The organism is Amycolatopsis sp. lyj-90 (genome assembly GCF_046549035.1).
Taxonomy (GTDB): Bacteria; Actinomycetota; Actinomycetes; order Mycobacteriales; family Pseudonocardiaceae; genus Amycolatopsis.
Map to the genome: position 1 here is coordinate 286,624 of NZ_JAJPWP010000002.1, position 56,183 is coordinate 342,806.

55 protein-coding genes and 2 pseudogenes (2 of these 57 only partly in view) are annotated in these 56,183 nt (G+C 69.7%); 33 read left to right on the forward strand and 24 right to left on the reverse strand.

Translation table 11 applies throughout. The annotated features are described in order from the left end of the window. A protein-coding gene (locus tag ACLJPX_RS06955) for a TetR/AcrR family transcriptional regulator (protein ID WP_410599285.1) crosses the window boundary here: on the reverse strand, positions 1-442 show its 5' portion. Its footprint begins 131 nt before the window's first position; 442 of the gene's 573 nt are visible here — the first part of the coding sequence; the start codon lies at positions 440-442; the stop codon falls past the left edge of the window. A 78-nt stretch (positions 443-520) separates the two neighbouring features. On the opposite strand from ACLJPX_RS06955, the gene ACLJPX_RS06960 reads away from it, so the two are divergent. After that, a complete protein-coding gene (locus ACLJPX_RS06960) occupies positions 521-910 on the forward strand; it encodes a cupin (RefSeq protein WP_410599286.1) in 390 nt (129 codons plus the stop codon). Positions 911-1,116: 206 nt separating this feature from the next. Next, entirely contained in the window at positions 1,117-1,998 is an 882-nt protein-coding gene (locus ACLJPX_RS06965) for a cyclase family protein (protein ID WP_410599287.1), read from the forward strand. A gap of 72 nt (positions 1,999-2,070) precedes the next feature. Here ACLJPX_RS06965 and ACLJPX_RS06970 read toward each other — a convergent pair whose 3' ends face one another. Both ACLJPX_RS06970 and ACLJPX_RS06975 read right to left on the reverse strand, forming a co-directional pair. Then, positions 2,071-3,087: an alpha/beta hydrolase gene (locus tag ACLJPX_RS06970; protein ID WP_410599288.1), complete on the reverse strand. Its 1,017-nt coding sequence runs from the start codon at positions 3,085-3,087 to the stop codon at positions 2,071-2,073. A 58-nt stretch (positions 3,088-3,145) separates the two neighbouring features. Then, on the reverse strand, positions 3,146-4,471 hold the full coding sequence (locus ACLJPX_RS06975; protein WP_410599289.1) for a cytochrome P450: 1,326 nt from the start codon (positions 4,469-4,471) through the stop codon (positions 3,146-3,148). 156 nt (positions 4,472-4,627) lie between these two features. Between ACLJPX_RS06975 and ACLJPX_RS06980 the strand changes: the two genes are divergently transcribed. Then, entirely contained in the window at positions 4,628-5,449 is an 822-nt protein-coding gene (locus ACLJPX_RS06980) for an SAM-dependent methyltransferase (RefSeq protein ID WP_410599290.1), read from the forward strand. Positions 5,450-5,497: 48 nt separating this feature from the next. Here the strand turns inward: ACLJPX_RS06980 and ACLJPX_RS06985 are convergent, their stop codons facing one another. Both ACLJPX_RS06985 and ACLJPX_RS06990 read right to left on the reverse strand, forming a co-directional pair. Continuing rightward, on the reverse strand, positions 5,498-7,648 hold the full coding sequence (locus ACLJPX_RS06985; protein WP_410599291.1) for a putative bifunctional diguanylate cyclase/phosphodiesterase: 2,151 nt from the start codon (positions 7,646-7,648) through the stop codon (positions 5,498-5,500). A gap of 649 nt (positions 7,649-8,297) precedes the next feature. Beyond that, the gene (locus ACLJPX_RS06990; RefSeq protein WP_410599292.1) at positions 8,298-8,957 is read right to left on the reverse strand and encodes a TetR/AcrR family transcriptional regulator; all 660 of its coding nucleotides are present in this window, start codon (positions 8,955-8,957) and stop codon (positions 8,298-8,300) included. Positions 8,958-9,057: 100 nt separating this feature from the next. Here ACLJPX_RS06990 and ACLJPX_RS06995 point away from each other — a divergent pair, with 100 nt between their 5' ends. Further along, positions 9,058-9,900, forward strand: coding sequence for a hypothetical protein (locus ACLJPX_RS06995; protein WP_410599293.1), 843 nt, complete (start codon positions 9,058-9,060; stop codon positions 9,898-9,900). A 56-nt stretch (positions 9,901-9,956) separates the two neighbouring features. Continuing rightward, a complete protein-coding gene (locus ACLJPX_RS07000; protein WP_410599294.1) occupies positions 9,957-10,193 on the forward strand; it encodes a hypothetical protein in 237 nt (78 codons plus the stop codon). Between the two features lie 9 nt (positions 10,194-10,202). Here the strand turns inward: ACLJPX_RS07000 and ACLJPX_RS07005 are convergent, their stop codons facing one another. From ACLJPX_RS07005 to ACLJPX_RS07020, 4 genes are all read right to left on the reverse strand, one after another. Then, a complete protein-coding gene (locus ACLJPX_RS07005) occupies positions 10,203-11,072 on the reverse strand; it encodes an aminoglycoside phosphotransferase family protein (RefSeq protein WP_410599295.1) in 870 nt (289 codons plus the stop codon). A 39-nt stretch (positions 11,073-11,111) separates the two neighbouring features. Continuing rightward, on the reverse strand, positions 11,112-11,420 hold the full coding sequence (locus ACLJPX_RS07010) for a pentapeptide repeat-containing protein (RefSeq protein WP_410599296.1): 309 nt from the start codon (positions 11,418-11,420) through the stop codon (positions 11,112-11,114). Between the two features lie 244 nt (positions 11,421-11,664). Continuing rightward, on the reverse strand, positions 11,665-12,216 hold the full coding sequence (locus ACLJPX_RS07015; protein ID WP_410599297.1) for a GNAT family N-acetyltransferase: 552 nt from the start codon (positions 12,214-12,216) through the stop codon (positions 11,665-11,667). A gap of 16 nt (positions 12,217-12,232) precedes the next feature. After that, positions 12,233-12,697, reverse strand: coding sequence for a hypothetical protein (locus tag ACLJPX_RS07020; protein ID WP_410599298.1), 465 nt, complete (start codon positions 12,695-12,697; stop codon positions 12,233-12,235). A gap of 175 nt (positions 12,698-12,872) precedes the next feature. Here ACLJPX_RS07020 and ACLJPX_RS07025 point away from each other — a divergent pair, with 175 nt between their 5' ends. Together ACLJPX_RS07025 and ACLJPX_RS07030 are read left to right on the forward strand one after the other, a co-directional pair. Next, positions 12,873-13,295: a DUF6292 family protein gene (locus tag ACLJPX_RS07025; protein ID WP_410599299.1), complete on the forward strand. Its 423-nt coding sequence runs from the start codon at positions 12,873-12,875 to the stop codon at positions 13,293-13,295. 78 nt (positions 13,296-13,373) lie between these two features. Then, the gene (locus tag ACLJPX_RS07030) at positions 13,374-14,090 is read left to right on the forward strand and encodes an ANTAR domain-containing protein (protein ID WP_410599300.1); all 717 of its coding nucleotides are present in this window, start codon (positions 13,374-13,376) and stop codon (positions 14,088-14,090) included. A gap of 9 nt (positions 14,091-14,099) precedes the next feature. Here the strand turns inward: ACLJPX_RS07030 and fahA are convergent, their stop codons facing one another. From fahA to ACLJPX_RS07045, 3 genes are all read right to left on the reverse strand, one after another. After that, positions 14,100-15,275 carry a fumarylacetoacetase gene (fahA, locus tag ACLJPX_RS07035; RefSeq protein ID WP_410599301.1) on the reverse strand — a complete coding sequence of 392 codons (1,176 nt, stop codon included), beginning with the start codon at positions 15,273-15,275 and terminating at the stop codon, positions 14,100-14,102. Continuing rightward, on the reverse strand, positions 15,272-16,117 hold the full coding sequence (locus tag ACLJPX_RS07040; RefSeq protein ID WP_410599302.1) for a hypothetical protein: 846 nt from the start codon (positions 16,115-16,117) through the stop codon (positions 15,272-15,274). The genes fahA and ACLJPX_RS07040 overlap by 4 nt, the downstream gene beginning before the upstream one ends. Before the next feature lie 91 nt (positions 16,118-16,208). Beyond that, positions 16,209-16,742, reverse strand: coding sequence for a MarR family winged helix-turn-helix transcriptional regulator (locus ACLJPX_RS07045; protein ID WP_101608934.1), 534 nt, complete (start codon positions 16,740-16,742; stop codon positions 16,209-16,211). Between the two features lie 140 nt (positions 16,743-16,882). Between ACLJPX_RS07045 and ACLJPX_RS07050 the strand changes: the two genes are divergently transcribed. The 3 genes from ACLJPX_RS07050 to ACLJPX_RS07060 are packed head-to-tail and all read left to right on the forward strand — an operon-like array spanning position 16,883 to position 19,478. Next, a complete protein-coding gene (locus ACLJPX_RS07050) occupies positions 16,883-17,488 on the forward strand; it encodes a DUF1989 domain-containing protein (RefSeq protein WP_410599303.1) in 606 nt (201 codons plus the stop codon). Then, positions 17,485-18,612, forward strand: coding sequence for a tRNA-dihydrouridine synthase (locus ACLJPX_RS07055; protein ID WP_410599304.1), 1,128 nt, complete (start codon positions 17,485-17,487; stop codon positions 18,610-18,612). Before ACLJPX_RS07050 ends, ACLJPX_RS07055 begins: the two co-directional genes overlap by 4 nt. Then, positions 18,609-19,478: a polysaccharide deacetylase family protein gene (locus tag ACLJPX_RS07060; protein ID WP_410599305.1), complete on the forward strand. Its 870-nt coding sequence runs from the start codon at positions 18,609-18,611 to the stop codon at positions 19,476-19,478. Before ACLJPX_RS07055 ends, ACLJPX_RS07060 begins: the two co-directional genes overlap by 4 nt. On the opposite strand, the gene ACLJPX_RS07065 is transcribed toward ACLJPX_RS07060, so the two are convergent. After that, the gene (locus ACLJPX_RS07065; RefSeq protein WP_410599306.1) at positions 19,466-21,028 is read right to left on the reverse strand and encodes a PucR family transcriptional regulator; all 1,563 of its coding nucleotides are present in this window, start codon (positions 21,026-21,028) and stop codon (positions 19,466-19,468) included. The two genes, ACLJPX_RS07060 and ACLJPX_RS07065, sit on opposite strands and share 13 nt — an antisense overlap. Positions 21,029-21,146: 118 nt before the next feature. Between ACLJPX_RS07065 and ACLJPX_RS07070 the strand changes: the two genes are divergently transcribed. From ACLJPX_RS07070 to ACLJPX_RS07080, 3 genes are read left to right on the forward strand one after another with little or no spacing between them, the layout of a single operon-like run. Further along, complete coding sequence (locus ACLJPX_RS07070; RefSeq protein ID WP_410599307.1) at positions 21,147-22,382, forward strand: serine/threonine-protein kinase; 1,236 nt, start codon at positions 21,147-21,149, stop codon at positions 22,380-22,382. A 56-nt stretch (positions 22,383-22,438) separates the two neighbouring features. Further along, entirely contained in the window at positions 22,439-23,065 is a 627-nt protein-coding gene (locus tag ACLJPX_RS07075; RefSeq protein ID WP_410599308.1) for a ClpP family protease, read from the forward strand. Then, the gene (locus ACLJPX_RS07080; RefSeq protein WP_101608941.1) at positions 23,062-23,652 is read left to right on the forward strand and encodes a ClpP family protease; all 591 of its coding nucleotides are present in this window, start codon (positions 23,062-23,064) and stop codon (positions 23,650-23,652) included. The genes ACLJPX_RS07075 and ACLJPX_RS07080 overlap by 4 nt, the downstream gene beginning before the upstream one ends. Before the next feature lie 8 nt (positions 23,653-23,660). Here the strand turns inward: ACLJPX_RS07080 and ACLJPX_RS07085 are convergent, their stop codons facing one another. Continuing rightward, a complete protein-coding gene (locus ACLJPX_RS07085; protein ID WP_410599309.1) occupies positions 23,661-24,008 on the reverse strand; it encodes a helix-turn-helix domain-containing protein in 348 nt (115 codons plus the stop codon). A gap of 46 nt (positions 24,009-24,054) precedes the next feature. After that, positions 24,055-24,999, reverse strand: coding sequence for a GlxA family transcriptional regulator (locus ACLJPX_RS07090; protein WP_410599310.1), 945 nt, complete (start codon positions 24,997-24,999; stop codon positions 24,055-24,057). Between the two features lie 71 nt (positions 25,000-25,070). Here ACLJPX_RS07090 and ACLJPX_RS07095 point away from each other — a divergent pair, with 71 nt between their 5' ends. The 5 genes from ACLJPX_RS07095 (at position 25,071) to ACLJPX_RS07115 (ending at position 28,977) form a co-directional block, all read left to right on the forward strand. Then, a complete protein-coding gene (locus ACLJPX_RS07095; protein ID WP_410599311.1) occupies positions 25,071-25,406 on the forward strand; it encodes a cupin domain-containing protein in 336 nt (111 codons plus the stop codon). A 167-nt stretch (positions 25,407-25,573) separates the two neighbouring features. Then, positions 25,574-25,960: an STAS domain-containing protein gene (locus ACLJPX_RS07100; protein ID WP_410599312.1), complete on the forward strand. Its 387-nt coding sequence runs from the start codon at positions 25,574-25,576 to the stop codon at positions 25,958-25,960. Then, positions 25,957-26,367 (forward strand): ATP-binding protein, encoded by a 411-nt coding sequence (locus ACLJPX_RS07105; RefSeq protein ID WP_410599313.1) that lies wholly within the window; start codon positions 25,957-25,959, stop codon positions 26,365-26,367. The genes ACLJPX_RS07100 and ACLJPX_RS07105 overlap by 4 nt, the downstream gene beginning before the upstream one ends. Further along, the gene (locus ACLJPX_RS07110) at positions 26,360-27,952 is read left to right on the forward strand and encodes a PP2C family protein-serine/threonine phosphatase (RefSeq protein ID WP_410599314.1); all 1,593 of its coding nucleotides are present in this window, start codon (positions 26,360-26,362) and stop codon (positions 27,950-27,952) included. The genes ACLJPX_RS07105 and ACLJPX_RS07110 overlap by 8 nt, the downstream gene beginning before the upstream one ends. Then, positions 27,949-28,977: a B12-binding domain-containing protein gene (locus tag ACLJPX_RS07115; RefSeq protein ID WP_410599315.1), complete on the forward strand. Its 1,029-nt coding sequence runs from the start codon at positions 27,949-27,951 to the stop codon at positions 28,975-28,977. Before ACLJPX_RS07110 ends, ACLJPX_RS07115 begins: the two co-directional genes overlap by 4 nt. A 57-nt stretch (positions 28,978-29,034) precedes the next feature. Here the strand turns inward: ACLJPX_RS07115 and ACLJPX_RS07120 are convergent, their stop codons facing one another. The 7 genes and pseudogenes from ACLJPX_RS07120 to ACLJPX_RS07150 all read right to left on the reverse strand — a co-directional run bounded on the left by ACLJPX_RS07120 (position 29,035) and on the right by ACLJPX_RS07150 (position 32,574). Further along, positions 29,035-29,211 carry a CsbD family protein gene (locus tag ACLJPX_RS07120; protein WP_410600016.1) on the reverse strand — a complete coding sequence of 59 codons (177 nt, stop codon included), beginning with the start codon at positions 29,209-29,211 and terminating at the stop codon, positions 29,035-29,037. A 111-nt stretch (positions 29,212-29,322) separates the two neighbouring features. After that, positions 29,323-29,652: pseudogene (locus tag ACLJPX_RS07125) on the reverse strand (STAS domain-containing protein); the annotation flags it as partial. 114 nt (positions 29,653-29,766) lie between these two features. Continuing rightward, on the reverse strand, positions 29,767-30,186 hold the full coding sequence (locus tag ACLJPX_RS07130; RefSeq protein ID WP_410599316.1) for an ATP-binding protein: 420 nt from the start codon (positions 30,184-30,186) through the stop codon (positions 29,767-29,769). An 84-nt stretch (positions 30,187-30,270) separates the two neighbouring features. Then, the gene (locus ACLJPX_RS07135; protein WP_101608948.1) at positions 30,271-30,477 is read right to left on the reverse strand and encodes a hypothetical protein; all 207 of its coding nucleotides are present in this window, start codon (positions 30,475-30,477) and stop codon (positions 30,271-30,273) included. Continuing rightward, positions 30,474-30,893 (reverse strand): ATP-binding protein, encoded by a 420-nt coding sequence (locus ACLJPX_RS07140; protein WP_410599317.1) that lies wholly within the window; start codon positions 30,891-30,893, stop codon positions 30,474-30,476. The genes ACLJPX_RS07135 and ACLJPX_RS07140 overlap by 4 nt, the downstream gene beginning before the upstream one ends. Next, complete coding sequence (locus tag ACLJPX_RS07145) at positions 30,890-32,221, reverse strand: PP2C family protein-serine/threonine phosphatase (protein WP_410599318.1); 1,332 nt, start codon at positions 32,219-32,221, stop codon at positions 30,890-30,892. The genes ACLJPX_RS07140 and ACLJPX_RS07145 overlap by 4 nt, the downstream gene beginning before the upstream one ends. Next, positions 32,221-32,574: an STAS domain-containing protein gene (locus ACLJPX_RS07150; RefSeq protein WP_410599319.1), complete on the reverse strand. Its 354-nt coding sequence runs from the start codon at positions 32,572-32,574 to the stop codon at positions 32,221-32,223. The genes ACLJPX_RS07145 and ACLJPX_RS07150 overlap by 1 nt, the downstream gene beginning before the upstream one ends. A 424-nt stretch (positions 32,575-32,998) precedes the next feature. Between ACLJPX_RS07150 and ACLJPX_RS07155 the strand changes: the two are divergent. The 12 genes and pseudogenes from ACLJPX_RS07155 to ACLJPX_RS07210 all read left to right on the forward strand — a co-directional run bounded on the left by ACLJPX_RS07155 (position 32,999) and on the right by ACLJPX_RS07210 (position 48,838). Further along, positions 32,999-36,687, forward strand: a pseudogene (locus ACLJPX_RS07155) (nitrate reductase subunit alpha). Beyond that, positions 36,687-38,252: a nitrate reductase subunit beta gene (gene narH / locus ACLJPX_RS07160; RefSeq protein WP_410599320.1), complete on the forward strand. Its 1,566-nt coding sequence runs from the start codon at positions 36,687-36,689 to the stop codon at positions 38,250-38,252. Before ACLJPX_RS07155 ends, narH begins: the two are co-directional and overlap by 1 nt. Further along, positions 38,249-38,860, forward strand: coding sequence for a nitrate reductase molybdenum cofactor assembly chaperone (gene narJ, locus ACLJPX_RS07165; RefSeq protein WP_410599321.1), 612 nt, complete (start codon positions 38,249-38,251; stop codon positions 38,858-38,860). Before narH ends, narJ begins: the two co-directional genes overlap by 4 nt. Continuing rightward, a complete protein-coding gene (narI, locus tag ACLJPX_RS07170; protein ID WP_101608955.1) occupies positions 38,857-39,582 on the forward strand; it encodes a respiratory nitrate reductase subunit gamma in 726 nt (241 codons plus the stop codon). The genes narJ and narI overlap by 4 nt, the downstream gene beginning before the upstream one ends. Beyond that, positions 39,579-40,133, forward strand: coding sequence for an HPP family protein (locus tag ACLJPX_RS07175; RefSeq protein ID WP_410599322.1), 555 nt, complete (start codon positions 39,579-39,581; stop codon positions 40,131-40,133). The genes narI and ACLJPX_RS07175 overlap by 4 nt, the downstream gene beginning before the upstream one ends. Positions 40,134-40,611: 478 nt before the next feature. Further along, positions 40,612-40,929 carry a hypothetical protein gene (locus tag ACLJPX_RS07180; RefSeq protein WP_410599323.1) on the forward strand — a complete coding sequence of 106 codons (318 nt, stop codon included), beginning with the start codon at positions 40,612-40,614 and terminating at the stop codon, positions 40,927-40,929. Continuing rightward, entirely contained in the window at positions 40,929-42,665 is a 1,737-nt protein-coding gene (locus ACLJPX_RS07185) for an alpha/beta hydrolase (protein ID WP_410599324.1), read from the forward strand. Before ACLJPX_RS07180 ends, ACLJPX_RS07185 begins: the two co-directional genes overlap by 1 nt. A 15-nt stretch (positions 42,666-42,680) precedes the next feature. Beyond that, entirely contained in the window at positions 42,681-43,292 is a 612-nt protein-coding gene (locus tag ACLJPX_RS07190; RefSeq protein WP_410599325.1) for an LppA family lipoprotein, read from the forward strand. A 339-nt stretch (positions 43,293-43,631) separates the two neighbouring features. Continuing rightward, positions 43,632-44,669, forward strand: a complete 1,038-nt coding sequence (locus tag ACLJPX_RS07195) for a hypothetical protein (RefSeq protein ID WP_410599326.1) — start codon at positions 43,632-43,634, stop codon at positions 44,667-44,669. Between the two features lie 82 nt (positions 44,670-44,751). After that, entirely contained in the window at positions 44,752-45,279 is a 528-nt protein-coding gene (locus ACLJPX_RS07200; RefSeq protein ID WP_410599327.1) for an EF-hand domain-containing protein, read from the forward strand. Between the two features lie 377 nt (positions 45,280-45,656). After that, positions 45,657-48,242: an AAA family ATPase gene (locus ACLJPX_RS07205; RefSeq protein ID WP_410599328.1), complete on the forward strand. Its 2,586-nt coding sequence runs from the start codon at positions 45,657-45,659 to the stop codon at positions 48,240-48,242. Next, positions 48,239-48,838, forward strand: a complete 600-nt coding sequence (locus tag ACLJPX_RS07210; RefSeq protein WP_410599329.1) for a helix-turn-helix transcriptional regulator — start codon at positions 48,239-48,241, stop codon at positions 48,836-48,838. The genes ACLJPX_RS07205 and ACLJPX_RS07210 overlap by 4 nt, the downstream gene beginning before the upstream one ends. Positions 48,839-48,930: 92 nt before the next feature. On the opposite strand, the gene ACLJPX_RS07215 is transcribed toward ACLJPX_RS07210, so the two are convergent. Then, positions 48,931-49,566 (reverse strand): helix-turn-helix transcriptional regulator, encoded by a 636-nt coding sequence (locus ACLJPX_RS07215; RefSeq protein ID WP_101608961.1) that lies wholly within the window; start codon positions 49,564-49,566, stop codon positions 48,931-48,933. A gap of 83 nt (positions 49,567-49,649) precedes the next feature. Further along, a complete protein-coding gene (locus ACLJPX_RS07220; protein ID WP_410599330.1) occupies positions 49,650-49,901 on the reverse strand; it encodes a hypothetical protein in 252 nt (83 codons plus the stop codon). Positions 49,902-50,220: 319 nt separating this feature from the next. Here ACLJPX_RS07220 and ACLJPX_RS07225 point away from each other — a divergent pair, with 319 nt between their 5' ends. From ACLJPX_RS07225 to ACLJPX_RS07235, 3 genes are all read left to right on the forward strand, one after another. Continuing rightward, a complete protein-coding gene (locus ACLJPX_RS07225; protein ID WP_410599331.1) occupies positions 50,221-52,305 on the forward strand; it encodes a BTAD domain-containing putative transcriptional regulator in 2,085 nt (694 codons plus the stop codon). Between the two features lie 104 nt (positions 52,306-52,409). Then, entirely contained in the window at positions 52,410-56,066 is a 3,657-nt protein-coding gene (locus ACLJPX_RS07230) for a BTAD domain-containing putative transcriptional regulator (RefSeq protein WP_410599332.1), read from the forward strand. A gap of 113 nt (positions 56,067-56,179) precedes the next feature. Beyond that, positions 56,180-56,183, forward strand: the 5' portion of a protein-coding gene (locus ACLJPX_RS07235; protein WP_410599333.1) for an ABC transporter substrate-binding protein. The gene runs 1,256 nt beyond the window's last position; 4 of the gene's 1,260 nt are visible here — the first part of the coding sequence; its start codon is at positions 56,180-56,182; its stop codon lies off the right edge, out of view.

Below are 56,183 nucleotides of genomic sequence, written 5' to 3' on the forward strand. Positions count from 1 at the left end.
GCTCAAGCTCGCGGATCAACGCGACCAGGTGACTCTGGTGCAGCCGGTAAGCGCCGGTGACGAACCTCGCCATCGGGGTTTCGGTCTCGGCGACCATCAGCAGCCGTCCGTGCGTTTCGAGCCTGTCGACGTACGCGCTCAGGAACGCTTTGAGCCTTTGGCGCGCCGGCGCACCGGGACCGAGCGGCGGCGGCCCGCTGATGAACGCCTCCTGGAACTCGCGCTCGTTCTCGTCCAGGAGCGCCTGCGCCAACGCGCCCTTGTCCGGGAAGCGCCGGTACACGGTGCCGATCCCGACACCCGCTTCCACCGCGATCTCGTCCAGCGCGAGTCCTTCGATCCCCTTGGCCGCGACGAGTTTGGCCGCGGCCCGGACGATCTTCTGCCGGTTGCGAGCCGCGTCCGCCCGCTCTACCGGCCCGGATCCTGCGATGGGAAGCACCCGCCGAGCTTAACCGGTGGACAAGTGGAACTTTCTCCAGTTAACTAAGTGGAGGAACTTCCACTTAAGGAGACGCGAATGTCCGTCGAACACTTCACCAGCTCCGGCGCTTCGACCTGGTTCCAGCGGCTTGACCAGCAGATATTCCTCTCCGATGTCGTCGACCAGGACAGCGGCGCGGCGATGTCCGTCGGATTCGGGCGCTACCGGAGAGGCGAGAAGAACCCGTGGAAGGTGACCTACGACGAGGCACTGGTCATCACTTCCGGCGCTTTCACCGTCGAGGGTCCGTCCGGCTCGGTGACGGCCCGGGCGGGCGAGGTGATCTACCTGCGGGCCGACACCGAGGTCGTCTACGTGGCCGATGAGGACACCGAACTGGTCTACGTCACGTATCCGCACTGGCTCGCCACCACGGAAGCCTCGGCGGAAGCGCACCGGCTGAACGACTTCCACGAAGCCGAGTGAAAGGGGCCGCCTCGATGGCGGCCCCTTTTCATCGGGTCATCTTCCAGAAATTGCTGGGTCGCGGGACCTTCGTGGTCCCGCGGGTCAGCAAATCCTGTCGTGCTCGATGAAGTACCGTCGATCTTGACACGCGGGCCCGCCCTTCCCCGCAGGGTGGCGCGAGGCGGCTGTCGTCCCGGTGGATCGTGATGAGAGGGGCCAGCCACATGGCCGATCCGACTGACCTCGACCTGCCCGACAACTGGGGCCGGTGGGGATCCGACGACGAACTCGGCACACTCAACCTCATCACCGACGATGTGCGCGCGAAAGCGGCCGCGGAGGTGCGGACCGGTCGATGGGCGTCGCTGGCACAGCCGATCACGCCCAACCCGATGATCAGCAGCCCGTTCGCGCCCACGACGGTGGATGTCTCCCCCGTGCAGCAGCTGATGTCCCACACCGGAGTGGGCGTGGCGGCCGATCTGGTGTTGCTCACGAACCATCACGCGAAGTCGACGCACATCGACGCACTGGCGCACTGGTCGACCGGCAACGAGGTCTACCCCGGTCGTCCGAGGGACCAGGTCGTGACGGCCGCGGGCGTCACTTTCGGCTCGACGACGGCCTTCGCCGCCGGAATCGTGACGCGGGGGGTTCTGCTCGACCTGGCGGCCGAGGAACCGCTGCCGTCCGGGCACGCGGTGACCTCACGCGACCTCGAAGACGCCGAGCAGCGGCAAGGCGTCGAAGTACGGTCGGGCGACGCGCTGGCGGTGCGGTTCGGCTGGCCCGCCGACCCGCTGCTTCCCGGCAGGCCGACACCGGGGATCAGCCTCGACGCGGTGCGCTGGATGCACCGTCGCGGGGTCGCCCTCTACACCGGCGACCGGGGCGACGCCTACCCGGCACTCGACCCTGATGGACCGTCCCCGCTGCACGGCGTCGCGCTGGGCCGTATGGCGATGCCGCTGATCGACGGGTCACAGCTCGACGACCTCGCCGCGCTGTGCGCAGAGCTGAAGCGCCACAGCTTCCTGCTCACCGTCGGCCCGCCGCGCATCCACGGCTTGACCGGTGTCGCGGTCAACCCCATCGCCGTGTTCTGACCGCGCAACCGCGTCGATCACCACTGAAAGTCACGGACCGATCGACGCATTTCGTGCCCCAGAGGTCCGTCGTCACATGGTGTCGGCCCACTGTGAAACGGCTCGGTGGTACTCGGGTGCGTTGGGTGCGTAGTTGATCGAATGGCCGAAGCCGGGCAGTACATAGGTCCGCAGCCGTGCCGACGCGGAGTAGTACGGCGCCTCGGATCGGAGCAGACCGGCGGAGGAGGTGCAGTCGGTCGCGAGCGGGCCGCAGAGGCCGCCGTCCCCGTCGCCGAGTACGACCAACACCGGCACGGTGATCCGCCTGGTGTACGGGAGCACGGTGGCGAGGGCGGCGGCGTCGAGCAGCTCGCCGGGAGCGACGACGTCCTTGGTGGCCTCGTCGTAGGCGGTCATCCCGGGGACGTCGGGTCCGGGTGCGTGGAATGCCGCGTACCTGGTGCCTGGCCGGGTGGTCAGGTAGGTGGGGTCGAGCCCCCGCAGCGACATCACCGGGTCGAGCGCGACGGGGATGAACGAGCCGAGGACGATCAGCGCGCCGGGGGGATTGATGCGGTGTGCCAGCCCGGTGATCAGCACGCCGTCCACGTCGTGGTAGGTGCCTGCTTCGAGCACGGTGATGGCGGAGCCGAGCGAGTGTCCGCCGAGAATCACCTTGTCGAACCGTGAGCCGAGGTCGCCGTGCCGGATCGCCTGGATCACCTGGTGTACCACGTCGGCTTCGGTGAACGCGGTCAGCAGTGCGCTGGGTGGTTTGGAGCTGGCGCCGGTACCGAGCCGGTCGATGGCAAAGGTGGCGTAGCCGGCCCTGTTCATCGCGAGCCGGAAAGAACGCGTTTCCGGGGTGCGTGCGGAGTCCCAGTACGCGCTGTTGTAGGTGGCACCGGGGACCAGCACCTGAACGGTTCGCGCGCCCTGCGGCGGTTCGCACAGCCTGCCGTGCACGGTCTGGGGAAGCAGCCCGGCCAGCCGCACCGGGATGGCCACGTCCCGGCAGGACGCCGAATCGGCCTGCGCCTGCGCGGGCGTCAGCAGTGACCCGGCCAGCAGGATGGCGGAAAACGCCGCGCCGGCCCGGCGCTTCACTCTGCCATGACGCCAATACATGAAAACGAACCTCCACTGGAATAGCGTGTTTCGACGATTATCGGAAGCGCGGGACGACCGTCATCGGCAGCCGGTTCGGGTACGCGGTGGTCGTGTACTTCACCCGGACCGGCTTGCCCGGGACGGGAACCAGCCGCCATCGCGCGGCGATCGTGGCCACGACGATCGCGATCTCGGTCATGGCGAAGGAATTCCCGATGCATTGGTGGGCACCCGCGCTGAACGGGAGGTAGGCCCCGCGGGGCAGGTCCTTGGCTCGCTCCCCCGCCCAGCGGTCCGGGTCGAAACGAGCGGGGTGGTCGTGGAACCTCGGATCGAAATGCATGGCGTGCGGGCTGATGATCACCTCCGTGCCCGGAGACAGGCGCACACCGCCGAGATCGACTTCCGTGGTGACCCGGCGCATGAGGATCCACAGTGGATACATCCGCAGGACCTCGTTGACGACCTGCCGCGTGTAGACCAGCCGTGGCACGTCCTCGGCGGTGGCCTCCCGGCCGCCGAGCACCTCGTCGATCTCGTTGTGGAGCTTCTGCTCGACCTCGGGGTGGCGGGCGATTTCGTGGAACAGCCAGGAAAGCGCCAGCGCACTGGTCTCGATCCCCGCGGTGAGCAGGGTGATGACCTCGTCGCGCACCTGCTCGTCGGTCATCCCCTCGCCCGTGTCGGCGTCCCTGGCCAGCAGCAGCATGGACAGCAGGTCGCTCCGGTCGGCCTGCTCGGCACGCCGGTTGTCGATGAGTTCTTCCACGATCGCGCGCATGCGGTCGACGGCCCTGTCGAACCGCCGGTTGGCCGGAACGGGGAGCTTCTCCACGAACGCGGGCGAGAGCACACGGATCATGCCGTACTTGAGGATGACCGGGATCGACCTGCGGGCCTCCTCGGTCGCGGCTTCGCCCATTTCCGCGGAGAACAGCGCCTCGCCGACGGTGGTGACCGCGAGTGCCTGCATGTCGTGGTCCACCCTGCGCACCTCGCCCGGCTTCCACGGTCTGATCAGATCGGCGGCCGCTCTCGTCATGATTTCGGCGTACCCCGCGATGGCGGTGTGGTGGAAAGCGGGTTGCATCAACCGGCGCTGCCGCAGGTGAAGAACACCGTCGGAGAGAGCGAGCCCGTTGCCGACGAAAGGGCGAAATTTCTCGAACATCGCGCCCTTGCGGAAATTGCCCCCGTCGGCGACCAGCACCTGGTGCGTCAATTCCGGACTGGTCAGGAAATACGTTTCCATCGGGCCGAGGTAGACCCGCACCACGTCTCCGTGCGCGTACAACGACGACGTGAATCCGAAGCGACGCCGCAACATCGCAGGAGTGTGTCCGATCAACGGCCATCGACCGGGTGCAACCGGTACAGCCATCCGGACTCCATCGCCGATGCGGAAGGGAACAGAACACGCTAGCGCCATTCGGCGGTAGCTCACAGCACTCAATCGGGTGACTACGCGGCCGCGAACCGATCACATGCCGGGCTGAGTAAGCTCGATGGCTCCCCAAGGAAAAGCGATGGGATCGGGGTGTTGACACTGACGCGACTTCCGGACTGGGTCCCACCGGGCACCGACGAAACGGTGCCCAGTGCCGCCCGGATGTACGACTACATGCTGGGCGGCGGGCACAACTTCGCCGTCGACCGCGAAGCCGCCACGCGGGCCGAGCAAGTCGTGCCCTACGCCCGGGGTGTGGCGAGACTCAACCGCGCGTTCCTCCGGCGGGCCGTCCGGTTCATGATCGACCAGGGCGTCCGCCAGTTCCTCGACATCGGTTCGGGCGTGCCGACCGTCGGCAACGTGCACGAAATCGCGCAGGACGCCGACCCGGAATGCCGGGTGGCGTATGTGGACCACGACCCCGTCGCGGTCGCGCACAGCCAGCTGATCCTCGCCGGGAACGACCACGCCACCGCGCTCAAGGCCGACGCCCGTGACCCCTCACGGATCCTCGGCGATCCTCAGCTGCGTCGGCAGCTGGATCTCGACGAGCCGATCGGCATGCTGTTCCTGTGCATGCTGCACTGGATCCCGGACGAATCCGACCCGGGTGGCCTCATGCGCCACTACATCGACGCGATGGCTTCCGAAAGCTATTTGGCGATCACACACATCACCGAGGACTACCTGCCTTACGAGGTCCGGGAAGCACTCAGGATCGCGACAAAGGGCGGCGACCAGGTCACGCCACGCCCCTACGAAGAGGTGCTCACCATGTTCGACGACCTCGAACTGCTCGAACCCGGTCTGGTCGGATGCGGCACCTGGCGCCCCGCGGGGCCCGGCGACATCGCCGAAGACCCGACACTGAACCAGGTTCTCTACGCCGGAATGGCACGCAAGTCCTGAAGCGGGATTCCGGCCGCCGAGGCGACTGTCCATTCAGGACGCTGAGACTCACCGGCCTTGAAACGGACCGGCCTGTCCACCGCTGATGAGGGATCCGATGTCGGTCACCGGTCCCTCGTCGCCGGTGAACAGCGGGCCCATTCCCAGCTCGACTCCCGCTCGCTGCCACCACCGTGCCTGCGCGCCGGTTTCGAGATCACCGGCGAGCACGGTGATCCCGGCCTGACGAACCAGCGCGATCATGGTCCTCGCCCCGGCGAGGACCATCGAGTCCTTGTCGACGGCATGCCACATGAGACGGGAGTCGAGGCGTATGGCGTGCACCGGAAGGTCTTCAAGCAGCGCCAGCTCGCCTGGCGTCACGCCAAAGTCGTGCAGCACCAGTCCGATCCCGAGTTCGGCGAGCACGCGCGTGGTGTCGACGATCTCGTGCCCGGCCACGAGCAGTGCCCCGGCCGGCAGGCCGAGCCACAGCCGGTCGGGGGCCGGCGCGGCGCTGTCGAGAATTCCCCGGATCGTCCCGGCCAGTCGAGGATCGGCCAGCTGGTTCGGTGTGAGCGGTACCAGCAGCGGCATGCCCGCGCCGCCGCCCGCGGCCTTGTCGGTCCAGCCACGCTTGACCAGCCACGCGCCGAGCGCGCCGATCAGCGCGGTGCGCTCGGCGAGTTCGAGATACCGTTCCCTTGGCAGTAGTCCCAGCTCCGGATGTTCCCACCTCAGCCGCGCCTCGGCCCCGACGACCTCGCCGTCGGCCAGCCGTACCAGCGGCTCGTAGCCGATGCCCAGCTCGCCGTTCTCCCAGGCGCCGGGCATGGCGGCCACCAGGCCGATGGACTCCCTGGTCCGGACGTCCCATACCGGGTCGTAGCGCTCCCACCGGCCAGGTCCCTTGCTCTTGGCCCGCCGCATCGCCAGATCCGCCGAACGCAACAACTCGGCTGGTTCGACGGTGCGGGGAAGGTCTTCGACCACGCCGAAACTCGCCGTCACCGCCAGGCCCTTCCCGTCGATGTAGACCGGCTCCGACAGCGTCTCGTTGATCCGCTCGATCATCGTGACGATGTCCGGCGTGCTCGCCGAATTCTCGATCAGAATGCCGAACTTGCCGCTCTCGAATCGCGCGACCATCGCGTTCTCACCCGCCACCACGGACCTGAGCCGGTCGGCGGCGGTCCGCAGCAGGCTGTCTCCCGCTTTCCTGCCGAGACCATCGGTGACCAACGACAACCCGTCGAGATCCACGTGGTACAGCGTCGCCGGATTCGGCAGGTGCAGCACGTGCTCGAGGTGCGTACTGAAGAACTGCCGGTTCGGCAGGCTGGTGAGCATGTCGTGCAACAACTGGTGTCGCAGCTGGTTCTGCAGGAGCGCCAGCTCCTCGTCGTCGGTCACGATCGTGACGTAGCCGTGCGAATCGCGCAGGAGCGAAGCGGTCAGCGTGGCCTGAAACGGGTCACCGTCCTTGGTGACGAAGCGCGGACGTGATCGCAGCCGGTCGATCTTTCCGTCCCGGAGATCGCGGTAGCCGTCCTTCAGGAGCTGCCGATCCGCCTCTTGCACGAAGTCGAACAGGGTGCCGCCGTCGACCTCGCTCGACGCCCGGTCCAGAATCCGGTGCAGGGCAAGATTCGTGCGGACGAGTCGTCCGTCGAGCCCGGTGACCGCGATCCCGCTCGGCGAACCGAGGAAGATCTCGTCCAGCTGGGCCTCACTGGCCCGCCACTCACGCTGCGACTCCCGGACCGCGTTGAGCAAAGCCTGGTCACTCGTGTCCCGCTGCTCGACGGCCGCGGAACGGATCGCTTCCACGTAACCGGACGCCAGCGCACCGAGCAACCTGGCGACGCGCTCCGGCAGCCGATCGGCGGAGCCCGAATCCGCCGGCGCCAGCAAGGCGGCGGCGAGCACGTCCACCGTGCACTGCAGGCTCGTCTGGCCGACACAGTTCAGCCGGACGAGCTCGGCGCCGACCTCCGCCGCGCTCTCGGTGGCGGGCCGGTCCCCGGCCACCGCCTCGAGCAGCCGATCGAGCAGGCCGAGCAACTCTCGTTCGATCTGGTCGTGCGACAGGGGGAGATAAGTGGTGCTGCTGACGAGATAGGCCCATTTCCGCGCGACCTTGACGCGTTCCCGCCGCGACGCGAGAGGCTGCGTTCCGGCAGGCCGCTCCTGCCCGCCGGAAGGTAGTGGCCTGGTCATGACGATCGACCCCTTGATCTCCGTGTGCTCGAACGACCGCTCGCACCGATTCGGCTTTTCGCCCGAAACCGATCAGGGTACGGCAGGCCCACCGTGAATATGCGAATCGATTTCGGGATTTTCCGAAATATCGCCTGTCCGGCCCGGACCGATTCGATCAGCGTGAAGTCCTCGAACAATACCGCGGCCACCTGGTAGCCGCCCGCGGTGGTCACTCCTGACGATGTCCCGGATGCCGAACAGGATCTTCTCGGCCTGCTCCGCGACGCCCCGATCGACTTGGAAATGTGCGCGCCCCCCGATGGATAGTCGCGTTTCCCGAAGGAACCCGGTCCTGGTTCTTCATGGCCTCGTCGCCACGTGGCTCGTTCGCCGTGAGGCGAAGAGCCTACTCGCTACCGCCGAGTCATGGCTGGTCCATCGGCGTGACGGCGCATCAGCCGATGGGGTGCTGGAAATATTTCCCGACGGGACCGAAGTTGGTGAATCGCGTCCTCGTCGCCAGGGAACCGACCTCGAAAGTCATCATCTTCGACAGAAACCGAACGCCCATCGTTGTCAGCGTCGGAAATCGCGTTTCCGAAAGATTTTTCAATGACGTCGAAAGCCGCTGTCAATTCACGGTCGAAACCCTCGCATGCGCGAAGCGCTAGGTACGGCTTCGTTCTTGGCGCCCCGGCACCGCGTCCAGTACCAGCTCCACGGTGGCAAGGAAACTCTCACGGGTGAAGCCGACGGGTTCGATACGGCTGCCGTAGCGTGCCAGCGCGGGAAAGTCCGCCGGGTCGGCGCCCAGTGTGGTCACCCGGAAGGTTTCCAGTCTCCGCTTCTGTTCGGCCGGGCCGCCGGATCGGCCGGCCGCGTGCGCGGAGATCAGGGACACGGACAAGGTCACCAGCCGGTGGTACCACTCCGGGACGAGTTCCTCGGGCACCCCGGCGTCGTCGAGGGCCTGCAGGGTCTCCTCGATCACCAGCCGGCTGCCGGGCCCGCTGCCCGGGTAGTGGCTGGCGTCCTTCGCGAGCTGCGGCAGCGCGGCGTAGGCGTCCCACGAGCGCAGGATCAGGTCGACGAGCCGGGCACGCCAAGTCCCTTGCCGCCGGTAGCCGTGCATGGCCTGGACCAGCACGTGGTCCACGATCGCGAGCATCAGCTCGGTGCGGTTGCGGAAGTGGCGGTACAGACTGGAGGAGTCGGTCCCCAGCTCGGCGGCCAGTTTGCGCATGCTGAACACGTCGTTCCCCGCGGAGCGGGAGATCAGCTCCACGGCGGCATCCAGGATGGTCTGTTCGCTCCACCGCTGACGCATGGCAGCAGCTTAGACCAGCGGAGCGAGCACTCCACAGCTGACGAGAGCGGCGTTGCACGCAACGTTGCACGCGGTGCGTGCAACGTGGTTCGATGAAGCCATGACCGAACTGCACGAGCCGGCCGCCTTTCCCGATCACCAGCAGGTGGTGCAACGGTTCGGCGACCTCGCACCAGACGGCACAACGAGCATGGTGGCGCTGGCGCGCCTGTTCGAGTACCCCCGGATCCGTCTTCGCTTCTCCCGCTTCGAAAAGCTCGTGGCCGACGGCGGGTTCGGGCCCTTCCACATCCTGTTCGTCGGCCAGCGGGTCGAACGGCGGGCGGCGTTCGGCGAGACCGGCGCGACCGTCCGAATCGGCACCGGTATCCGGGCGATCGGCCGGACCTCCTACACCTACGGTCAGGGCATGTTCGCCGACGGACAGCTCGTCGCCACGGCCGACGCCACCATCGTGCTCGCCGACAGGTCCGGGCCGATCGCCTTGCCGGACGAACTGCTCGCCGATCTCGAGGAGCTGCGGCTGCCGGAGACAGGTGCGGCAGCCGCGGCGAAACCCGATCCACGCCGCCGCGAACGGGACTACTACCCGGCCACGGCCGTTGTCCGCGCCCGCGTCGGGGACGTCGACCTCAACCGGCACGTCAACTACATCGCCCAGCTCGGCTTTTACGACGAGGCGATCGCGTCCCACGCGCAGGGGCTCCTGAGAGACAGCGCCGTCAAGAAGCTTCCTCAGTACCTCCCCTGGCGATACGGGGTGAACTACCTCGGCGAGGTCCTTTACCCCGGCATGTACGACATCGGGATCGCCGTCAGCGGACACGACGAGCACACCGTGCACTACGAACTGGGGCTGTTCGACGGCGGCCGATGCCTGGGGACGGCGGACGCCGCCGCACCGCGCGGGGCGCTTTCCCTGGCAGGACGACCGCCGGGGTAGGTGAATCCGGCCTTGGCGCATGGCAGCCCTGGTCCACCGGCAGTAGGTTGCTTCAGATGGTGATCAAGGAACTGCCGCAGCCTGAGACGGGCCCCCTGACGTTGGAGTACCGGGAGGGCCGCCCGGTCCTGATCGTGTCGGGCGGCAGCCCCATCCCGGAAAGGATCGAGGTGGAGGACTCCGACGGCCGCCCGGTCGGGGCCTACACGGCCGGCGAGCCCGCCAGCGCACCGCGGATCGCTCCGAATTACCTGACGAACGTGGTGCATCCGTTGTTCACCCACCCCGAATAGCGGGCGGGTTCAGCCGGCGAGGGCTTGGGTGATCTGGCGGGTCGTCTGTGCGGCGACGCGCGGATTGGCTGCGGCGTAAGCAATGTAGGCGTTCAACCCGGTGGCCAGGGCCCAGCCGCGACCACGGGTCCAGGTGGCGTCGTCCACGTCGAGCGTGGTGCGGAAGGTGGCTCGCGTTTCGGCCGACATGAGGGTGAAGGCGATGATCAGGTCGCGGGCCGGATCGCCCATTCCGAGTTCGCCGAAGTCGATGGCAGCGCTGAGGCGGCCCTGGGTCGTCAGCAGGTTGCCGGTGTGGAAGTCGCCGTGGAACCACACCGGTGGACGATCCGAGTCAGGGGCGGCGAGCGCCGCGTCCCATAACTCGCCCATCGCCGCGGTGTCGAAGGCGTCACCGGCTTTCGTGATGGCGGATCGGGTCGCCGTGTCCCGTGTGGACAGTGGCTGACCGGTGAGGTCCTCGGTCGTTTCGGCGTCGAACCGGTGGAGTGCGGTCAGGAACTCGGCCAGTGCGACAGCGGCCTCGTGCGAACCGGAGAGAGTATCGACGGTCGCCACCTCGCCGTCCAACCAGCGCGATACCGCCCACTGCCACGGATAGCCGAAGTCCGGCTCTCCCACCTCCACCGGCACGGGGACCGCCAAGGGCAGATGCGGGGCGAGCCGCGGCAACCACTCGGCTTCCTTCCTCGCCTGTGTGATCGCACCGGCATGGCGAGGGATCCGGACGGACAGTTCCTCGCCCAGCCGGTAGATCACGTGGTCCGATCCGGCCGGGGTGAACGGAAACAGCGGCAACTCGGCCCACTGAGGGAACTGCGTATCGACCAGACTCCTCGCCAGCGCGGCGTCGATCGCCGGGGTCGTCTCGACGGTCAAGACTGCTCCTGTGGGTAGGCCGTGGTTGTCGGCAGTGTGTCACGGCCTCGCAAGGTGATCAACCAGGTTTCGGACACCGCGGAGGTTCGCGCCGCTCAGGTTCGCGCGCACGAGCGCCGCTTCGGCGAGGTTGGCGCCCGAGAGGTGGGCGGATGCGAGCGCGCTCTCCTCGAGGTCGGCCTTGGCCAGGCAGGTGCGCGCCAGGTTCAGGACATCGATGTCGTGGTCGACGGTGCGACGGCCGATGACGGTGATGGCGGCTTGAATGTCGGTCGGTGGTTGAGCTGACCTTGTTCGGAAAGCGCGACCTGATTCTGGGTGGTCCGCAGGGATTGAGCGGTGAACCACAGGGCCGCGACGGCGGCGACAGCCGTGAGCAGCGAACCCAGTTTGAGCCAGCCATCCCAGCCCAGCAGCCTGGAGAAGCCACGTGCCGGGCGTCGCCGGGATCGCGGTCGCCGAATTCCGGCGATCCTATGTGGAGATCGATGCTTCGAAGTGAGCGGCACTCGTTCGATTCTGCCGAAGTCCTTGCCGGATGTGGACGATGGGGCCGGGTGGCACTCGATCGGATGTCGCCGGTTCAGAGGAGCTACAGGCCGGTCGACGGGACTGGATACCAGACGCCGAACCACTGCTCGGCGCCGAATTCCTCGAATCGCTCCACTTCGGTGAAACCCAGTTTCTCCGCGACACGCACCGAGCGGTCGTTGGCGGTCTGGGTGCAGAGCACCACCGGCTCACCGGGAACCGCGCCGGCGAACCAGCCGAGCGCCGCCGCGCAGGCCTCGGCGGCGTATCCGTGTCCCCACGCCTGCGGCAGGAAGAGGTAGCCGAGCTCCGACTTCTTTGTGTCCGGGCGTACGTGACCAGGGCGCTCCGCGGCACGCTGATCGAGCGTGATCATGCCGATCATCGCACCGTCGAGTTCGACCACGAACAAACCGGGACGCCGCCCTGGAATCTCAGGTCGCGTGCGCTCGAGGTCCTCACGCGATTGAGGACCACCGATGTAGGTGCCCACTTCGGGCGAGGCGAACAAGTCGATGAACACCGCACGATCCCGCGCCTCGGACTCGCGGAGCACGAGCCGCTCGGTCTTGATCGGAGCCGGTGGCCAGGCGACGGAGCCGAGGTCGGTCATGGCAGGCGACGTAGCTCTAGCTCGGCGGCTGCTGAACCGGAGGGGTGGGCTGCGGCTGGCCGGGCTGAGCGTAGCCGGGTTGCGGAGCCGGGAACCCCGGCTGCGCGGCCATCGGATATCCGGAAGGGCCGGGCTGCGGTGCGGCGGGGCGCAGGTGCTGACGGCCGCTCTTGACGACCGCGATCGCGACCAGGAGCCAGGAAAGCAGCGAGGCGAGTTCGAGTGGGATGCCGACCCCCATGAAGACCAGGCGGATCTCGTCGGCGGTGAGTTCCCCGGCCCAGGACGAGAGGTTCGCCACCACGAACTGCCACACGATGCTCGCCACCGTCGTGAGGAGCAGGAGCGCGAAGGCGGCCACCATCAGGCCGGAGCCCCCTCTGGAGCGTCCTTTGATCGCAAAGATCAGGCCGAGCAGCCCGACCACGAGCAGCAACACTCGCGGGATGGCTTCGATGCTCGTGTACGCCAAGGGGGACATGCGCGCCTTCCATAACTCTCGCCGGGGATCGAGACGTCTGGCCGGACAGATCCTATGAGGTGACAGCGCTCCGCGTGGCATGTTCGGCGAAGTTCGCTCCCACTGTCTTCGTCGAGTCGGTTTGAACCGGTGCGTTTCCGGACATCCAGTACACCGACCGTGAGGTGGCGATCAGATGGAAACGAACTTCGGAGAAGCGGCCTTGCAGGGCCTCCAGCGGTATATGCGCCGGGTGAACGAAGAGCTGGGCCTGCAAGGGGAAGCGTTCTACACGCAGGCCGAACCGACGGCGAGCGCGTACATCGCCTTGGAGCGGAGGCTTCCCGACTGGCCGGACCGCGATGTGGCGCTGCTCTGGACGGAGCGGCATGGATGGGCGTTGACCGTCGAGACGCACGCCGGCGAGGAGCTCGTCGTCGCCGGTTACCTCACCGCCGAGCCACTTCCCGCGCCCCGGGTCGTGGCCGAGTTCGCCCAGGGGCTGCTCTCGGGCGAACGCTCGCCGCGGCCCGAACCGCCGCCCCTGTTCGACGGTGGGGCGGATTTGGCGCACCGGCTGGCGGCGTACCCGAAGCCCGCCTTTCCTCGGGGTGGGTGATCGTCTCGTTCCGCGCTGCGGCCCCAGGTTCCGGTGGGTGATGATGAGGCCGGAGTCTGCGGAACGGAGGTGGCGACGGTGGACGGTCGGCGCCGGGAGCGGTTGTGGCGGCTCGTCATCGACCACGGGGCGGAGCGCGCCCCTGACACCGGATGGGTCGGCGTGGTCTGCGCGGTCGCCGTCGAGGAGCTCGACGTCGACGGGGCGGCGGTCTCCCTGCGACTGCGGGATCACGACCAGGAGCTGGTCGCCGCGGACAGCCCTTGGGCCACGTCTCTGGAGGAGTTGCAGTACACGGTCGGCGAAGGCCCCGGTGTCGAAGCCTTCACCGTCGGCGATCCCGTGCTGATCGACGAACTCGCCGCCGACGAACAACGCTGGCCCGGGTTCGCCGACGGCGCGGCGGCGAGCGGGGTCGGCGCGGCGTTCGCCTTCCCACTGGGGGTCGGCGCGCTCCGGCTCGGCACCTTGGATCTCTATCGCCGCGAACCCGGGACGCTGAGCCGGGAGGGCTTGGGCGACGCGCTCGCGCTGGCCACCATCGCCACCACCGCGCTGCTGACCGACAGCAACGGCGGGGAAGACGCGCACGCGCGCTGGGCGCGGCCCGACGTCGCGGGTCACTACGACGACGTGAACGTCGCGACCGGAATGCTGGCCACCGAGCTCCGGATCAGCCTCGAAGACGCCTTGGTTCGGTTGCGTGCCCACGCCTTCAGTCACCGGATTCCGGTGACCGAAGTCGCGCGGGCGGTGCTCAACCGGCAGTTGCGCCTCGAGTCGCCCCAGGAGTGAGCGACCCGGTCACTTCGCGGGCAGCACGCGGCCCCGCACCTCGCCGAACCCGATCCGCGCCCCGTCCGCGCCGGGTGCGGTCCCGGTGATCACGACCTCGTCACCGTCGAGCAGGAACGTCCGCTCCTCCCCCTTGACCGTGAGCGGTTCCTTGCCGCCCCAGGACAATTCGAGGAAAGCGCCGCGCTGGTGCTTCTCCGGTCCGGAGATCGTCCCGGACCCGTAGAGGTCTCCAGTGCGCGACGAAGCGCCGTTGACCGTCAGGTGCGCGAGCATCTGGGCGGGCGACCAGTACATCTCGCGGAAGGGCGGACGGCTGACCTCCTCGCCGTTCCATTCGATGACCAGGTCGATGTCGAGGCCCCACGGTTCGCGCTCCTGCAGGTACGGCAGCGGCAAGGGATCCGTCTGGCCCGGCAGCGGGATCCGCGCGGCCTCCAGCGCCAGGATCGGTACCACCCAAGGGGAGATCGAGGTCGCGAAGCTCTTGCCGAGGTGCGGGCCCAGCGGGACGTATTCCCACGCCTGGATGTCGCGGGCCGACCAGTCGTTGAGCAGGACCGCGCCGAAAACGTGGCGGGAGAAGGAATCCGGGGAGATCGGGGTGTTCAGCGGGGTTCCGGTGCCGACGACGAAACCCATCTCCGCTTCGATGTCCAGCCGCGTGCTCGGCCCGAACACCGGCGCGACGTCGGCCGGGGTCTTGCGCTGACCGCTCGGGCGCACGACGTCCGTGCCGGAGACCAGGACCGTGCCGGAGCGTCCGTGGTAGCCGACCGGGAGGTGCTTCCAGTTGGGCAGCAACGGTTCCGCGTCGGGCCGGAACAGCCTGCCGACGTTCGAAGCGTGGTGCTCGGAGGCGTAGAAGTCGACGTAGTCCGCGACCTCGATCGGCAGGTGCAGGGTCACCCGCGCGACGGGATGGACCGCGCCGTCGGGGATATCGCCGGTGATCAGCTCGCGGATCCGCTCCCGGACGGCCACCCAGCGGTCGTATCCCTGTGCCATGAACGGGTTCAGCGTCGGCGCGGCGAAGACGTCGTCGCCGAGCGCCGCGGCCAGGTCGAGGACAGAGTCGCCGACACGGACGCCGACACGGGGGGAATCGCCGTCGACGGAGAACACGCCGTAGGGCAGGTTGCCGATCCCGAACAGGGAATCCGCGGGGATGTCGATCGTGGTCATGCCTCTCCTCGGGGCGTCGCGAGCAGGCCGAGTCCGGCCAGTTCGGTCAGGGGGTCGGTGATGCTGCAGGTGCCGAACGACGTGAAACCCGCGCGGGCGGCGGCGACCCGGTCCGCGTCCAGCGCCCGGAGGCGGCCGGCGACGACGGCGCCGTCCCGCTCGGCGAGCAGGGCTTCGGGGTCGCCGTCGGCGTGGAGGACGGCGTCGGTGGCCAGCAGCAGGTTCAGGAATCCGTGCTGTTCGAAGCCGGTTTCCGGATCGGTGTTGCGGAGCGCGTGGTGCAGCCCGGCGGTGGCCTTGAACGGGACACCGGCCCCGGCGGCCGCCCGGACGGCGGCGGCGAGTTCGGCTTCGCCGGGGTACAGCTCGGCACGGACACCGCCGGTGCGGAACTTCGCGCGGTGGCCGGTGCCGGAAAGGGCGGTCAGCAACGGGACGCGCCGGTCGTCACGCGGGATCTCGACGTAGACCGGCGCGGTGGCACCGGAAATCGCGGCGAGCACCTCGTCCGGTCCCATCCCGTCCGGGACGGCGATTTCGAGCGCGTCGAGACGCACCGGCAGCGCGTCGACGGCCTTGAGCACGCCGTCGAGCTGCGCGGGGCCGCCCGGCAGCGTCACCGCGATCGGAAGCGGGGCGACCCGCTCGCGCAGGACCTCGGCGAGGTCGTCGAGCGCGGTGGCGGCGACCACCAGCGGTCCGACGAGGCCGGAGTACCAGGCGGAGACGTGCTCGTCGTGTGCCACGACGGCGTCCGGCAGTGGGGCCAGGCCCGGCGGGAACACCGCGGCGTCGTCGCACAACCCGGCGAAGAGCGCGGGAATCCGCCCGACGTCCACCATGGGTCTCCTCCTCGCCGATTTAGTTCATACTTTTACTACTCTTGGGGCAGCGTAGTCCGGTCTTCCAGGTGACGGGAAGGGCCGATGGAGCCTAGTTGCGGCTCCGGGCGCCGAACTCCTCGCGGCTCGTGATCAGTTTCCCCAGCAACATCACGAGGATGCGCTGTTCGGTCTCGGTCAGCGCGTTCGTCCAGCCGAACTCGCGCTCGTTGTGCTCGCGGAAGACCGAGACCATCTCCTCTTGCCCGGCCTCGGTCAGTGACAGCTGCACCGAACGGCCGTCCCGCTCGTCGGGGGCCCGGTGGAGCATCCCCTCCGCGACCAGTGTCTTGACCAGGTTCGACACCGCCGCCCGGCTCATCCCGGTCAGCCGGGCCGCGCTCGTCGGCTCGAGCGGTCCGGCGAGCCAGACCACGAACAGCAGCCGGAACGCCGACCAGGACCGGCCACGCGGCCGGTGCACCGCGGCTTCGAGGTCGTAGGTCACCAGGTCCGAGGCACGGTTGAGGGTCAGCAGCACCTCGGTCGCCAGCTGATGCCGGAAGCCGTACTCCTGCGCGAGCCGCCGGTTCGCCAGTGCCACGAACGACCAGAAGTCCCGCCCGGCCGCGTCCACGTCTTCCATCGCCGAACACTAACCCCGTCCCCCGAAAATGGTCAAAGTCGAAAGCAGTTTCCCGCTCTTGGAGATTCGTCCATCGATCAAGCGTGATCATGGACATTCCTCCATGGCGGGCACCCCACGATCACCTGTTGGCTGAAGGCATGAGCAGAACGGAAGTGCCCCCGGGGACCGCCAAGGCCGTCCGGGTGACCGCGGGAGACCTGGTGCGGGTGATCGACGTCGACGGAGGCCAGGTCGGCGACGTGTTCGCGTTCACCGGCAGCGGGAACGAGCACCACAGCGCGGCGCACACCCGCGCCGCGAACGACAGACTGTTCCCCGCCGTCGGCGAGTCCTTCGTGACCGATCGGCGCCGCCCGATCCTGACCCTGGTCGAGGACACCTCCCCCGGTGAGCACGACATGCTCATCCCGGCCTGCGACCCGGCCCGCTATGCCGCGCTGGGAGCCCCCGGTCACCGGTCCTGCGCGACGAACCTGCTCGAAGCGCTGGAGGAAACCGGCCTGGGCTTCACCGGTCCGACTCCTCAGCCGATCAACGTCTTCATGCGCATCCCGGTCGGCGGGGACGGTCGGCTCAGCTGGCTGACCGCGTCTTCGCGACCGGGCGACGCGGTGACCCTGCGGGCCGAAATGGACTGCGTCGTCGTGGTCTCCGCCTGCCCGCAGGATCTCGTGCGGATCAGCGACGCCGGACTCTCCCCGCTCGCCATCGAAACCGTCCACAATGGAGGAAACCCATCATGACCAGCACCGTCGGCCACGCCCACCCCGCGCTGGCCCCGATCACTCTCGGCGGTCTCGCGCTGCGCAACCGCTACGCCGTCGCCCCGATGACCCGCGTCTCGGCGCGGCCCGACGGCACCCCGACCGGCGAAATGGCCGACTACTACGCCGAGTTCGCCCGCGGCGGGTTCGGCTTGGTGTTCAGCGAGGGCACCTACCCCGACACGGCGGCCAGCCAGGGCTATCTGAACCAGCCCGGTCTCGCGAGTGACGAGCACGTCGCGGGCTGGCGCGTCGTCACCGCCGGAGTGCGCGCGGCGGGCGGGCGGATGATCGCCCAGCTCATGCACGCCGGGGCGCTCTCCCAGGGAAATCCGCACCAGGACCACACCGTCGGCCCGTCGGCCGTCCAGCCGCTCCGGGAGATGATGCCCGCGTACGGCGGTTCCGGGCCGTGGCCGGTACCCCGGGAGCTGACCGTCGCCGAGATCGACGACGTCGTCGAGGGGTTCGCCGCCGCGGCCGTGCGTGCCCGCCTGGCCGGGTTCGACGGCGTCGAGGTGCACGCCGCCAACGGTTATCTGCTGGACCAGTTCCTCACCGACTACACCAATCAGCGCACCGACGAGTACGGCGGCCAGGTCGCGCACCGGATCCGGCTCACCGCCCGCGTCGTGACCGCCGTCGCCGAAGCCGTGCCGGATCTGCTGACCGGGGTGCGGCTGTCCCAGACGAAGGTCAACGACTTCACCTATCGCTGGCCAGGCGGCCGCGAAGACGCCGAGGTGATCTTCGCCGCGGTCGCCGAGGCGGGCGCGGACTTCCTCCACATCGCCAGCGAAGGCCGGAACTGGCTGGAGACGGCGAAACTGCCCGGCGGCGGCACCGTCACCGCCCTCGCCCGGCGGGTCACCGGCCTGCCGGTGATCGCCAACGGCGGGATGCACGACCTCGAACAGGCCCACGAGGTGCTGGCCGGCGGGCACGCCGATCTGCTCTCGCTCGGGCACGGCGCGCTCGCCAACCCCGATCTGCCCGCCCGTGTCGCCGCGGCGGAACCGCTGGAAGAATTCGACCGGGCGATGGTCTCCCCGACCGTCACGGTGGCGAACTCGCGCCGCTGGCGGGAGAGTCGGCAAGCGTGACGGAACCAAGCTGGCACGGCGGCGCGGCCGCGGTGGCGACCCTGACCTTCGACGTGGACGCGGAATCCCCGATCCTCGCGCGAGGACGGGGCTACGCGGATCACCTGTCGACCATGTCCCATCAGGCGTACGGGCCCCGGGTCGGGGTGCCGCGCATCCTCGGCCTGCTCGACGAACTGGCCGTACCGGCGACGTTCTTCGTCCCGGGCTGGGTCGCCGAACAGCGGCCCGGCCTGGCCGCCGAGATCGTCGAGCGGGGGCACGAGGTGGCGCACCACTCCTACAGCCACCGGCCGCCGACGACGATGACCGCCGCCGAGCAGCGAGCCGATTTCGAGCGGGGCATGGCGGTCTTCGCGAGCCAGGGCATCGAGATCAGCGGGCACCGGGCGGCGGGCTGGGAGTCCACTTGGGACACTCCGGGGCTGGTGGCCGAGCACGGGCTGAGCTACGACTCGTCGCTGATGGCCGACGACCGGCCCTACCTGATCGAAACCGGCGCGGGCCGGATCGCCGAGCTTCCCGTGAACTGGTCACTCGACGACTGGGAGCAGTACGCGTTCCTTCCCGCGCCTCAGATCGGATCGGTGATCACCTCTCCGGTGCGGGTGCTGGAGATGTGGCGCGCGGAACTGGACGCGATGCGCCGCTACCGCTGCCTGTTCAACCTGTGCCTGCACCCGTTCCTGTCGGGCAGGCCGGGACGGCTGGCGGCCGTGCGCGAGCTCGTCGAGTTCGGGCTCGGCCTCGGTGACGTCCGGTTCGCCCGGTGCCGGGACGTGGCGGCCGCGGCGCTCGCCGACCCGGCCTTGCCTTCGGAACCCTTGCGGCGCCTCGAAGTCGATCCTGCGGTCTATCCGGACTGACCAGCTTCCAAAGCCAGGAACAGGTCGACCCGGTCCGCGGTCCGCCCGACGTCGCGGCCGGTGAGCTCGGTGACCTTCGCCAGCCGGTTGCGCAAGGTGTTGACGTGCACGAACAGGGCCGCGGCGGTGGCCGCCCACTGGCCGTCGTGGTCGAGGAACGCCCGCAAGGTCGTCTCCAGGTCGCCGTCGCGGGCTCTGTCGTGCTCGCGCAGCGGGCCGAGCAAGGCGTCGGCGAAAGTGTGCCGCCACTGCTCGTCGTGCGACTCCAGCAGCAGCCGGTAGCTGCCCAGCTCGGCGAAACTCGCGGCCACCGGTCCGCCGCGCCTGCCGCGGAGCACGCGGCAGGCTTCGCGGCTGCGCGACAACGGCGCGCGCAGGTCGGCCGCACCGGACACGGGATCGGCCAGTCCGACGACCACGCGCGCGCCGGAGAACCGATGCGACACCGACGCCGCCAGCCGGGGCGCGAGAGCGGCGGGCGCATGCGTTCCCGACCGCCAGGGCAGCACCGCCACGACGTCCCGGCTGCCCGCCGCCACGACCGCGGGCAGGCCGTCCGCCAGCAGGAAGTCCGTCACGGCCTCCGCCATCCCCGGCAGGGTCGCGGTGGCGTCGTCGCCCGCGAACGCCAGCGCGAGCACCGCCAGCGGCCCGTCCGGGTCGACGCCGAAAGCCCGCAACCTGCCGGGCACCTCCGCGGCGCGCTGCGCACCGGAGAGCACCATGTCCAGCAGCTCGACGGCGAACCGCATCTCGATGGCCTGCACCGCCTGGTGCCGGGCGACCTCCAGGCTGAGGTAGCGGGCGGTCTGCTCCAGCGCGTCCCGCTCCCCCTGCGTCAGCTCGGCCGCGGGACGCAGGCAGAGCAGCACGGCGTCCGCGTCGCCGATCGCGCCGACCGGGAACAGCGCCGCCCGCGTCCCCGCTCCGAGGTCCACTTCCAGCGGCGGCGGGCGCCGGGCCAGGGCCTCCGCCGCGGCACGCGACTGGCCGGCGTCCAGCTCGGCACCGGCGGCCGCCAGCTCCCGGCCCATCCGGTCGACGACCGCCAGCGGCAGCTCGTGTTCGCGGCGGAGGACCTCGAGTACCCCGGAAGCCCCGGCGCCCCTCGACAGCGCCGAGGTCAGCTCGTCTCCTCGGCGCACCAACGACATCAGCGCGTTCTGCCTGCCCCTGGCCTGGATCGCCGCCGCCGCGCGGGTGACCGCCGTGAACGGCACCGCCACCGAGATCTCCAGCAGGGGCAGCCCGGCTTCCCGGCACGCCTCGGCGAGCTCCGGCGGAGTGTCACGCTGCTCCACGCGCAGGCCGAAGATGATCCCCGCCGCTCCCGCGCGGACCACCCGCGCGACGAAGTCCGCCGGGCCGGTGCGGTCCAGCCACAGGCCGTTGGTCAGCACGACCTCGTGTTCCCGCACGTACGGCGCGGGATCGGGCAGCTCGGTGTTGTGCACCCACAGCACCTGCTCGGCCAGTGCCCCGTCGCGGCCGGGGACGACCACCCGCAGTTCGAGATCGGGGTCCTCGACCAGCGCCGCCAAGCTCAGCATGACTGTGAATATATCCAGTCAAGCAGGGCGACTATGGATGATCCGCCATTTCATCGGTTTTTCATGCTCGCTGGTTAGCGTCCCCTCGCAGACCCTTCAGGATTCGAGGAGACCCACTGTGACGGCAGTTTCACGCACGATCGCCGAGCGCTACACCCTGCTCGAGAAGCTGGGCGGCGACGGAGCGGCCGTGCTGTGGCGCGGCGAAGACGGCACCGACGGCCGTCAGGTCGCGATCAAGGAACTGGTGCTTCCCCCGCTGGACGAGGCCGCCCGCGCGGTCGTCGTGGAACGGCTCCAGCGTGAGGCCGGTGTCGCGGTGGATCACCCGGCGGTGGTGCCCGTGCACGACGTCGTCATGACGGACGGGGTGCCGTACCTCGTGATGGACCTGGTGGAGGCGCGGACTCTGGAGGACGTGGCGTCCTCCGGGCCGCTGCCGCCGCGATTCGTCGCCGACATCGGCAGGCAGGCGCTCGGCGCGCTCGCCGCCGCGCATACGGCGGGCGTCGTGCACGGCGACGTCCGGCCCGCGAACATCCTGGTGTGCCCCGACGGCACGGTGAAGCTGACCGGCTTCGGGATCGCCGGTGCCCTCGACCCGTCCGGTTCACCCGCCTTCCTCGCCCCCGAACGGATCGCGGGCCACGAAGGCACTCCCCACTCGGATCTCTGGTCGCTCGGCGTGACGCTGCTCAGCGCGAGCGAAGGCGTGAATCCTTTCCACCGGGTGAACATCGCGGCCACGCTGTACGCCGTCGTCAACGAACAGCCGCCGTTCCACCGGACGCACGGGCCGCTGGCGGACGTCATCCGCGGGCTGCTGGCGAAAGCGCCGCAAGCACGCATGCTGCCGGACCACGCGCTCCCGCTCCTGGCACAGGCCGCGAGCGGGGTCGAGACCTCGGCACCACGGCCGTCTTCTCCCGGAATCGCCATGCCTTCGGTGTTCGCGGTCCTCACCGGGATCGCGGGCATGGTGCTCGGCTTCGCTCTGCTCGCGAACGCGATGCTGATGCACCAGGCGTACTACTTCTTCGAGTTCTCGGAGCTGTCGATCATGGTGGGAGACTCCAGCCTGGTCCTCGCCGGAGTGGCCGCGGTGGCAGGTGGCGCGAGCCTGCTCGCCAGGGTCCGGACCGGGCAGATCATGCTCAGTGTCTCCGCGCTGCTGACGCTGGTCTCGACCTGTCTGCTGACCTTCGTCGGCGACGATCGGATCCACCTCGGCCTTCCGGTCCAGCCCGGTTTCACCGTCGATCTCCTCATCCTCGTCTTCGCCGTCGTCCTGACGATCGCCGTGTGGTTCGTCCCGGTCCGGCGATCCACAGTGGACCGTCCTGCTGTGGGCTGATCCGCTCACAGCAGAGAAACCGGCGGACGACGGGTCCCCGGCGGCATGGTCGGGGCATGACCGACCACGAGAAGCAACCACTCTTCGACCAACGACTCCGGGAACGGTTCTTCAGCCAGCGCGTCCTCGTCCTCGACGGCCCGCTCGACGACGACAACGGGACGGTGCTCACCACCCAGCTGCTTTCGCTGGCGAGCGAGGATCCCCGCAAGGACATCGCGTTGTGGATCCACTCGCCGGGCGGCTCGGTCCCTTCGATGCTGGCCATCCGCGACGTCATGCGCCTCGTGCCGTGCGACGTCGCCACCCTCGCGCTGGGCCTGGCGTGCAGCGCCGGGCAGTTCCTGCTGTCCGCGGGCACCCCGGGCAAACGGTTCGCCCTGCCGCACGCGCGGATCCTGATGCACCAGGGTTCGGCGGGCATCGGCGGCTCGGCCGTCGAAGTGGAGGTGCAGGCGGACGATCTGCGCTACACGCGCGACACCGTGCTCGGCCTCATCGCCGAAGACACCGGGCAGCCCATCGACCGGATCTTCGCCGACTCCCTGCACGACCGCTGGTTCACCACCGGGCAGGCCCGCGAATACGGCTTCATCGACCACGTCGTCGAGAGCCTCGACCAGGTCGTTCCCGTGCGCACCCACAAACTCGGCCTCGGCTCGGAAAGGAACGTCGGCGCATGAGCACCTACACCATCCCCAACGTCATCTCCCGCAGTCCCGCGGGCGAGCGGATCATGGACGTCTACTCGCATCTGCTGTCCGAGCGGATCATCTACCTCGGGACCGCGATCGACTCCGGCGTGGCGAACGCGCTGATCACGCAGCTGCTCTACCTGGAGGCGGACAACCCCGAGCAGGAGATCAACCTCTACATCAACACCGAGGGCGGCGATCCGTCGGCGATGCTCGCGTTGTACGACACCATGCGCTTCATCAAGGCGCCGGTGGCGACGACCTGCGTCGGGCAGGCCGTGGCCGCGGGCGCCATCCTGCTGGCCGCGGGCGAGGCCGGGCACCGGTTCGTGCTGCCCCACACCCGCGTGGTGCTGCACCAGCCGGCCGCGCAGGGCCGCGGCACCATCCCGGACCTCATCCTCCAGGCCGACGAGGTCGTGCGCGTGCGGACGCAGCTGGAGGAGATCCTTTCCGCGCACACCGGACGCGCCGTCTCGGATCTCCGGCACGACACCGACCGGGACCGCGTGTTCGACGCGGCGGGCGCCGTCGCCTACGGGCTCGCGGACCAGGTCCTCGACAGCCGGGCCTGAGCCGTGTTCTAGGCGGCCATCAGCACGGGTCCCGACGGACGGCGGCCGACCGCGAGGCCCGTGCCGCCGCCCCGCCGGACCGTGCCCGCGATACCGAAGAGGAGATCCGCCAGGTCGATCCCGAGCGCGCCGGTGACCGCGGCGATCATTTCGCTGGAAGGCTCTTTGCGGCCGCGCTCGATCTCCGAGAGGTACTGCGGCGAGATGCCGGCGCGTTCCGCGACGTCGACGAGACGGCCGCCCTGTTCTTCCCTCGCCGCGCGCAGGCTCCGGCCCAGCACGTCACGCCACAGCGGTTCCGGCTCGCTGTCCGCGGTGGAGGCGCGCTTCGGGTGGAAAGGGAGGATGTCCGCCATACGGTCATCGTGACATTCGGGCCGGGGCCCGTGCGCGCTGTTCCGCTCAAGGCGAAACCGGGCCCCGGAACGCGCGCCGGTACGCGCCCGGTGTCGTACCGACCTGGTCGCGGAAGCGGCGGCGGAGGTTGACGGCCGACGTCAGGCCGACGCGGGCCGCGATCGCCTCCACCGGAAGCCCGGTCTCCTCCAGCAGGGTGCGCGCCTCGGTCACCCGGCGCGCCAGCAGCCAGGCGCCCGGCGTGGTGCCGAGCCGATCGGCGAACCGGCGGGCCAGGGTGCGGGGCGAGACATTGACGTGCGCGGCCAGCTCGCCCACCGACAACGGTGTCCCCAGACGCGCGCCCGCCCACTCGAGGAGGCCGTCCAGCTCGTCGTCGGGTGGCGGGGACGGGACGAACTGCGCCTGACCGCCGTCGCGATGCGGTGGCATCACCATGTGCCGTGCGACCAGCGCGGCGTGCGCGGCCCCGTGGTCTTGCCGGACGAGGTGCAGGCAGAGGTCGATCCCCGCGCCCGCCCCGGCGCTCGTGGCGACGTCGCCGTGGTCGACGTAGAGCACGTCCGGTTCCACGCGCACCTCGGGGAACTCCTCCTGCAGCCGGGCGGCGCGCGCCCAGTGCGTGGTCGCCGCCCTGCCGTCCAGCAGCCCGGTGCGGGCCAGCGCGAAAACGCCGGAACAGATCGTGACGAGCCGCGCGCCCCTGGCATGCGCGCGAAGGAGCGCCCGGCGGACGGCGACCGGCAACGGCGCCTCCACCGGAGCCCAGCCCGGGATGAGCACGGTGTCCGCCTCCGCCAGCGCGGAAAGGCCGCGTGTCACCGACATCGCGTACCCGGCGGTGGTCGGCACCGGGCCGGGTTTCTCCGTGCAGACGTCGAATTCGTAGTACCGCGGCACCCCGGCCCGTTCCGTGCCGAAGACCTCGGCGGCGATACCGAGTTCGAACGTCGACTGCACCGGCCGCACCAGTGCCCTCACGCGATGCATGGCAGAAAAGTACCCTGTGATGTCTTCCTGGACACTTTCCGGCGGCCCGCCGATCGCGGAACCTGGGATTCATGCACCCCGAGATCCTCGCCCAAGAGGGCTACACTTCCGTCTCCGTCAAGGAATCCCCCGTCCGCGAACTCTTCCCCGGAATCCGGTTGCGTCCTTTGTGGACAGGAACGGACGGCGCGCACGCCAACGTGCTGGAAATGGACCCCGGCACCTCGTGGCCGCGTCGCGACGTCCACGAGCCAGGGCCCGAGGAGGTCTACGTCGTTTCCGGCACGTTCAACGACGGCGCGCGCGACTACCCGGCGGGGACCTTCCTGCACGCTCCGGCCGGTTCGTGGCACGTGCCCGCGTCGGCGACGGGGTGCACGCTCTTCGTCTTCTATCCCGAGGGGTGAGCCAGGAAGTCCAGGCTCCGTTGCCGGGTAAGGGTTGACGCCTCCGCGGATCGCCCGCCCGCCCGCGAACCTGTTCGGTCGTCCTGTCCTCGTCGGACCTCGCTGGTAGATTCCAGGGCGGGGTTGAGCCGCCAGCCCCGTCAACAGGATCGTGACCAGGAGCGTCGATGACCACCGATGTCGCGCGGCCCCGCCACCGGTTTTCCGGGGACGGCTGGACGCTTGAGAAGTACGAGTCCGAGGGGCTCACCGTGTTCGCGATGAGCGGCGAGTTCGACTTCGCGGTGTCCCCCAAGCTCCGGCAGATCGTCGGGGAACACCCACCGTCCGGCCGGGCCGTCGCGGACATGACCGCTGTCACGTACTGCGACTCCAGCTGTCTGCAGGTCCTGCTCGGCCTCGCGCAGCGGCTGCGGGACCAGGGCGGCCGGTTCGCCGTCGCCACCTCGGTCCGCGCCGTCGCCCGGCCGATCAGCCTGCTGCGGCTGGACGAGCTCATGCCCGTCCACCCGACACTCGAAGACGCGCGTTCGGCACTGGATTCCCGCTCATGACCTCCTCCGACGCCGCGATCCGGCAGGACACCACGACCCGCGAGCTCGCCATGACCGGAGATGTCCGCCGGCTCGCCGAGGTCCGCGCCTGGACCCGGGAAACCCTGGACGGGCTGCCCGAGGACACGGTCGCCGACGTCGTGATGGTCGTCGACGAACTCGCTTCCAACGCGCTCCGGCACGCGCGGGCGCCGTACCTGGTCCGGCTGCTGCACACGGACGACACGCTGCGTGTCGAGGTCTCGGACGGCGCGCCCGGCTCGGCGGCGCGGCGCGGTCCCCCGAACAGCACCGGCGGCCAGGGCCTCACCCTCGTTTCCCTGGCTTCCACGTCGTGGGGCCAGACGGCCCGCCCGGACGGCAAGACCGTGTGGGCGGAACTGGACATCGGGCAGGCCGATGGCTGAACCCCTGATCGCGGCACCGGCCACGGCCGGGCGAAGCTGGGAAACCGCGCCCTCACCCGCGGTACTGGTCGACGACGACGGAATCGTCCTCGGCCTCAACGACGCCGCCCGCGCGCTGTTCCCCGAAGCACGTCAGGGCCTCCCGTTGCGCCACGGGACGGCCCCCTGGCTGGCGGAAGCCCATCGTGACGGTGTGACCGGGATCGTCCGCGGCGTCGCGGGCGACCGTGCCTGGGCCGCGTCCTCGATACCGCACGACGGCGTCGTCACCTGGTGGCTGGCCGACGAGACCGACACCGAGGCGGCCCGCGAACTGGTCCGGCAGGAACGGCAGCGCGTCGCCTTCCTCACCGACGCCTCGGCGGCGCTGCTGAGCTCGCTCAACGTCGAACGCTGCATCGAGGTGGCCGCGCAACTGGCCGCCGAGCACCTGGCCGGGGCCGCGGTGGTGCTGGCTCCGCCGGTTCAGGGCGCCCATCCGGCGGCGTCGTGTGTTCGCGGCGGCGCCGTGACGCTGTCCAGACTGGTCATCGAACCCGCCGACCTGCCGGGGCTGGACGAGGCGTTGCGCGGCTTCCCGCCGGTGCCCTCGCGCTGGCTGGACCCCGGGGCGGCGCCGTCGTGGATCCTGCCCGACGGGTTCGGCCCGGCCACTTCGCTCGTCGTCACGCCCTTGCCGGGGCACGGTGTACCCGCCGGGGCGCTGATCCTGCTGCGCACCGGTGACCAGGCCGCGTTCACCGACCAGGAAGAGATCTTCGCCCGGCTGTTCGCGGCCCGGGCCGGTGCCGCGATCTCGGCGGCCAGGATGTTCGCCCATCAGGCGTCGACGACCGAGACGCTCATGCGCGAACTGCTCCCGCCCCGGCTGGAGCAACTGGGCGGCGTCGACTTCGCCGGTCGCTACCGGCCCGCGTGGGACGAGGACCGCATCGGCGGCGACTTCTACGACGTCCATTCCGCCGTCGACACCGCCGGGTACGAGTCGCTGGCCGTACTCGGCGACGTCTGCGGAAAGGGACTCGAAGCCGCCGTCCTGACCGGCAAGATCCGGACGACGCTGCGCGCGCTCCTGCCGATCGCCGAGGACCACCACCGGCTGCTCAGCCTCCTGAACACCACCCTGGCGAGCCGGGAGGACGGCCGGTTCGTCACGCTCGCCCTCGCCTCCGCCCGCCGCGAGGGCGACGCGGTGCGGCTGCGGGTCACCTGCGCCGGGCATCCGCCGCCACTGGTCGCCCGTTCCGACGGCACCGTCGAGGAGGTGGACACCGGCGGCAGCCTGATCGGCGTCCTCCCCGAGATCCGGACGACCTCGGCGGAAGTCCTCCTCGCGCCCGGTGAAAGCTGCCTGATGTACACCGACGGCATCGTGGAGGCCAAGGGCGGCCCGCTCGGTGACGAGATGTTCGGCGAGGAACGGCTGCACGCGGCGATGGCCGAATGCGCCGACCTGGCGGCGGACGCGGTCGCCGAACGCATACAGATGCTGGCCACGCAGTGGATCGGCGGCCGTGCGCACGACGACATGGCGGTGCTGGTGATCACCGCTCCGCGGAAACCACGGAGGCCCGGCACCCGGTGACATCCGACTACTTCGAACGGCTGTGGCAGGCGGTGACCGCCGGTGACGAATACGCCGCCGGTGACGTCGTGGTCTCTGCGCTGGGCGCCGGTGTCGACGCGGAGAGCGTGCTGCTCGACGTGGTCGGCGCGGTACAGCGCAAGGTCGGCCAGGAGTGGGCCGCGAACCGGCTCACCGTGGCGCAGGAGCACGCCGCCACCGCGATCAACGACCGGGTGCTCGCCGGTTTCGGTTACGCCCTCCCCCGGCCGCGCGAGCACCGGGGCCGCATCACGGTGGCGTGCGTCGACGGCGAATGGCACGCCATGCCCGCCCGGCTGCTGGCCGAGGTGCTGAAGTTGCGCGGGTTCCAGGTCGACTACCTCGGCGCGCAGGTACCCGCCCCGCATCTGGTCGCCCACCTGCACCGCACGGGGCCGGACGCGGTGGCGTTGTCGGCTTCGCTGGCCACCCGGCTGCCTGCCGCGCACGCGACGATCACGGCCTGTCAGGCGGCGGCGACCCCCGTCATCGCCGGCGGTGCGGCGTTCGGCCACGACGGCCGGTTCGCCCGGCTGCTCGGCGCGGACGCCTGGGCCCCGGACGCGCGGGCGGCGGCGGATCTGCTGACCGCGCCGCTCCCCCGTCCCCGTGCCGGGCACCAGCCCCTCGACGACCTGCCGCATCTGGCCGACCAGGAGTACACCCTCGTCACGCGGACTTCGGGACAGCTGGTGAAAGCCGTCCTGACCGGGCTGGAGGACCGCGTCCCGGCGATGCGCCGGTACACCGAGCGTCAACGTCAGCACACGGCGGAGGACATCGCCCATATCGTCGAATACCTGACGGTTTCGCTGTATGTGGGAGACGAGGACCTGTTCACCGCTTTCCTGACCTGGACGGCGGAAATCCTTTCCGCGCGCCAGGTTCCGGCGGGATCCCTGCTCCCCGCACTCGAACTCCTGCGCGGGGAACTGCACGATTTCCCGCGTTCACAGGCGATGCTCGACGCCGCGCGCACGCGGTTGAGCGGCATCGTCGGCTGACGACGGGTACGCGAAAGGGGCCCGTCCTCTGTGGACGGACCCCTTTTCGGCGTGATATCAGTCCTTGACGCCCTTCACGGCGTCCTTGACCTTCTCGCCGGCTTGCTTGAGGTTGGCCTTGCCCTGCTCGGCCTTGCCTTCGGCCTGCCACTGCTCGTTGTCCGTGGCGTTCCCTACGGCTTCCTTGGCCTTGCCCTTGAGCTCGTCGACCTTGTTTTCGGCTTTGTCGTTCATCAGGGCCTCCATTCGTTGTCCGCTGACCCTTGAGTACCCGGCTTCCGGAGCGGGAAACGGCGGAGTCGACGTGGCACCTGACACGTTTAGGATTTCGAGCGCGGCCTCACGGTCGGGAACGATGGTCAAGTAGTCGTCCATGCCCAGCAGGGTCAACGGCCGCAGCACCGCGGACCGCGCGGTGACCACCAGCAACGACAGGCCCGCCCGCTCTTTCCGGATGGCGGCGCCCACCAACTGGGCGAGCACGCAGGAACCGCAGAAACTCACCTCGCTCAGATCCGCCACGACGGGAACCGGCAACGCGTCGGCCTGGGCGAGGGTCGCGCCCAGGACCGGGTCGGCGGCCAGATCCAGCTCGCCGGACGCGATCACGAGCACGACGTCGTCCCGGCGGGCGACATCGATGACGAAGGCCGGGTCGGGCGAGGGAGTGTGCATGATCGGGTTCGGCTCCAGGGCGAGGACTGCGCGGACGGCGTGCGAACACTACGCGGCCTGCCCGGGAGATCACCGGAGGCGGTTCGGCAGTCGGCGCACTCCACCCGACCGTGATCAACTGCGGCCGGTCGGTTCCTGGGTCAGGCTGAGTTCCGCCCATACGGTCTTTCCGTCTTCGCGGTGCTCCTGGCCCCAGCCGGTCGAGCAGGCGTCGATGAGGGCGAGGCCGCGTCCCCCGGTCTCCGAGGGAGGGCGCGGGGTGGCGGGTGTCGTGCCCGAGTCGTCGACCTCGATGCGCAGGCGGCCAGGCAGTCGCAGCAGGCGCACCTGACGCGGCGGATTCCCGTGCCGCACCGCGTTGGACACCAGTTCGTCCAGCACCAGGATCGTGTCCGTCAGGTTCTCTTCGGTGGCGTCACGCAGTTCCGCGCGCGCCCAGGCCCGCACCCTGGCCAGCTCGCTCAGGTGGCCGCTCACGTCCAGGGTCAGTACTTCGACCTTGGCGCCGGCGGACGATGCCTGATCGGTGGACACGGGGACCTCCAAGTTCTTTGCTACCCGTGGGGGGCTCGCGAGGACCTAGTACCCCGAATGCCGCGAACTTTAACGATCATCCCCTCATCGCTCGCCACCCGTGTGACCACACGGGTAGACCGTGCCCGCGGCCAGGGCTTCGCACGACGGGCAGTTGTTCACCGGCCGCTCACGACGGCCCCAGAAGGGATGGGTGGCCCCGCAGAGCGCGGTGACCTGGTCGCCGCGGCCGGGATCCGGAGTGCACACGGGGCAGTAGGCGTGCGCCGCCCGCTCGATTTCAGTGGTCATCTCGCTCCTTCGGGGAGACTCGTCCAGGTCATGGTCACCGTGGTGCCGTCGCCCCGGTATTCACACTCGGCGTGGTCGGCCAGGCGGTCGATCAGCAGCAGGCCGCGGCCGCGGATCGTGTCGGCCGGGTCCGCGGGCTTCCAGGCCCCGTAGTCGGTGACGACGATCCTGATCTCGTCACGGACGGCGGTGGCGTGGATGTCGATGACGCCGTCCGCGCCGCCCCGGTAGGCGTGTTCGGCGGAGTTGGCCAGTGCTTCGTTGCTCGCCAGGACGATGTCCTCCTGCCGTTCCCCGTCGACGCCGAGACCGGCGAGCCATCCCGTGAGCTGCTTGCGGAGCCCGACGAGCCGTCCCGGTTCGGCGGGCACCCGATCGCGGAACTCCCGCGGGACCGGGGCAGGTACGTGCTTCATTCTTCGCCGCCTGTCGTGTGCTGGACGTGGATCACGGCGATGTCGTCGTCGTGGCGATTGTGGGTGATCTCCTCGATGAGGTCGTCCCAGGCGGCCGCGTCGCCGAGCCGGTCGCCGTACGCGGCGAACGCGCCGAGCAGCCGTTCGATGCCCAGCGTGATGTCCCTCGCGGGGCTCTCCACCAGGCCGTCGGTGTACAGCAGCAGATCCGAGCCCGGCGGGAAACCGGTCCGTTCCTCGGCGAAAGCGGAGCCGACACCCAGCGGCGGTGCGAGCGCCTCGCCGACCTGGTCGATCCGGCCGTCCGGATGTCTCAGCACGGCGGGCAGATGCCCGGCGTTGGCGTAGGTCAGCGAGTGGTCCTCCGGGTCGTGGACCGCGTAGAAACAGGTGACGAACCCGGGCTCCGTCAGCTGGGAGACCCGGAGCAGCAGTTCCGACGGCCGCAGTTCCAGCAGGGCGTAGGCGCGGATGGCCGTCCGGGTCTGGCCCATCACGGTCGCCGCAGGCACCCCGTGCCCGACGACGTCGCCGATCACGAACGCCGTGCGCCCGGAGGGCAGCCGGATGACGTCGAACCAGTCGCCGCCGACGTTGGTCCCGGTGGCGGCGGGCAGGTAGCGGGTGATGATCCGCAGGCCGGGGATCCCGGGCACCTCCGGCAGCATGCTGCGGGACAGTTCGGCGACGAGGGTGCGCTCCCGCTCGTACAGCCGGGCGTTGTCCAGCGCGATCGCGGAATAGCCCGCGATGCCTTCGGCGAGGTACTCGTGCCGCTCGGTGAAGCGGCCGGGTTCGGCGTGGCCGAAGAAGAACCCGCCGAGGACCTTCCCGCTGGTCGGGCTCAGCACCGGCACCGCGAGATAGCTGCGGACCGGGAGGTGTCCTTCCGGCATGCCGCGGTAGGGCGGGTTCTTGCCGAAGCCGGGATCCCTGGTGATGTCGTCGCTGCGGACCGTGCGGACGCCGTCGAAGGTGGGCGCGAAGATCTCGGTGTTGCGGGGCATCGGGAACCGGGAGAATGCCTCACGGGGAACCCCGGACAGCGTGTACAGGGTGTAGGACTCGCCGAACTGGTCGACGAGGTTGTAGAAGAACGCGCCGAAGGCCGCCCCGGTCGCCTTCGTGGCGGAGTCGGTCGCGTCCTGCACGATCCGGTCGATGTCGAGCTGCGAGGTCAGCCGCCTGCCGACCGAGTGCAGTCCGTCGACCAGCGCGGCCTCGGCACGCAGGCGGTCGACGAGTTCCACGAGCGGGGAAACGGCCTCTCGGTCACCGGCGGCGATCCGGCGGACGGCCTCCGCGACCACGTCGGTACCGGGTTCCATCAGGCCTCCAGCGCCGCTGTCCTCGTCGGATAGACCGCCAGCTCGTCGGTCAGACAGGTCAGCTCCAGCGGCCGCAGCACGACCCGGCTGCCCGCCACGACCCGGACCTGGGTGACACCCGCGCACAGCCGGTCCGCCCGGACCAGCTCCGCCATCCCCGCCGACGCCAGGAATTCCACGGCCGTCAGATCGACGACCATGACCGCGGGCCGCAGCCGGAAGGCCCGTTCGACCATCAGCCTCAGCCGGGGCGCGAGGGCGAGGTCGAGCGCGCCGGACACCTCCAGCACGGCCGTTTCGTCAGTGCCCTCGAACGCGACACCGCCGCTCTCGGCTCTTCCCGATTCCGTCACCGGTTCATTTTGCCGGGGGACGCGGCGGGCCGCCATCCGGCAGGTCCGGCCGAAGCGCGTCGGTATAGGTCGTTATACATACCTTCGGCCCTGTCCCGCGCCCGGTGATACTTCTTCCACGTTTTCCGGTTCGCCCGGCCCCGAATCCGTGTGCCACACCGGTACCCCGTTCCGTGAATTCGCACAGGAACTCCTTTCGATCGCCCGACCGAACGGAATAATCTAATTTCTCGGGACACTTACCTCGCCATTACCTGCACATTTACTTGCTGGTCTTTTCGAGTGATCAACACCCATGATCACCTTCGCGGAAAGACAATGGGCGGCCGATACCGCTAGCATCGCACTCGTTCCCCGGACAGACTCGGCAAGTCCTGTTCGCGCTGTCTGCCTCATTCACGACTTTAGTCGGGAGGTCGCGAGCGTGCGCTCGCCACGAAAAGCCAACGGAAACGGCTCCGGAAACCACCACGACGAAGGTGCGGCGACCACCGCCCTGCTCCGCCTGGGCCGTTATCTGACCCGCGCGGAGAGTTCCGCGGATCTGCACTCCGTACACCTGACCGGCGGCCGGGAAGCCGATGCTTTCTACCGTGACCGCTGGAGCCACGACAAGGTGGTCCCGTCGACGCACGGCGTGAACTGCACGGGTTCCTGCCGCTGGAACGTGTACGTGTCCGACGGGATCATCACGTGGGAGAGCCAGGATCCGGATTATCCCTCCGTCGGCCCCGACAAACCGGAGTACGAACCGCGCGGCTGCCCTCGCGGCGCCTCCTTTTCGTGGTATTCCTATTCCCCGACCCGGGTACGTTTTCCGTACGCGCGAGGCGTACTGGTGGAAATGTACCGGGAGGCGCTGAAACAGCACGGAGACCCGGTCGTCGCTTGGGCTTCGGTGATGGACGACCCGATGAAACGACTGTCCTATCAGCGCGCCAGGGGAAGGGCGGACTGGTCCGGATCGGCTGGGACGAAGCGGCGGAAATCGCGGCCGCCGCGCATGTGCACGCCATTTCGCGCTACGGGCCGGACCGGGTCGCCGGCTTTTCGCCGATTCCGGCGATGTCCATGGTCTCGCACGCGATCGGGTCGCGGTTCATGGCGCTGATCGGCGCCCCGATGCTCTCCTTCTACGACTGGTACGCCGATCTGCCGGTGGCCTCGCCGCAGGTGTTCGGCGATCAGACCGACGTGCCGGAGTCCGCGGACTGGTGGGACGCCGCATACCTGATGATGTGGGGCTCGAACGTCCCGGTGACCAGGACACCGGACGCCCATTGGATGGCCGAGGCCCGTTATCGCGGCCAGAAGGTCGTCGTGGTCTCCCCCGACTACGCCGACAACACCAAGTTCGCCGACGAGTGGCTGGCCCCGCACCCCGGCACCGACGCCGCGCTGGCGATGGCCATGGGGCACGTCATCCTCACCGAGTTCTTCGCCGAACGGCGGGTTCCGTACTTCACCGACTACGTCAGCCGCTTCACCGACCTTCCCTTCCTGGTCACGCTGACCGAACGGGACGGCGCGTACGTACCGTCGAAGTTCCTCACCGCCGCGGATCTCGGAGCCGAGACGGCCGAGCCGCGATGGAAGACCGTGCTGGTCGACGACCGCACCGGGGAACCGGTCGTGCCCAACGGCTCGGTCGGCTTCCGCTGGAACGAACACGACCAGGGCAGCTGGAACCTCGACCTCGGCGACGTCGTGCCGCGGCTGAGCCTGCTCACCGATCCCGGTCACGAGGGCGTCGAGGTGCTGCTCCCGCGGTTCGACACCGACGGCGTCCTGCGGCGCGGAGTACCGGCCGTGGAGCACGGCGGACAGCTGGTCACCACGGTGTTCGACCTGCTGATGGCGCAGTACGGTGTGCGGCGCGGCGATCTCCCCGGCCGGTGGCCGTCCGGCTACGACGATCCGGCGGAACCGTGCACCCCGGCGTGGCAGCAGGAGATCACCTCGGTCCCGGCCGAGCGGGTCGCCCGGATCGCCAGGGAGTTCGCCGAGACCGCCGAGGCGTCCCGCGGCCGGTGCATGATCCTGATGGGCGCGGGCACCAACCACTGGTTCCACTCCGACACCATCTACCGGTCCTTCCTGGCGCTGCTGACGATGACCGGCTGCCAGGGCCGCAACGGCGGCGGCTGGGCGCATTACGTCGGCCAGGAGAAGGTGCGGCCGCTGACCGGACACCAGACCCTCGCGGGCGCGATGGACTGGATGCGGCCCGCCCGGCAGATGATCGGGACGGCCTATTGGTACCTGCACACCGGCCAATGGCGCTACGACGCGCTGCGCAACGACGAGCTGACTTCCCCGCTGGCGACCGGGAAACTCGCCGGGACCAGTGCCGCGGACACGCTCGCGCAGTCGGCGCGGCTGGGCTGGATGCCGTCGTTCCCCACCTTCGACCGCAACCCGCTCGACCTGGTCGACGAGGCCGAGGAAGCCGGGCTCGACCCGGTCCGCCACGTCACCGACAAGCTCCGCGAAGGCACGCTGGGGTTCGCGGCCGAGGATCCGGACGATCCGGAGAACTGGCCCCGGGTGCTCACGGTGTGGCGGTCCAACCTGCTCGGTTCCTCCGCCAAGGGCCACGAGTACTTCCTGCGCCACCTGCTCGGCACCGACGCGAACCTGCGCGGCGAGGAGGCGCCGCCGGACGCGCGGCCGAGATCCGTGAAATGGCACGAAACCGCCCCGGTCGGCAAGTTGGATCTCATGCTGGCAATCGATTACCGGATGACCAGCACCACCTTGTTCGCGGATCTCGTGCTGCCGGCGGCGACCTGGTACGAAAAGCACGATCTCTCGTCGACGGACATGCATCCCTTCGTGCATTCGTTCAACGCCGCCGTCGATCCGCCGTGGCAGACCCGCACCGACTTCGAGGCCTTCCACACGATCGCGAAGCGGTTCAGCGAACTCGCCGAACGGCATCTCGGCGTGCGCAAGGACCTCGTCGCCACCCCGATGACGCACGACACCCCGAGCGAAACGGCGCAGCCGGGCGGAGTCGTGCGTGACTGGCGTGACGGCGACGTCGAGCCGATCCCGGGTGTCACCATGCCGCGGCTGACCGTCGTCGAACGCGATTATCCGGCGGTGGCGGCGAAACTGGCCACGCTCGGTCCGCTGCTGGAGAAACTGGGCGCCACCAGCAAGGGCCTCACCTACGACGTCGGCGAGGAGGTGAACTGGCTGCGCGCGAAGAACGGCGTCGCGACGACCGGGGCCGCTCAGGGCCAGGCGCTCATCGACACCGACATCAAGGCGGCCGACGCCGTGCTCGCCCTGTCGGGCACCACCAACGGGCGGCTGGCCACCCAGGGTTTCCGCGATCTCGAGAAACGGGTCGGCACCGAGCTGGCGCATCTTTCCGCCGAGCACGAAGGCAAGAAGATCACCTTCGCCGACACCCGGTCCCGTCCGGCGGCGGTGATCACCAGTCCGGAATGGTCCGGCAGCGAGAGCGGCGGACGGCGCTACTCGGCGTTCGTGATCAACGTCGAACACGGGAAACCGTGGCATACCCTCACCGGCCGTCAGCATTTCTTCCTCGACCACGACTGGATGCACGAACTCGGCGAGGCGCTCCCGGTCTACCGGCCGCCGCTGGGCTCGCAGCATCTCTCCGGCGGGACGGGAGACGCCGCGGAGGTCACCGTGCGTTATCTGACCCCGCACAGCAAATGGTCGATCCACTCGACATACCAGGACAACCTCCACATGCTCACCCTGTCCCGCGGCGGGCAGGGGATCTGGATGAGCCCGGCCGACGCCGAGGCCATCGGCGCGAAGGACAACGACTGGATCGAGGCGGTCAACCGCAACGGCGTCGTGGTGGCCCGCGCGATCGTCTCCCACCGGATGCCCGCGGGCACCGTTTTCCTTTACCACGCCCAGGATCGGGCGGTGAACGTGCCGCGCAGCGAGGCCACCGGCAAACGCGGCGGCACGCACAACTCGCTGACCCGGCTGCTGCTCAAACCCACCCATCTCATCGGCGGCTACGCCCAGCTCTCCTTCGGTTTCAACTACCTGGGCCCCACCGGCAACCAGCGCGACGAGGTCACCGTGATCCGCCGCCGTTCCCAGGAGGTGCGTTACTGATGCGGGTCATGGCACAGCTGGCCATGGTGATGAACCTCGACAAGTGCATCGGCTGCCACACCTGTTCGGTGACCTGCAAGCAGGCCTGGACCAACCGGGCGGGCACCGAGTACGCCTGGTTCAACAACGTGGAAACCCGCCCGGGGCAGGGATATCCGCGTCGCTACGAGGATCAGGAGCGCTGGAAGGGCGGCTGGGAGCGGACGGCGAAGGGCAAGCTCCGGCTGCGAGCGGGCGGACGGCTGAGCAAGCTCGCGAAGTTGTTCGCCAACCCGGATCTGCCGGAGATCTCCGACTACTACGAGCCGTGGACCTACGACTACGCCACCCTGATCGAAGCGCCGCTCGGCGACGACGTGCCCACCGCCGCGCCGCGGTCGGCCATCACCGGCGAACCCCTCCAGCCCACCTGGGGACCGAACTGGGACGACGATCTCGGCGGCTCCACCGAGCACGGCGTCAAGGACCCGATCGCCGAGAAGCTCCGCGACGAACTCGGCATCCGGATCAAGTTCGAGTTCGAGCAGAGCTTCATGTTCTACCTGCCGCGGATCTGCGAGCACTGCCTCAACCCGTCCTGTGTGGCCAGTTGCCCGTCCGGCGCGATGTACAAACGCGAGGAGGACGGGATCGTGCTGGTCGACCAGGACCAGTGCCGCGGCTGGCGGATGTGCGTCACCGGCTGTCCGTACAAGAAGGTCTACTTCAACCACAAGACCGGCAAGGCCGAGAAGTGCACCTTCTGCTATCCGCGGGTGGAAGCCGGGCAGCCGACGGTGTGCGCGGAAACCTGCGTCGGGCGGCTGCGCTACATCGGCGTCCTGCTCTACGACGCCGACAAAGTCACCGAAGCCGCGTCCGTCGCCGACGAGCACGACCTCTACCCCGCGCAGCTCGGCCTGCTGCTCGATCCGCACGACCCCGCCGTGATCCGGGCGGCCGAGGCGGCCGGTGTCCCGCACGACTGGCTCACCGCGGCGCGGCGTTCCCCGGTGTACCAGCTGATCCACGACTACCGGCTGGCGCTGCCGCTGCATCCGGAATACCGCACGATGCCGATGGTCTGGTACATCCCGCCCCTGTCGCCGGTGGTCGACGCCGTGAGCGGCAGCGGTCACGACGGTGAGCACCGCGACAACCTGTTCGGCGCCATCGACGCCCTGCGAATCCCGATCGAGTACCTGGCCGAACTGTTCACCGCCGGCGACACCGAGCCGGTCCGGCGGTCCCTGCGGCGGCTGGCGGCGATGCGGTCCTACATGCGGGCGGTGAACCTCGGGCAGGAGACGGACGAGGACATCCCCGCCTCCGTCGGGCTCACCGGGGAGCAGATCTTCGGCATGCACCGGCTGCTCGCGCTGGCCAAGTACGACGAACGCTATGTCATCCCCACCGCGGGTGTCGGGCAGGCCCACGACCTGGAGGGCATCGCCACCCGGTGCAGCCTCGACGTCGACGGCGGCCCCGGCATGGGCGGCGGTGAGTCCACAGTGGACCTGGTCAGCTGGGACGACGGCGCCCGCCCGGACGCGTTGTTCCCGACCCTGCGGGGGCGAAACCGGTGAAACTCCTCCGCCCCAAGGCTTCCCGGGATCACGCGGCCCTGCGCCAGATCGCCGGATGGTGTCTGCAGTATCCCGACGAAGCCGTCCTCGGCAAACTCGGCCTGCTGCGCGCCTGCCTCGACGAGACCACCGGCCCCGGCCAAGACGAACTCTCCCGCACGGTGGCGTATCTCGAACACGGTGAACCCGGCGAGCTGGCCTCGCACTACATCGAGGTCTTCGACCGGAAGCCGCGTCGCACGCTGCACCTGAGCTGGTTCCTCGACGGCGACACCCGCCGCCGCGGGGAGACGCTGGCCGCGGTACGCCGGTTCTACCGCACCCACGGGTTCGCCCCCGCCGAGAACGAGCTGCCGGACTTCCTGCCCGTGATCCTGGAGTTCGCCGCCGCCGCGAACCCGGACGCCGCCGGGCAGGTGCTCGCCCGCTTCCATCCCGCGCTGGAACTCCTGCACCGCAATCTGTCCACTATGGACACCCCGTATCGCGACGCCGTCGCCGCGGTGCTGGCCACCCTGCCCGCGGTCCCCGCGCCGCTGCCCGCGGAGCCCCCGGCCGAACTGGTCGGCCTCGACCCGTTCCCCACCGGCGCCGGAGGTGGCCGATGAGTTCCGGATTCGACCTGCTGTTGTGGGGAGCCGCGCCCTACGCGGCGATCGCTCTGCTGGTGTTCGGCACGATCTGGCGGTATCGCCACGACAAGTTCGGCTGGACGAGCCGGTCGAGCCAGCTCCACGAATCCCGGCTCCTGCGGGTGGCCAGCCCGGTGTTCCACATCGGACTGCTGATGGTCATCGGCGGGCACGTGCTCGGCCTGCTCGTGCCGAAGGGCGTCACCGAGTTCGCCGGACTCGACGAGCACGGTTACCACCTGATCTCGCTCGGGATGGGCAGTATCGCCGGGCTGGTCGCGATCGGCGGGCTCGGTCTCCTGCTGTGGCGGCGGATCCGGGTGCCCGCGGTCCGCGGCGCCACCTCGGTCAGCGACAAGTACATGTACGTCGTGCTCGTGCTGGTGATGCTCGCCGGGCTGGCGACCACGCTGGTCGACAACGGTGTCCGCGGCGGATACGACTACCGGGAGACCGTCGCGCCCTGGTTCCGGGGCATCCTGCTCCTCGATCCCCAGCCGGAGCTGATGGCGTCGGCGCCGCTGGACTACCGGCTGCACACCGCGCTGGGCATGCTGTTGTTCGCGCTGTGGCCGTTTTCCCGCTTGGTGCACGCTTTCAGCGCTCCGGTGCGGTACCTGCTCCGCCCGTACGTGGTCTACCGGCGCCGCGCCCCCGGCAGCGTCGGTACCCGGAACCCGCGCCGTGGCTGGGAATGACCAGGATCAGCCGCACCGCCTACGTCGCGCTGAGTTCCTTCGGCTGCATCGTGTTCATCGGCCTCTGCGCGATCCTTTCGGGCGCTCCCCTGCTGTTCCCTTCGCTCGGGCCCACCGCGTTCCTGGTGTTCGCGAGTCCGCGGGCGCCGGGCGCGAGCCCGCGCAACACGGTGCTCGGTCACCTGGCCGGTGTCCTCGCGGGACTCACCGGCCTCGCCGTCACCGGGCTGCTGACCGCCGCCCCGGACCTGACCCATCCTTCCTGGGCCAGGATCGGGGCGGCGGCGATCGCGCTGGGCCTCACCTGCGCCGCGATGGCCGCGCTGGAGATCCCCCATCCACCCGCCGGGGCGACCACCCTGATCATCGCGCTCGGCCTCCTGCACACCGCTCCACAGATCGTCGCGGTCCTGGTGGGCGTGGCCCTCATCGCACTGCTCGCCGTGCTGGTCAACAAGCTGTTCGGGATTCCTTATCCTTGGTGGCGCTCGCCCCGGGCCGCTGAAGAACCTCCTCGTCCGCTCCCGACCGAATCGTCCGCAAGGGGTTGACGACCGCGGCAGCCGGTCCCGGCCGAGATCAGCTGAGTGTGAAGATCCACAGCTCCACCGATATGGGCCGGTCGTACTTGAACGCAAGCCAAACCAGCGTGATGAACGTAAAGCAGATGATCCCCAAGATGAGCACGTTCACGCCAGCACTTCAACGGACGCTTCGACCCCGGATGGCTCTGGTGGCAGCCAGGCGATGCGTCCTGATCGTGCCTTAGGTCCAAGCTCGACCTGTCCGGGCCATCAGGCATTCACAGCCTGAGTCTCCGCGGCGAGCCCAGCACCGACGTGAAGCAGCGCGATCGTCGAATCCGCGGCCGAACGCGGTGCAAATAACGAACTCCGCGCGCCTGAGTAGTTCTGCTCACCGAGCTTGAGTAGCCCTCCCCGACCTGGGCGGATGTGGTTCACAGGTGACCGGCTGTTGTCGTAAGGTCACGGAGACAGCACACGCGTCACCTTGGGAGGGGTGTGGCAGATGGCTGGGTACGAGGCCGTACTTGGAGAGATCGACGAAGCGGGCAAGGCCGCGGGAAGGCTGGTCGACGACGCCCGCGGGCTCGACGCTGCCGGTGTCGTCCCGGAGGGTGACGCCGGACTTCCCGGTACGCGTTCGGCGGGCAAACTGGCGGCCTTGAAGAGCGCGTGGTCGGGCAAAGGGCGGCGTTGGGCCGGAGCCTGGGAGGCGTACTCCGGTGACTTGGGCAAGGCCGTCGCGAACTATCGCGCCAACGAGGCGGCCGCCCAGCAAGATCTGCGTGTCACGGTCGCTCACGGCGGGCCGAAGGCCAGCTGATGGTGTCCTGGGGCGATCTTCGACGCTGGAACCCGAGCGTCCTTTCGAACATGTCGGCCGCGCTCAACGGCAAGTACTTACAGCTGCTCGCCTGTTCCGAAGACTTCGAGGACGCTGTCATGCCGAGCGGCTGGTCAGGCACGGCGGCGACCGCGGCGGCCGGAGCTTCGCAGCGTCTGATCGAAGAAGGCAAGGAGTGGGCGGCCGAGATCGCGGCCATCCGCCGCGCGAGTGGTGACGTCGCCGACGCGGCCACCGGTGTCCTCGCCGGCTTCAAGGAAGCCGAGGAGCTGGCACGGGCGCACAACTTCTTGATCGGTGACGACGGCGGGATCACCGACAGGGGCCTGCCACCGGACACTCCGGAAGACCAGCGTGAGGACGTCGAGCGGGAACGGAAGGCGGTTGCCTCGGAGCTCGGTGAGCGCGTGAAGCAGACGCTGCTTTCCGCCGAGGACGTCGACAACGACTTCTGCGCCGTGCTCGAGCCCGCCATTTCCGGGCACACTCTCGACGCCAGTGGCGAGGGCACCAGCCTGGCCGCGGCAGGAAACGCCGGAGAGGCACTTGGCTCCTTGTCGATCTCTTCCCCGCCGGCCGTCGACGCGGGTCCGGCGGCCAACGCGGCCTGGTGGGATTCCCTCTCGAAACAGCAGCAAGAGCGCTTGATCAAGGACCACCCTGGCCTGGTGGGCAACCGGGACGGCGTGGCCGCCTGGGCCCGAAGCAAAGCGAACCTCGCGCTCCTTGCGGACGAGAAACAGAAGCTCCTCGAGGAGCGCACCGAGCTCATGCGGCACGCACCAGACGACCTCGGCCGCGACCGCCCGCTCGTCCGCGACTACCAGGAGAAGCTCGGCAAACTCGACGAGCGGCTCGGCGCGCTCGACAAGATCAACGGCATCATGCTCGGCCCGGACGGCAAGCCCAAGGCTGACAAACAGCTCTTGTCGCTCGATATGACCGGCGACAAGGTGAAGGCCGCAGTCGCCAATGGTGACGTCGACATCGCCAAGCACGTTTCCGTGTTCACGCCGGGCATGAATTCGGCAGTGGAGAAGAATCTCGACGGCTACGTGAACGACATGCAGACCGTGCGGGACAGCGCGAGCCGCATGCTCAACGACCCCACCGGGCAATCGGTTGCCACGGTGACATGGCTTGGTTATGAACCCCCCGCGACCGGCAACCTAGGCGACTACGTCGACGTCATTGGTGGCGGCGCGGCGCGGGATGGTGCCGAAAAGCTCGCCAGGTTCGACCAGGGCATCAACATGTCCCGGCCAGACGACCCGCACCTCACCGCCCTCGGACACTCGTACGGCTCCCTCACCACGGGGATCGCCCTGCATAGCGACACTGGCGTGGACGACGCCGTGTTCTTCGGCTCGCCTGGTATCTCTGACCAGCCCTACGGGGACGGCATCGCGGGCCGCTCGATCGAGCAACTGCACATCCCCGAAGGCCATGCCTATACGCTCGAGGCGGACGGCGATCCGGTGGCCGACGTCGGCAACCTCACGCATGGGCGGTTCGGTGAGGACCCCGGCAGCATGGACGGCATGAAGCAGCTCGCCACTCACGAGGCGACCTCGAAGTTCGACGGCCTACCGCTCGCCGCGTCGACCGGCCACAGCGAGTACACGCTCACCACGCCCGAGGGCACCGACAGTACGAGCAAGTACAACATGGCCGCGGTGATCGCCGGCCTTCCCGACCTGACCGTCTCGAAGTAAGCCCAGGTGAAACCCATGAAGCACGCCCTCCGAACGTCCAATCGGATCGCCGGGGCGGTGCTCGCCGTCCTGCTGACCAGCACGGCGTGCGACAGCGGCCCGGACTACCTCGACAACGCCCACAGCAAGGACGGCATGTCGACCCAGCAGCAGTTCGGCGAACTCCTCAAACGCCCGAGCAGTGAGGACGCCCAGAAGACCTACCGCCAGGTTCTTGCCGATCTCCAGACGACACTGGCCGATGTCGGGCTCAAGGACTGGAAGGTCGGACAAGATGCCCGCGTCGACTCGGGGTGCAATGCCTTCCGCGCGGTCGACCTGCACGATGTGACGACGACGTACACCGCCTGGGGCTCACCGAATGAGGTCGCCGAGGCCGGTTGGCCGAAGGTGACGCAGGCGCTCACCGATGCGGCCGGGAAACACGGCTTCACGAAGAAGGGGCTCGAAGTCAACAAGCCGACGTACCGTGAGTTCCACCTGCTCGACGGTTTCGGGGCCGACCTCACGCTGTCGTCCGGAAGCGGGTCGACCACAGGGACGAGCAGCATGTTGACGTTGAAGACGGGGTGTCATTTGACGGCGGAGGCGCATGCGCGAGGCGTGCCACGTCCCAACGGAACATAGCCAGGAATAACCGCCTGAATCACGCCGACGGTTGGCGGCGCCGTCGGCAATTGCCGGTATCGTGCCGACCTTCCTCATGCGAGACAAGGCCGAGCGCACACTGGGGAATGCATGCGATGGCAGCCGCCCTCTCACAAAACCCCGGTTCGACGGCTCAGGCCAAAGCCAAGAAACTCGCCCTTAGTTATCGAATGACCAAGAAGCATAAGCATGCGCCAGAGGTGGCCAGAGGCCCTGATCCTCGACGCGCTCACCGAATAACGATCCGGGCAGGCACGCAACGCACGACAGGGAATCGACGACTGCCAGGCAGATCATTCTCCGGATGCGAGGCACACCATGTCCCTCAACGACAGTCCCGATTTCAAGGAGCCGAACGAACACGAGCGGCGCTGGGGTGGATCCGCGGAGTGGAAACCGCGACGCAAGCGGGACCGCGTCGACGCCTACAACCCCCGCCTGACCGTCCTCGACCAATGCCTGGCGATGATCCGCTACGGCACGAAGAGCGGCTTGTCCCTCCCCGCCGACGCGATCGACATCGTGGACGTCGCACGGAGAGAAGCGGATCCCCAGTTCGATGACACGCTCTACACCCCGCTGCCACTCAGCAAACTGACCGAGGCCCACAAACAACTCGTCGCCGCCGTGGCACCGGCGAACCCGAACACGATCGAGCTCCTCGCCGACGAAGAAGCCCACGGAGTCCGCCGTTACTTCGGTGCCACCAGATACGCGCGCTCCCTCGCCTTCCTCGCGATGGCGCTGTTCACCGCCTTCGTGGCCCTCCAGATCTGGCGGACGAGTTCCGGTGCCCCGCTCTGGCTGGACATCCTCGTCACCGCGCTCGCCTCGGTCATCGGCGGGATCTTCTACGTCATGTTCGCCCTGAGCCGTCAGCTCTCCCGCGGCTCCTTCGAACGAGGCCTGGAAGGCAGGTACACCAACCTGATCATCCTCGGCGGCCTCGCCGGGACGGCGCTGGCGTTTCTCATCGTGGAACCCGCGGCGACCACCGCGAACGCTCCCGCCTCCACGAGCGTCAGCGTGCTCCTGACCCGTCCGCTGCTCGCGCTTCTCGGCGGATTCTCGGCCCGGGCGGTGTACCGCATTCTGGAACGTCTGGTCAGCACCGTCGAAGCGCTGATCAAAGGCTCCGGTGACGAACTCGTCGCGGCGCAGGAACTCGCCGCCAAGGCACGGGCGACCGCCGAGATCTTCGACCACAAGACGGAAACGGTGACGGACCTGCTGCGGGTCACCCGGGGCATCGCCGCCGGCTCCACCACCGACCAGATCCGGGCCGAACTCGAAGTCCTCGTCGCGAAGATCATCAAGGGCCTTCCTCCTTCGACGCAGCCACCGCAATCCGAGTGAGCGCCCGTCCCCCGATCGTGGTTCGCCGGGGCCCTGAATGGCCGATGTGTCCCGGCGGAGTCCGGTCCTATCGTTCGGTCGCATGGCAAGCGACTTGCAACGGCGCAAGATCTCCGGTGTCTTCGCCGCGATGGACGTCGACGGCGACGGTTTCCTTCAGGAGCGGGACTTCCAGGCCCTGGCCGACCGCTGGACGCGACAGCGCGGCCCCGGCGACGGGCCGCGCCTGACCGGCATCATGCTGAGCTGGTGGACGACCTTGCTGGCGGCCTCGGACCTCGACCGCGACGACAAGGTCTCCCTCGACGAAGTCCTGCTGGTGGTGGACAAACTGCCGGACACGCCCGAGGCCGTGATCGCGACCGCCGACGCGATGTTCGAAGCGATCGACGAGAACCGCGACGACCTGATCTCCGCGGCGGAGTACCGCCGGCTGATCGAGGTCTGGAACGGCCGCCCGACCGACACCGACGCCACGTTCCCGCTGCTGGACTCCGACGGCGACGGAATGCTGTCCCGGAACGAGTTCGCCGCGCTGTGGCTGGAGTTCTGGGCGGGTGACGACGCCGGAGCGCCAGGCACCCTTGTCTTCGGCCCGCTCGCGGCCTGACCTCCGCGCTGCCCTTTCGGTCAGTGCCTCCGGCCGTGCGGTCCGAAAACCGCCGCGCCGGGGCCGGACCACGCTAGCTTCGAGGAAGCGGCCGGTGACGGACCAGGGGCTCATGCCCCGCCCGGCCGCGGCGTCGCCACGTCCGCTCCCCCATGCGGCCGTGCGGCGCCGGTGACGTCCTGGATTCGGTGCTTTCCTCACCAACCCCCCGGGGAAGGCACCGCACCGGACATCCACCGGTCCCGCGCAGACGGATGTGCGCCGGCCGACCGCCGGCGCGCATCCGGTCGCGGCTTTCGGGCGGACCCACCGTCCATACGGGCCAGAACCCGCCGGACGACCACGTCACGGCCGCCGGGTCGGCTCAAGATGGCGGCGTGGACGAGGTGACCGAGCAGATCCTGGAGCGTGTCACCGGCACGGGCGCCCCCTGCGTATGGGTGACCGGACCGGCGGGCGCCGGCCGGACCACGCTGCTCGCCCGGTTGCGCGAGCGGCTTTGCGAGTCAGGGCACGGGGTTTCGAGCGCGCGGTTCACACAGACGGGTGACCTGGCCCCCGGCGGCTTTCCCTGGCCCGCCCCGGCGACGGGCGCGGCCGACGACCCCGCGGTGGCCGGGCGCGCGGCACGGGCCGTGGCCGCGCCGATCCTCGGCGGTGGCGGGCACGTGCTGATGCTCGACGACACCCAGTGGATGGGCCGCGACTCGCTGGCCGTCCTGGAGGCGTTGATCCGGCGGCTGGACGGTACTTCCGCGCGGTTGATCTGCGCCACTCGCACTCCGGTCCGTGAGGTGGGCGAAGGACTCGCCCTCGTGCGGCGGCTGCGGGCCGACGGCCTGGTGCATCCCGTGCGGCTGCTGCCGTTGAAGGCGGAGGAGATCACGCGACCGGTCGTCGAAGCGCTGGGCGCCGTTCCGAGTGCTTCGCTGCGGGACCGCCTGCACGAACTCAGCCGGGGTGTACCCGCCGCGCTGCGCCAGGCCTTGGACCTGCTGCGCGCGCAGGGCGCGATCCGGATCGTCGACCGGCGCGCGTATCTCGTCCCCGGGACCGCGGTGCCGTTGCGGTCCGTGCCGTTGGATCCCGAGCGGCTCGCGGTCGCGAAGGCGGCCGCCGTCCTGCATCCGCTCGGCGAGGCGATGCCGTCGTTGATCAGCGGGGTGCTGGCGCAGGATCCCGCGGAAACCCTGGCGATCCTCGAAGTCCTGCGCGCCGACGGGGTGCTGCACCGCGGCCGCGGATGGCGGTTCACCGTGCCGGTGGTGGCTTACGCGCTGATCGCCGAACTCGGCCCCTTCGAGCGGCGGCGGTTCTCCGCGGCCGCCGTCACCGCGTTGTGGAACGGGACCGCGCACACGTCCGACCCGTACTATCTCGCCGACCGGATCGCCGAGGCGGGCAAGCTGATCGACCCGCGGCGCGCGCTCGCCGAACTGCTCGACAACGCGGCCTTCCTGCCCGACGACCAGACCACCCGCGGCGCGCGGTGGCTGCGCGCCGCCGTCGAGCTGACCGAGGACCGGCCACAACGCGCGAGGGTGACCCTCCTCCACACCATGTGGTGCCACCTCAACGGCGATCACGAACAGAGTCTCGCGGGCACACGGCGGCTGCTTGAGGAATTCCCCGACCGGCTTTCCGCCGACGCCGCGCAGGAAGCGCAGTCGATCGCCGTCTGCGCGCTGCACAACTCCGGCAACACGGCCGAGCTGACGAGGATCGCCGCGAACCCGCCGGAATGGTCGGTGGCGTCGAGCGCGATCGCGCTGAGCCTGCTGGACCGGTGGGCCGAAGCGGCCGAACTGCTGGCGGAGAACGATTCGTGGCGCACGGAGTCGACGGTTTCCGCGATGCTGGGCGAACTCTTCGGCGGCCTGGCCGAGCTGTGGGCAGGCCGCTCCGCGCGGTTCGGTGCGAACCTGACCGAACGCGAGCGGTGGCCGCTGAGGACGGCGAGGCGGCCCCGGAACGACCAGATCACCTCGTACGTCACCGCGTTGCTGGTGCTGGGCGAACGGGCACGCGCGGAAAAGCTGCTCGCCGACGAGGTCTTCCCGGAAACCGGTCTGCGCGACAGCGAACGTTCACTGCTCGCGGCCATGCGTGGCGATTCCGCCCGCGCGGTCGACTTCGCCCACCGCAGTGTGGCCGACCGTTCGCGGCGCGGCTACGACACCGGCTCGACCGCGATGCACCTGTCGACCGTGTCAGTCCTGCTGTCGCAGGGACGGTTCAGCGCGGCGCGGGAACTGCTGACCGCCGCCCGCGCCACCGCGCCGATGCTGGCGCATCTGCTCGACATCGCCGAAGCGCGGGTCGACATCGCGCTGGGCGAAACCGACCGCGCCGCCAAACGCTTGCACGCGGCCACCTGCGGACTCGCCGTCGGCACGGACGTCGCCTGGGCCGACCTCGCCGAACTGGCGTTGCGGAACAACGACCGCGCGGGAGCGAAGAAGGCACTCGACGCGCTGGAGGACCTCGCTTCCGCGATGCCGACCGGGCGGGTGCTGCTGCATCGCCATCTGGTCCGGGCCTGCCTCGGCCGCGAGCCCGCCGGCGAAGGTCTCTGGCTGGCCCGCGAACGCGCGCAACCACTCGAACTGGCCGTCGCGGCCGAACGGCTGGTCCGGCACGGCGCGACGGAGCCGAAGGTGCTCACCGAGGTGTACGAGGTGCTCGGGTCGTTGGACGCGCTGCTGTACCGCGCGCGGCTGCGGAATCTGATGCGGGAGAACGGACTCGAGATTCCCGGCGGCCCGCAGGAGACGGTCGCCGAGAACGAGCACCTGCTGGCGCTGCTGGCGGGCGAAGGGCTGACGAACGAACAACTGGCGACCGCGCTGCAGACGAGCCAGAAGAGCGTGGAGGGACGGTTGAGCCTGCTCTTCACGCGGACCGGCTACCGCTCCCGGATCGAACTGGCCACGGCGCTGCTGAACGGCCGATACGCCTCGTGAGCGGGCCGGACCTCCGGGTGGCCGTCCACGCGGCCGACCCGCTGACCCTGGCGGGGGTGGTCGGCATGCTGTCGCAGGCCGAGGCGCTCGAAGTCGTCCCACCCGGCGCACGGGGCGCGGACGTGCTGGTGGCCGCCGAGGATCCGGTCGACCACGATCTCCCGGTTCTCCGGCGCGCGGTGTCCGAACAGGGCGGCCTGCCCGGCGTCCTGATCACCGGGCCGCTGCCGCCGGAGGGCTACCGCTCGGCCGCGGCCGCCGGGGTGCGCCGCGCGCTGCCGCATCGGGCGGCCCGGACCGAACTGCTGATCGCGGAGGTCCTGGCCGCGCGGACGGCGGTCTCGACCACCGCCGCGAGGCTGGCCGCCGGGTATGACGCCCTGGTGGGCGGCCCCGACGAGTCTTCGCGGTTCCGCGAACGCGAGATCCGGGTGCTGCGGATGATCGCCGACGGCAAGGACACCGTCGAGATCGGCGCGGCGATGGGCTACTCGCAGCGGACCATCAAGAACATCCTGCACCAGGCCCAGCACCGGCTGGCGCTGCGGAACCGGGCGGAGGCGGTGGCCGCCGCCATCCGGGCCGGGCTGATCTGAGGACGTGAGCCGAAGGGGACTTTCCCCGCATCCGACGCGACGAAAGCGCCCTTCGTCGCGTGACATGCGGCCATGGGCCCCTTCAGCCCGTTCTAGATGACTCCCGCTCGCACGGCGTACGCGACGGCGTGCGGCCGGTTCTTCAGCTTCAGCCGTCCGGTGATGCCCTGGATGATGTGCTTCACGCTGCGTTCCGAGTAGCAGAGCTCGCCCGCGATCTCGACGGTGTCCTTGCCGTCGGCCATCAGGCGCAGGACGTCGATCTCCCGCGTGGTGAGCCCGGCGGTGTTGACGCCCATCGGGTCGAGCACCTCGCGCTGCAGCCGTTCGACGTGCTTGAGCAGTTCGCCGAGCAGGCTCGGCGGGAGCACCCCGCCGCCGGAGGCCGCCGCGCGGACGGCGTGCGCGAGCCGCTCACCGGTCGTCGCCGAACGCGGCAGGACCGCCACCACCCGGCATTCGATCGCGGGCACCAGTTCCGCCTCGCTGATCTGGCTCACCACGAGCACCACCGGCTTGCCGTCCTCGGAGGCGAGCCGTCGCAGCCACAGCACGATCTCGGGGGTGAGCCATTCGGCGGCGAACACCAGTACGTCGGTGTCGGCGCGCTGCTCCCAGTCCCGGATGTCGATCCCCTGCTGCGTGCCCAGCTGACTGGCCAGGCCCGCCGTGGTGATCGGATCGGGCGCGTGCACCGCCACGGTGATCTGTCGGGTTTCCGTGTCCACTCTGTCCCCTCCGCTTGATCCGCGGCCCCAGTCGGATGGGACACAGTCTGCGAAGGAGCTCTTCACGAACTCTCCACGAGTTCTCAACGAGGCGTGAAGAACTTCGTGGCCAGCTGAAACGCCTCCACGTACTTGGGAAGTTCGTCGAGGATCTCGCGGAGCCTGTCCTCGGGTCCGGTGTAGTCCGGGTCGGCGAGCAGGGCGTACCCGTAGGCCAGCGTCCGCCGGAGCTCGGCGACGCGCGCTTCGGCCTCGTCGGCGTCGAGCATCAGCCTGCCGTCGTGGGCGAGGCCGAGCAGGACATCTCCGGCGAATCGCTCCTGATCCTGGCTCACCGACACAGCATGCACAGCCACGCATGCCAGGGAACAGGGCCGGACGACACTCTGCCCCCGAGAACGTCCGGCTTTGCCCAGTCGCCCCTCGGCTGTCCACATCCTGAAAACCACATGAACGGGCACCGACCTCGACCCCGTTCACGGTGGTGAACCCCCTGAACCGGACCGCCCTGGCAAAACGCGAGAATGTCTCATGACCAGCGGACGAAACCCACACGCTGAGTGTCCGATTGATTGCGAAACCCACAACGGCCCCACTAGGATTTTCCCCGGGCGCGATGCTCTTTCCGGAAGTCGGACGCACAGGCGGCAGGTCATGGACGAGGTTCCCTCGCTGACGGTGCGGCTACTGGGCGGCGCCCCCGCCCGGCACGGCTCCGGCGAGATCGCCCTGGGGCCCGCTCAGCGGCAAGCGGTGTTCGCCGCGCTCGCCCTGCACGCCGGCCAGTTCGTCTCCCGCAAGGACATCATCGACGCCGTGTGGGGTGAGCGGCCCCCGGACAGCGCCACCGGCATCGTCTACACCTACGTCTCCGCGCTGCGCCGCGCGCTGGAGCCCGTGGGCGAGCCGCTCGTCGCCACCCGCGCCGGTTACAGCCTCGACCTGCCGAGACAGCAGGTCGACGTCCACGTCTTCGAAGCCGAATTGGAACGGGCCCGCACCTACCGGCTCGCGGGCGAGCACCACCGGGAGCTGGAGTCACTGCGCTCGGCGCTCGCTCAGTGGCGGGGTTCCGCGCTGACCGGCATCCCCGGTCCCTTCGCCGAAACCCAGCGCGCCCGGCTGAACGAACTGCGCATGGGCGCGCTCGAACGCCAGGCCGAGGTCGCGTTGCACCTGGGCGGCTATCGCGACCTCGTGGGCGAGCTGGCCGTGCTGGTCGAGCGCCATCCGTTGCACGAAGGCCTGCACCGCATGCTGGTCACCGCGCTGTTCCGGTCCGGCAGGCAGGCCGAAGCACTGGCCGCGTTCGACAGCGCCCGCGAGACGATCATCGAGCAGTCCGGTCTCGAACCCGGTCCGGAGCTGCTGGCGCTGCGACAGCGGGTCCTGGACGGCGACCCGTCACTGCACCACCAGGACCAGCCGGACCGCCACCGGCCGACGCGGGCGCTGCCCGAACGGACGTCCGCCTTCGTCGGCCGCGAGTTCGAACTGGGCCGGTTGCGCCGTCACCTGTCCGCGTTGCTGGACGAAGGCCGCGGCGGGACGGTGTGGCTGGACGGCGAGGCGGGCAGCGGCAAGAGCGCGCTCCTGGCGGAGGCCCTCGCCACGGCGGGAAACCGGACGCGCTGGGTCGAAGCCGACGAACTGACCAGCGCGGTCCCGCTGAGCCTCATCGCCGACTGCCTCGGCGGGGAGGCGCTCGACAATCTCACCAGGACGGTCACCGAACTGTGCGAGGACGGGCCGCGGGTACTCGTCTTCGAGGATCTGCACTGGGCCGACGAGGACAGCCTGCTCGCCTGGCAGCGCCTGCACCGGCTCACCACGCACCTGCCGCTGCTGCTGATCGGCTCCGCGCGCCCGCTCCCCCGGCGCCGCACGCTCGACGTCCTCCGCTCGCGGCTCGACGGCGAGATCGTCTCGCTGCCGCCGTTCGACGGCCCGGCCGTCGCCGCGCTCGCCGAGGAGACCCTGGCCAGGGATCCCGGTGAGGACTTCCTCGGGTTCGCCGCCGAGTACACCGCGGGCAACGCCGGTTACCTGTGCGAGCTGTTCACCGAATTCGCCGAAGGCCACGACCTGGCGGCCGCGCCGCACCGCCGGATCACCGCCGTGGTGGAAGATCATCTCGCCACGCTTTCCGTGGCGTGCAAGCGAACGCTGACCTCGGCCGCGCTGCTCGGCTCGTCGTTCACGGTCGCCGACCTGACCGGTGTGACCGGCCGCGAGCTGCGGGCGCTGATCGAAGCGGTCGAGGAGGCGCTCGCCGCGCGCGTGCTGGAAACCGAAGGGGATCGCCTGCGGTTCCGCGTCCCCCTGGTGCGTTCGGTGTTCGCCGCGAACACCCCGCCCGCCATCCGCGCCGTGCTGCACCAGGAGATCGCCGCGACCATGGTGGGCTCCGGCGCGCCCGCGGACCGCGTCGCCGAGCAGCTGCTCCAGGTGGGCGACGAGCTGACGGCACGGTGGATCCCGCAATGGCTGCTCGACAACGTCGGCGTGCTGTCCACCGGGCCCGCCGTCGAACTGCTCCACCTGCTTTCGCACCAGCGGAACCTCACCGAGGAGCAGCACCAAAGCCTGGCCGGCGAACTCGCCGCGCTTCTGCTGCCCGAAACGGGCACGGAGAACTCCTGGCCCACCGCCCGCACGACGGGGGCCGCGCAGCCCTGGTGCGCGCCGCTGCACGCCCTCGCCCGCCCCGGTGTCCCGCCTCAGCGCGGCGTCGTCTGACCCACACCCGGGTGCGCAACCGAACCGCCACGCGTACGTCCTAAACTGCGGGGACCACGGTAGTGATCCGGCCACTTTCGGTGAGGACGAGAAATGGAGCCGGCGTGACGAACGGGCTGCGCGTCGAGCTGCTCGGGCCGCCCCGTGCCTGGCTCGAAGACGTCGAGCTGAAGCTCGGGCCCGCCCGCCAGCGCGCGGTTTTCGCCACCCTCGCGGCGCGGTGCGGCCAGTCCGTTTCGCTCGGTGAACTGATCGCCGACGTCTGGGGCGGCTCGGCGCCGGCCAGCGCCACCGGCAGTGTCCACACCTACGTCTCCGGTCTGCGCGGGGCGATCCGCAAGGCGGGCGGCGCCGCGCACGAGGTGCTGCATTCGTCCGGATCGAGCTACGTGCTGCGGCTGGACCGCGAGGCGCTCGACGTCCACCTGGCCGAACGGGACGCCGCCGACGCCAGGAAACTCCTGCTCGCCCACGCGGATCAGCGTGGCGCGGCCGCCCGGCTCACCACCGCGCTCGGCCGCTGGCGCGGCGAGGCCTACTCCGGCGTACCGGGCCCGTTCGCCGAAGCCGAGCGCGTCCGGCTTTCCGAACTCCAGCTGACCGCCACCGAACTGCGGGCCACCGCGCTGCTCGGCCTCGGCGACCACCGTGAACTGGTGGCCGAGCTGACCGCGCTGGTCCAGCGGCACCCGTTGCGCGAGACGCTGCACGAGACGCTCATGCGCGCCCTGCACGCCAGCGGGCGGCAGATCGAAGCGCTGACCGTCTACCGCGATGCCCGGCGCGTGCTCCGTGACGAACTGGGCGTCGAGCCCGGCGCCCCGCTGCGTGAACTCCATCAGCGCATCCTTGACGGCACCGAAAAACCTGTCACCGGATCGAAACCGGTTCCGGTGCGCGTCGTGCCGCCGCCGGTGGCCAAGGCGATCGAACGCGGCGGCCAGGGTCAGCTGCCCGGCCGGGCCCGTCAGGTCGAACGGCTGGACGGGTTCGTCACCGACCTGCTCGCCGGGCGCGGGCGTCCGGTCTGGCTCGAAGGCGAACCGGGGATCGGCAAGTCGGAGCTGCTGATCGCCGGGCTGGCGGGCGCGGCGGCACGCGGCTGCCAGCTCGCCTGGACCGCGGCCGACGAGCTCCAGCAACGGTTTCCGCTGCAGGTGATCATGGAATGCCTCGGGGTGCACCACGGCGCCGCGGATCCGGCCAAGGCCAAACTGGCCGGTGAGCTGCACGCCGAGCCCGCGCACGGGAACTGGGGCCCCACCGACCCGATCCTGTCCACCGTGGACAAACTGCTGGCACTGGTCGACGAGACCTGCGCGGCGGGCCCGCTGGTGCTGGTGATCGACGATCTCCATTGGGCCGACGAGGCCAGTGTGCTGCTTTGGCAACGCCTCGCCGCCGCCACCCGCCAGCTGCCGCTGCTGCTGGTCGCCGCCACGCGCACCGGGCACGGCCGCCGGGACCTCGCCCAGCTGCGCCGCGGGATCGAGGCGAGGGACGGCGAGATCATGCCGGTCGAGGTGCTGACCGACGACGAGGTCACCGCGGTCTTCGAGGTGATCCTCGCGGCGAAACTGGGCCCGAGCCTGCGCCCGCTGGTCCGGCGCGCGGCCGGGAATCCGCTCTACGCCAGGGAAATCGCGCACGACCTGGTCCGCACCGGCTCGCTGCGGATCAAGGCGGGCGTGGCCGAGGTGACGCTCAACGGCAGCGAGAACGCGCCGCGATCGCTGCTGGCGGCGGTGGGCCGCACGCTGGAATGCCTCGACCCGGCCACGACCGACATCCTGCGCACCGCCTCGCTGCTGGGCGCGGAGTTCGCGGTCGAGGACCTCGCCGCGCTGGCGGGCAAGAGCCCGCTGGAGGTCCTGCGGGATCTCGAACCGGCCACCACCGCCGGGGTGATCGAGTACGCGGGCGACAAACTCGCCTTCCACCATCCGTTCCAGCGGCAGGCGCTCTACGGCGGCATCGCCGAACCGGTCCGCGCCGCGCTGCACCGGCGCGCCGCCGAGGCGCTCGCACGCGGTGGCGCGCCGATCAAACGGGTCGCCGAGCAACTGGCGGCCGAGCCGGTGCCGGTCGACCCGTGGCTGGTCGGCTGGCTCACCGGCAACCACATCGCGGTGTCCAACCGCGCCCCGCACATCGCGGCCGACCTCCTCCGCGGCGCGCTCGACAGCACGGTGCCCACCCGCGAGCAACGGGAGACGCTGATCGCCGCGCTGGTCCGCGTGCTGTTCCGGCTCGAAAAAGACCCGGAGGCCGAGGCGGAGCAGGCGGTGAAGACGGTCGGCGACAAGGCGGATCTGGCGCAGATGCGGCATGTCCTCGCCGCGCTGCGCTACCGCCGGGGCGACACCCCCGGCGCGATCGAGGCGCTCGCCGACACCGCGGACGACCCGTCGATGCCGGAACTGTGGCGGACCAGCACCCGCACCCTGCTCGCCAACTTCCGGCGCGGCACGCTCGACGATCTCGGCGAGACCGAACGGATCGCGCGGGGCCTGCACGCCGAGGCCGTCGAGGCGGGCGAACGGTATCCCGCCGCGCACGCGCAGCAGACGTTGTGGCTCGTGCATTCGATCCGCCGCGAGCACGACCGGGCGCTGACCGCGGTCGACGCCGCGCTCGAGACCACCGGGGACGAAGCCGACCTGGCGACGCTGCGGTTCGACCTGCTCGACAACCGCCTCTTCACCCTGCAGAACCTCGACCGTCTCGACGAGGCCGACGCCACGCTGCACGCCGGGTACGAGACGGCGGCGCGGCACGGCCTGCCGACCGGCCCGCAGGTCTCGGCGGCCGTGCACTACTACTGGACCGGCCGCTGGGACGAGGCGCTGGCCGAACTGGACTCGGTCACCGAGGACGGCCCGGCGATCACCTTCTACGGCGTGCGCGAGCCGGGGGCCGCCGCCCTGCTGCTGCACGGGGTCGCCGCCCTCATCGCGGGCCACCGGAACGAACGAGTCTCCGTCCGCGCGCATCTGGAAGCGGCCGAGGCACACTCGCCGTCGAACTCCTCCGAGCGCGAAAGCTGCGACTTCTACCTCGCCGCCCAGGCGATGGCCGCCGAGCAGCGTGACCGGCTCGACGACGCGCTGCGGCTGTTCGCACCGGTGCTGCGCCCCGACTTCGCCCAGATGATGCTGCGGCACCAATGGCTTCCCGACGTCGTCCGGATCGCGCTCGCGGCCGGGAACGACGACCTCGCAAGGGAAGCGCTCGCCGTCTGCGCCGAGGAAGCGAGCCAGGAGACCGTGCCCGCGAGGGCCGCGGCGGCCGCCGCCCGGTGCCGCGCGCTGATCGACGGCGATCCCGAAGGCGTGCTGGCCGCGGCCGATCACTATCGCGAGGTCCGCCGCCCGATCGAACTCGCGGCCTCGCTGGAGGACGCCGCCGAACTGCTCGGCCGCACCGGCCACCTCGAAGCGGCCACCCAGGCGCTCACCGAGGCGTGCGAGGTACTCGGGCAGGTCGGCGCGGGCTGGAACATCCGCCGGGCGGAAAACAGGCTGCGCCGCCACGGCGTGCTGAGCCGTGCCGAGCGGGGTCCCCGCCACGCCGGGGCGCTGTCGCCGCTGGAACTGCGGGTCGCGCGGCTGGTGGCGGCGAAACTGTCCAATCCGGAGATCGCCGCGGAACTGAGCCTGCCGAGGCGGACGGTGCAGTCGCTGGTGTCCCGGGTGCTGACCAAACTGCACGCCGATTCCCGGCTGACCGTCGGCGATCAGTTGCCGAGACGGCTCGCGTGAGCCGTCTCTTCGGGCAACGCGGTTGTCCCAACGGACGGCACGCGCTGCCACCGCCCGATCACCACGACATAATTCGCCTGCAGTCCGTGAATCGCGCACGACCGAGGAGAGCCATGA

Excerpts from the sequence above, each read along its gene's own strand:
- ACLJPX_RS06960 (WP_410599286.1), top strand. The coding sequence starts at position 521 with ATGTCCGTCGAACACTTCACCAGCTCCGGCGCTTCGACCTGGTTCCAG.
- ACLJPX_RS06965 (WP_410599287.1), top strand. The coding sequence starts at position 1,117 with ATGGCCGATCCGACTGACCTCGACCTGCCCGACAACTGGGGCCGGTGG.
- ACLJPX_RS06975 (WP_410599289.1), bottom strand. The coding sequence starts at position 4,471 with ATGGCTGTACCGGTTGCACCCGGTCGATGGCCGTTGATCGGACACACT.
- ACLJPX_RS06985 (WP_410599291.1), bottom strand. The coding sequence starts at position 7,648 with ATGACCAGGCCACTACCTTCCGGCGGGCAGGAGCGGCCTGCCGGAACG.
- ACLJPX_RS06990 (WP_410599292.1), bottom strand. The coding sequence starts at position 8,957 with ATGCGTCAGCGGTGGAGCGAACAGACCATCCTGGATGCCGCCGTGGAG.
- ACLJPX_RS06995 (WP_410599293.1), top strand. The coding sequence starts at position 9,058 with ATGACCGAACTGCACGAGCCGGCCGCCTTTCCCGATCACCAGCAGGTG.
- ACLJPX_RS07000 (WP_410599294.1), top strand. The coding sequence starts at position 9,957 with ATGGTGATCAAGGAACTGCCGCAGCCTGAGACGGGCCCCCTGACGTTG.
- ACLJPX_RS07015 (WP_410599297.1), bottom strand. The coding sequence starts at position 12,216 with ATGACCGACCTCGGCTCCGTCGCCTGGCCACCGGCTCCGATCAAGACC.
- ACLJPX_RS07020 (WP_410599298.1), bottom strand. The coding sequence starts at position 12,697 with ATGTCCCCCTTGGCGTACACGAGCATCGAAGCCATCCCGCGAGTGTTG.
- ACLJPX_RS07025 (WP_410599299.1), top strand. The coding sequence starts at position 12,873 with ATGGAAACGAACTTCGGAGAAGCGGCCTTGCAGGGCCTCCAGCGGTAT.
- fahA (WP_410599301.1), bottom strand. The coding sequence starts at position 15,275 with ATGACCACGATCGACATCCCCGCGGATTCCCTGTTCGGGATCGGCAAC.
- ACLJPX_RS07040 (WP_410599302.1), bottom strand. The coding sequence starts at position 16,117 with ATGGTGGACGTCGGGCGGATTCCCGCGCTCTTCGCCGGGTTGTGCGAC.
- ACLJPX_RS07045 (WP_101608934.1), bottom strand. The coding sequence starts at position 16,742 with ATGGAAGACGTGGACGCGGCCGGGCGGGACTTCTGGTCGTTCGTGGCA.
- ACLJPX_RS07050 (WP_410599303.1), top strand. The coding sequence starts at position 16,883 with ATGAGCAGAACGGAAGTGCCCCCGGGGACCGCCAAGGCCGTCCGGGTG.
- ACLJPX_RS07055 (WP_410599304.1), top strand. The coding sequence starts at position 17,485 with ATGACCAGCACCGTCGGCCACGCCCACCCCGCGCTGGCCCCGATCACT.
- ACLJPX_RS07065 (WP_410599306.1), bottom strand. The coding sequence starts at position 21,028 with ATGCTGAGCTTGGCGGCGCTGGTCGAGGACCCCGATCTCGAACTGCGG.
- ACLJPX_RS07075 (WP_410599308.1), top strand. The coding sequence starts at position 22,439 with ATGACCGACCACGAGAAGCAACCACTCTTCGACCAACGACTCCGGGAA.
- ACLJPX_RS07080 (WP_101608941.1), top strand. The coding sequence starts at position 23,062 with ATGAGCACCTACACCATCCCCAACGTCATCTCCCGCAGTCCCGCGGGC.
- ACLJPX_RS07085 (WP_410599309.1), bottom strand. The coding sequence starts at position 24,008 with ATGGCGGACATCCTCCCTTTCCACCCGAAGCGCGCCTCCACCGCGGAC.
- ACLJPX_RS07090 (WP_410599310.1), bottom strand. The coding sequence starts at position 24,999 with ATGCATCGCGTGAGGGCACTGGTGCGGCCGGTGCAGTCGACGTTCGAA.
- ACLJPX_RS07095 (WP_410599311.1), top strand. The coding sequence starts at position 25,071 with ATGCACCCCGAGATCCTCGCCCAAGAGGGCTACACTTCCGTCTCCGTC.
- ACLJPX_RS07100 (WP_410599312.1), top strand. The coding sequence starts at position 25,574 with ATGACCACCGATGTCGCGCGGCCCCGCCACCGGTTTTCCGGGGACGGC.
- ACLJPX_RS07105 (WP_410599313.1), top strand. The coding sequence starts at position 25,957 with ATGACCTCCTCCGACGCCGCGATCCGGCAGGACACCACGACCCGCGAG.
- ACLJPX_RS07110 (WP_410599314.1), top strand. The coding sequence starts at position 26,360 with ATGGCTGAACCCCTGATCGCGGCACCGGCCACGGCCGGGCGAAGCTGG.
- ACLJPX_RS07120 (WP_410600016.1), bottom strand. The coding sequence starts at position 29,211 with ATGAACGACAAAGCCGAAAACAAGGTCGACGAGCTCAAGGGCAAGGCC.
- ACLJPX_RS07135 (WP_101608948.1), bottom strand. The coding sequence starts at position 30,477 with ATGACCACTGAAATCGAGCGGGCGGCGCACGCCTACTGCCCCGTGTGC.
- ACLJPX_RS07140 (WP_410599317.1), bottom strand. The coding sequence starts at position 30,893 with ATGAAGCACGTACCTGCCCCGGTCCCGCGGGAGTTCCGCGATCGGGTG.
- ACLJPX_RS07145 (WP_410599318.1), bottom strand. The coding sequence starts at position 32,221 with ATGGAACCCGGTACCGACGTGGTCGCGGAGGCCGTCCGCCGGATCGCC.
- narH (WP_410599320.1), top strand. The coding sequence starts at position 36,687 with ATGCGGGTCATGGCACAGCTGGCCATGGTGATGAACCTCGACAAGTGC.
- narI (WP_101608955.1), top strand. The coding sequence starts at position 38,857 with ATGAGTTCCGGATTCGACCTGCTGTTGTGGGGAGCCGCGCCCTACGCG.
- ACLJPX_RS07175 (WP_410599322.1), top strand. The coding sequence starts at position 39,579 with ATGACCAGGATCAGCCGCACCGCCTACGTCGCGCTGAGTTCCTTCGGC.
- ACLJPX_RS07180 (WP_410599323.1), top strand. The coding sequence starts at position 40,612 with ATGGCTGGGTACGAGGCCGTACTTGGAGAGATCGACGAAGCGGGCAAG.
- ACLJPX_RS07185 (WP_410599324.1), top strand. The coding sequence starts at position 40,929 with ATGGTGTCCTGGGGCGATCTTCGACGCTGGAACCCGAGCGTCCTTTCG.
- ACLJPX_RS07190 (WP_410599325.1), top strand. The coding sequence starts at position 42,681 with ATGAAGCACGCCCTCCGAACGTCCAATCGGATCGCCGGGGCGGTGCTC.
- ACLJPX_RS07195 (WP_410599326.1), top strand. The coding sequence starts at position 43,632 with ATGTCCCTCAACGACAGTCCCGATTTCAAGGAGCCGAACGAACACGAG.
- ACLJPX_RS07200 (WP_410599327.1), top strand. The coding sequence starts at position 44,752 with ATGGCAAGCGACTTGCAACGGCGCAAGATCTCCGGTGTCTTCGCCGCG.
- ACLJPX_RS07225 (WP_410599331.1), top strand. The coding sequence starts at position 50,221 with ATGGACGAGGTTCCCTCGCTGACGGTGCGGCTACTGGGCGGCGCCCCC.